Genomic DNA, 57,671 nt, shown 5'->3' with positions numbered 1-57,671 from the left:
CCCGGCGCCGCCGGGAGCCGTGTCCTTGACGTACAGGCCGGTGGGGAGCACGGGGTCCACGACGACCCCGCGCACGTCCACGCCCCACTGGGCCACGGCGTCGGTGACGATCCTGCCGAAGGGGTCGTCGCCGACCCTGCTCACCCAGGCGGACGCGTGCCCGAGCCTCGCCAGGGCGACGGCCACGTTGGACTCGGCGCCCCCGGTGCCGACACGGAGCAGGGTCCCGGCCGCGAGCGCCTCGGGCGAGGTGAGCACCGCCATGGTCTCGCCGACGCAGACCGCGTCGACCCCGCCCGCCACCGCTCCCGGCGCCCCTTCCGTCCCGTCCGCCTCCCGCGCGGTGTGCTCGCTCACCCCCGGTTCCTCCGGACGGACCTTCCGGGCAGGCGGTCGGTGCGGCGCCCGTCCCTGACGGTGAACTCCCCGGAGACCAGGACGTGGTGGATGCCCACCGGCGACCGCCGGGGCTCCTCGTAGGTGGCGAGGGCGTCCACGGTGTCGGGGTCGAACACGACCAGGTCGGCGACGGCCCCGGCCCGGATGACGCCCCGGTCGCTCAGCCCGAGTCTTCGGGCGGGCCTGGAGGTCAGGTGGTGGACGCACTCCTCCAGGGTGAGGACGCCGAGATCGCGCGCGTAGTGGCCGAGGTACCGGGGGAACGTGCCCCAGCCGCGCGGGTGCGGCTTGGCGCCGACGAGGATGCCGTCGCTCCCCCCGGTGTGGGAGCTGTGACGCATGATGGTGCGGATGTTCTCCTCGTTGCCGACCTGGAGGAGGCAGCCGCTGCGCAGCCCGTCGGCGACGAGCAGGTCCATGTAGAGGTCGCCGGGCTGCTCCCCGCGCTCCTTGGCGAGGTCGGCGACGGACGACCCGACCGCCCACGACAGGGCGGGGTCCGCGACGCCGGTGACGACGATGGCCTCCCAGTCCATGGGGACGCCGTGGTTGCCGTCGGTCCCGTCGACCTCGATCTCGCGCAGGACGCGCGCGCGGGTCGGCGCGTCGCGCAGCCGGTCGAGGGTGGCGGCGGTGCCGCCGGTCTGTGCCCAGCTGGGCAGCGGGGCGCCGAGGTAGGTGGCGCTCGCGCGGTAGGGGTAGCTGTCCAGGGTGACGTCGAGCCCGTGGCGGACCGTGGCCTCGTCGATGGCGTCGAGGACCTCGGGGGCCCGGCCCCGGTTCTGCGGGAAGTTGACGTGGCAGTGCGCGAGGTGGAGGGCCACCTGGGCGCGGCGGGCCACGTCGAGGCACTCCCGGTAGGACTCCACAACCCTGGAGCCGTAGTTGCGGTGGTGGGGGCAGTAGTAGCCGCCCGCCGCCCTGACCGGGGCGAGCAGGGCGACGATCTCGTCGTCCGTGGCGTACATGCCGGGGGTGTAGGTGAGTCCGCTGGAGAGGCCGTGCGCGCCGTCCTCCATGCCGCGGGCGACGATCGAGCGCATGCGGTCGAGTTCGTCCGGGGTGGGCGGGCGGTCCTCCCCTCCGAGCACGGCCATGCGGACGTTGCCCTGGGGGACGAGGTAGGCGGCGTTGACGGGGGCCCCGGCGTCGACGCGGTCGAGGAACTCGCCGACGGTGCGCCAGGAGTGGTCGAGGTCGGGGGCGCCGTTCCATCCGGCGAGCTGGGCGCGGAGCTCGTCGGCGGTGTCGTCGGTGACGGGTGCGTAGCCGAGGCCGTCCTGGCCCAGGACCTCCAGCGTGACGCCCTGGAGCGTCTTGGCCTCGTGCGCGGGGTCGGCGAGGACGGCCAGGTCGGAGTGGGAGTGCATGTCGATGAACCCGGGGGCGACGGCGAGCCCGGTCACGTCCACGGCGGTCCCCCGGCCGCGGGCCCCGCCGGGCGGGGCGACGCGGGTGATGCGCCCGCCGCGCAGGACGAGGTCGGCCTGCCTGGACGGCCCTCCGGTGCCGTCGATGACCCGTCCGCCGGTGAGTACGGTCTCAGGCTGCACTGTTCCTCCGTTCGGGGGCCCGGCCCTCCGGTCCGGCGTGCCGCCGGGCGGTGACCGGTGTGACCCAAGATACGCTGCCCCGAGGGCAATTGGTAACTTTGTTGCCAATAATTCTGCCGACGACCGCCTGCGATTCTGTACGAGCACCGGCGCGCGCACGCGCCACCCGACCAGAGGAGTTCCCCGATGTCCAAGAAGGCGATCCGTACCGACAAGGCCCCCGCTCCCGCCGGCGCGTACAGCCAGGGGGTCGTGGCGGGCGGGTTCCTGTACACGGCGGGCTTCGGCCCCCAGGACCCCGAGACCGGCCGGGTGGCGCCGACCGTGGGCGAGCAGACCGCCCAGGTCCTGGCCAACGTCTCCGCGGTCCTCGCCGAGCAGGGGCTGACCCTGGACGACGTCGTCAAGGCGACCGTCCACCTGGAGAACCTCAAGGCGGACTTCCCCGAGTTCAACGCCGTCTACGAGGAGCACTTCTCCGCCCCCTACCCCGTGCGCACGACCGTGGGCTCCGACCTGGCGAACATCCTCGTCGAGATCGACGTCGTCGCCAAGCTCCGCGACTGACCCGTCCCGCCGGGTCGCGCCGCCCCGCCCGGGGGCGCGACCCGGCGGCGGGCGGAGAACCCCGCGACCGGCCCCGCACCCCTGGGCCGGGGGCCGGCGCGGGCGGCGCGGGCGGCGGAGGCCGACCGTGTCGAAGCGCACGGCCGGCCGCCGCCCGCGGGGCCGCGCCGCGGTGCGGCCCCGGAGCCTGTCAGGGCTCCCGGCGGGCCCGGAACACCAGGTCGTGGGTCGTGTAGGTCACGCCTTCGAGGGTCTGCTCCCCGCGGCGGGCCTCGTCGACCAGCACGGTCCACCCGCTCTCCGGCAGGGCCGCGGCCAGCTCGTCGCCGGTGTAGAACATCTCCTCGATGGGCGGGCGCGGGACACCGTCCTCCAGGTCGCGCGGGTGGTGCGCGACGATCAGGAGCTCTCCCCCCGGCACGACGGACGCGGCCAGACCCTCGACGAGACGGGAGCGCGCCTCCGGGGGCAGGTGCATGTACTGCGCCGACACCAGGTCGAACGCGTCGGCGGGCGGTGTCCACGCGGTGATGTCGGCCTGGCGCCAGGTGATCCTCCCGGCGACGTCCGGACCGTGCTCCGCCGCGTGGGCGGCGGCCCGCTCCAGCGCCACCTCCGAGATGTCGACCGCGGTCACCTCCCACCCGCGTCCGGCCAGCCAGGCGGCGTCCGCGCCCTCGCCGCTGCCGACGTCCAGCGCCCTTCCGGCCGCCAGCCCCTCCGCCTCCGCCACCAGGTGGCGGTTGGGGTTGCCGCTCCAGAGCGCGGGGGCCGCGGCGTACCGCTCGTCCCAGTCCTGCGCCGTCACCGGCACACTGGGCGCCCCCGTTCCGGTACCGTGCCCGTGCCCGTGCCCGTGCCCGTGCCCGTGCCCCGTGTGTTCGTGGTTCATGTCGACCACCTCCGCCCCCACTCTTCACGTGCGGGACGCCGAATCCGAAATCCTTTGCCGGAACGGCAAAGCGCGTGTCGGCGTCCACGCGGAAAAGGCACGGTCCCGAAAAACGCCGTTCCCGGGAAAACGGGAACGGCGCGGAGAAGGGCGGGCGCTTCCGGGCACGGGAACCGGATCCGCGGACGTGCTTTCGGCCACAGGGGAGGGCCCGGGGACGGACGGCCGGGGTGGGCCCCGACGCCTGCCCGGCGACAATCCGGCCCTACGCCCCGGGGTCGCCGAAGTCCTCCAGGCACAGGTCCAGCAGGGCCTGGATCCGCGCCGTGAGCCGTTCGCGGTCGAGCGCCCGCAGCGCGGTCGCGCCCTCCACCAACCGCACCCGGCTCAGCCCCAGCATGACCGCCGCCACCAGTGAGGCGTGCGACCGCTCCCCCTCCCCGCCCAGGTAGGCGGAGAGCGGGTCGATCATCGCCGTGGTGATCCGCCCCTGGTAGACCGCCTGGAGGTCGGGGTCGCCCGCCGAGTCGTCGAGGGCGCGCTGGAGCGCGGTGCCCTCGCCGTGGAGGCGGCTCACCGCGTGCTCGGCCAGGCGACGGGTGAGGGTTCCGTGGTCCCCCTCGATGAGGCCGGGGAAGACGCCGTCCTCGCGCAGGATCTCGGTCAGGAGCCCGCGCTTGGCCCCGAAGTAGCGGTTGATCAGGGCGACGTTGACGCCGGCGTGGGAGGCGATCATCCGCGAGGAGACGGAACCGTATCCCTCATCGGTGAACAGTTCCCGGGCACTGGCGAGAATGCGCGCCCGCGTCGCCTCCCGGCCGCGCGTCGGCCCGGCACCGCTTCCGGTTTCGTCCGGACGGTCCATCTGCACACCCCTCGGCGGCCGCGATCTGGCTTTCAGGTTTCCAGGTTGGCACCTCGGAAGGACCCGCGCATACCGAAACGGGAGCAGAGATACCGATTTGACAGGTCAACACCGTTTACCTATACCAGAGGGAGGACGTCGCCCCCGGCAGTGAGCCGCGGGGCTTTCGTGCGTCCGTGATCGGGGGGCCTGTGGAAGAGTCGTTGCGTCGAGAAGGAGAAACCGGGAGCGCCCCCTCGAAGAAGGCGCCGACCGCCATGACGGGCCCTGATTCCTCCGACCATCCCACCACTGGAACCCCCGACGCCTCCGCCGTCCGCACGGCCCCGAGCCCCGCGGTCGCGCCGGAACCCCCCGCCGACGACGACCCCGCGCTCCCCCCGAAGCGCGTCGTGCACCGCATCATGGTCGGCCTCGTCCTGGCCATGCTCACCTCGATGCTCACCAACTCGATCGTCGGCACCGCCCTGCCGACGATCATGGGAGAGCTGGGCGGGCAGGACCGGCTGGCCTGGGTGGCCACCGCCGCGCTGCTGACCATGACCGCCTCCACCCCCGTGTGGGGCAAGCTCTCCGACCTCTGGGGCCGCAAGCTCCTCTTCCAGGTGGCGCTGGGCATCTTCATCGTCGCCTCGGTCGCGGCGGGCCTGGCCCAGGACATCAACTGGCTGATCGCCGCCCGCGCCCTCCAGGGGCTGGGCGTCGGCGGCCTGGCCACGCTGCCCAACATCATCCTCGGCGACGTCGTCTCGCCCCGCGAACGCGGGCGCTACAGCGGCCTCATCGGCATGGTCTTCGGTGTGTCCACGGTCCTCGGCCCCCTGGTCGGCGGGTTCCTGGTGGACAGCCCGCTCGGTTGGCGCTGGTGCTTCCTCATCACCGTGCCGCTCGCGGTGGTCGCGTTCGTCGTCATCCAGTTCCTCTTCACCATGCCGTTCGTGCCCCGGCGCGACGCACCCGTGGACTGGGCCGGCGCCGGCCTGATCTTCAGCGCCGCGAGCACCGTGATCGTCCTGCTCAGCCTCGGCGGCACCCAGATCGCGTGGAACTCGCCGCTGTCGTACGCCCTGGGCGCCGCCGCCGTCCTGCTCACCGCGGGGGCCGTGCTGGTGGAGCGCCGTGCCAGGGAGCCGATCATCCCCGCGCGCCTGTTCCGCGACCGGACCTTCGTGCTCGCCTCGCTCGGCTCGGTGTGCGTCGGCATGATGATGTTCGGACTCATCATCTACATGCCGCAGTACCTCCAGATGGTGCACGGGATGTCGCCCACCGTGTCCGGCCTGATGACGCTGCCGCTGGTGGCGTCGTTCCTGTTCACCTCGATCGGCTCCGGCTACGCGGTGAGCGGGAGCGGCCGGTGGAAGGCCTACCCGGTCGTCGGCATGCTGCTGTGCGTGATCGGGTTCCTCGCCCTGAGCCAGGCCCACCTCGACCCGGGGCTGACCACGGTCGTCGTCGGCCAGGCCCTGGTCGGACTCGGCTTCGGCCTGAACATGCAGCTCCTCCTCCTGGCCACGCAGAGCTCCCTGCCCGTCGCGGACATGGCGTCGGGCACCGCCTCGGTGGTGTTCTTCCGCAACCTGGGCGGCGCCACCGGCGTCGCCGCGTTCGGCGCGGTGATGGTGGGGCGGCTCGACACCGAGCTGGCGGAGGCCGCGGCGGCCGCGCGGGCCCAGGGCGCGGCGGACGCCGAGGCCGGGGTGGAGTCGGGCGCGTCGGAGCTCTCGGTCGGCCTGGCCGACGCCGCCGAGGCGGCCCAGGGGTCGCCCGAACTCGTGCACGCGCTCCCCGAACCGGTGCGGGACGTGGTCGTCACCGCCTTCGACCACGCGATGCAGGGCGTGTTCACGGCCGGTGTGCCGATCGCGGTCCTGGGGCTGGTGGCCGTGGCGTTCATGAGGGGCGTGCCGCTGCGCGGCGGCCGGGCGAAGGCGCCGAAGCCGGCGCGGAAGGCGCGTCGGGCACGGACGTGACGTCCGGCCCCCGGACCTGCCCGGGGGCCGGGCCCCGGGCCGCCTCAGAGGTAGCGGCGGAACCCCTCGGCGGAGTTGTCGAACCCGAGGGCCGCGTAGAACCGGTGCGCGCCGTGCCTGCTCTCGTGCGACAGCAGTTCGACCTTGTAGCAGCCTGCCTGCGTGGCACGGTCGAGCGCGTCCTCCATCAGTGCGCGGCCGATGCCGCGCCCCCGGGTCAGCGGGTCCACCACCAGGTTGTCCACGACGGCCCAGGGCTGGGCGTCGTGCGTGAGGTTGGCGACGACCAGCAGGTCGAGGGTGCCGATGATCTGGCCCCGCTGCTCCGCGACCAGGACCGTGCGGTCGGGGTCGGTCTCCATCCTGGTCCACGCCCTCACCGCCGCTGAGGACATGCGGACGTTCGCGCTCTGGGTGTCGGTGGTGTCGCCGAGTTCACGCAGAAGACGCAGGATCGCACCGAGGTCGGACCGGATGGCCGCGCGGATAATCATGGCTTCCGGAATCGTAGCCGACAGCCCGCGAAAGGCGGACGTCCCCCTACAACCAGGACAAAACACCGAAGGGCGGGGACTGTGTCCCCGCCCCTGGAACCCCTGCTCCCCGGGGCCGGCGCACCGGTCGCGGAGAGGTGTCGGGGCCTACGGCTTCCGGATGACCCTGACTCCCTCGTCGCCCGAGGGCGGCTGGTTCTGACCCGACTCCGGACGCCGGTAGACACCGGTGATGCCGGGGTCTCCGCCCGCCGCGTCACCGGCCGGAGCCTTGGCCTGCTGCCCCGGCTGGGCCTGCTGCGCCTGCGGCCGGCCCTGGGGCCCGTCCGGCGCGGGGCCGGTGAACCGGGCGCCCTGGGGCGGGCGGGGGGCCGAACCGGCGTCACCGCCGCCCCTGGCCCCCTCCTCCTCCTGGGGACCGCCGGCCGTCTTCGGCCCGGCCTGGTCGGCCTGGTCCGGCCTGATCACCGGCTTGATGCGCACCGTGGCCTGGTCGGTCTCCTGCTGGAGCGGAGGCAGCTTGGTGGTGGCCTCGTCCTTCTGCTCCGGCGCGGGCCGGGGGCCGGGCCCCGTCTCGGGCGTGACCGCCCGGGCGGCCTGGGCCGCCTCGGACCGGACCGGCTGCGAGCCCTCCGCACCGGGTCCCGCCGGCTTGGGAGCGGGCTTGGCCGCGGGCCTCGCCGCGGCGGGCTTCTGCTCGGCGGCCGGGCCGGAGGCGTCCTCCCGCGACAGGCCGGTCTCCAGCGCGCCCGCCTTGTCCTCGGCCTCGACCAGGTCGGCCAGGGTCGAGTGCATGTCCTTGAGGCGGCGCAGCGCCTCGGCGTGCGTGGCGGTGAGCGTCGCGAGCCGACGGTCCGCCGTGTCGTGGATCTTCTTCGCCCGCGCCTCGGCCTCGCCCAGGCGGCGGTCGCCCTCCTGCTTGGCCTGCTCTCGGAGCTGGTCGGCCTCCTGCTTGGCGCCGGAGACCATCTCGTGCGCCTCGGCACGCGCGGAGGACACGATGCGCTCGGCGTGCTCCTCGGCGTCCTTGCGGTGCTTGGCGATCTCCTCCTGGGCCGACTTCTCGATCTCCTTGACCTCGGACTCGACCTTGGAGCGACGCTCCTTGGCCTCTTCCTCGGCGATCCGGAGGATCTCGGCCATGCGCGCGCTGATCTGCTCGTGCTCAGGCTTGACCTGGGCCTTCTCGCGGGCGATGGCGAGATCGCGCTTGTACTGCTCCAGCTCGTCGTCCATCCGCTGCAAGCGCTCGCGGATGCTCTTGAACTGGTTGTCCATGCGTACGTAGTAGTCGTCGACGTGCGCCTTGTCGTAGCCGCCCTTGCGCACCGTCGGGAATCGGTCCTGTTGCAGTCCGCCGCCCGGCAACATATCGCTCATGTGCCCTTCATGTCCTTACACCGTTTGACTGCACGTCGTACAACGTGAGAGTTGCCCCGTACCCCATTGTCCTAGGAACACCCGTCGAGTCCTGGAAACGACATCCACTCGATTTTGTCCCTTTTGCCCTGGTACGGCCGCATGAGGGGCACCGGCCGCGAGCAGAGTATGACGCCGCGGACACCGTCCGGACGACCAAGGCGGGCACGCGCGGCTCCGCGGCGTCAGGAGTCCCGAGGGGTGGATCGCCGCGCGGACCCCGGTCACGTTCTTACTAAGGTATGCGCGATCATCCCCGTACGGGGGCAGAGCGGTCAACTTCCCGTCGACCTCACCGTGCGCGGGGACGAGAAGCACAGCCGGAGGACGTATGGAGGGCCACGACATGGGTAGTGCGACGGACGGCCAGACGGAGGACGGGGCCCTCGGCCCCCGGATCGGCGGCGCGGCCTTCGGGAGGCCCGAGATCCACCCGACCGCGTGGATCGCCCCCGGCGCCACCGTGGTCGGCCGCGTGCGCCTGGGCGCGGAGAGCAGCGTCTGGTACGGATCGGTGCTGCGCGCCGACGGCGAGGACATCGTGGTCGGGGACAGGGTCAACATCCAGGACCAGTGCGGCATGCACTCCGACCCGGGCCAGCCGGCGATCCTGCACGACGACGTGAGCCTCGGCCACAAGGCCATGGTGCACGGGGCCGTCGTGGAGGAGGGGGCGCTGATCGGCATCGGCGCGATCGTGCTCGGCGGCGCCCGCGTGGGGCGGGGCGCACTGGTCGCCGCGGGCGCCCTCGTCCCTCCCGGCAAGGTGGTCCCGCCCGGCACCCTCTGGGCCGGCGTCCCCGGCAAGGTGGTCCGCGAACTGAACGACGAGGACCGGCTCGTCCTCGCGCACACCCCCTCCCACTACGCCGCACTCGCCGTCCAGCACCAGGAGGTGCTCTGGGCCTGAGCACCGGACCGGCCCCGGGCGGACGCGGCGCCGCAACCGTCGCGTCCGCCCCTCCCCCACCTCCGGACCACTGGAGCGATGGGGTATTCGGGACTTCTGGCTAACCCGGGTGACCCCCGCACTGGTCCTCACGAGTCATGCGCGACCGATACGCCCCCGCGTAGCCTGAAATCCTCACGCCCGTGGGGCCGGGTTCGTCGCGCCCGCAACCACGAAGGCCCGGTCCGGGGGCCACCGGCACACGCTCGCGACACCCGGGAGGTGGGCGCGCGTGGAACACGACACACACCCGCGACCGATGGTCCGCTCCTCCCTCCACGACCGCGTGGCGCTCGACGAGATCGACCTGTACTCGGAGGTCCTCATCGCCGTGGCGTGCGCGGACCACCCGCTCAGCCCCGCCGAGATCGACCGCGTGCTGGGCCTCTCCCCCGGGTCCTCCGGGGACGGGCCGCAGGACGCCGCCGGAACGGCCGGCCCCGCGTCCGCCCCGACCGGCCCGGCGCCGCGCACACGGCCGGACACGGGCGGGGCCCCGGGGGAGGACCCCCTCCGCGAGGGCGGATGCGCGGCCCAGGGCGCCGGGGGCGCGCGGGACGTGCAGGGCACCGCTCCGGCGCAGCGCAAGGGCGGCGCCCCGTCCAGGTCGGCGAGGCCCTCGCCCCGGGGCCGGGTCCCCGAGCAGGGCCGGCCGCCCGAGGCGCCGCTCTCCGGCCCGCGGTTCCTCCCCCGCCAGCGGCCCGCCCCCAAGCCGTCCCCGCTCCCGCGCTCGGCGCCCTTCACGATGCGGGCACTGCCGCGGCTGCCCCTGCCCCCCTGGACGTACTGAACCGGCCAAGCGGTTTTCCCCTGTCCGCTCCTGTTCACCCGAAATCGGCCTGATCCGGCCACGTCCTTCCGCTCCACCGCGGCCCGCACGGGGTATTGGCCTCTCGGGACCCCCTTCCGTCCCCCCGAGGCGCACACCCTTCCAGGAGCCGCAGATGTACCCAGACGAACCGGACCGCCAGGAGCCCCAGGGCGGTGTGGAGTCGCGTTCCCGGCGCAGGCCAGGAGGGGAGGAGGAGCCCGCGCGCAAGGTGACGCTCGCCATCGCGCTCACCGTGACCTTCGTCTTCCTGCTGGCGACCGCGGCCGGACTCGGCTGGTTCCTGTCCGACGGCGGCCCCTTCTCGGGCGGCGGCTCCGCGTCGGAGGAGGACGGACGCGCCGCCGACGAGACGGGGGGCGACGAGGCGGGCGGGGACCAGGCAGGCGGGGACGCCTCCCCCGAGGGCACGGTCGAGGACCCGCGCTCGGGACTGACCTACCAGCTCCCGGGGGAGGGCTGGCAGCGGCTCGGCGACGACGAGGTCCCCCCGGAGTACTACTCGTACGCCGTGTACGGCTCGGCGGAGGACCCGGACGCGATCATCGTCACCGGCAGCGAGCAGCTCCACGCGGCGGAGCCGATGGCCGTGGCCGGGGTGCGCCTCGCGGTGGAATCGCTGGGCGGCCTGGTGACCGACGTCGCCTCGCTCGAGGTCGAGCCCTCCGGCGCGACCGACGTGGGCGGCTCCCCCGCGTTCGGGGTGGCCGTGGACGGCGGCGGGGACGAGGCGTCCTACGGCCGGTTCCTGCTGGTGGAGACGGGTGACCGGAACGGCGCGTTCATGCTCGGCATCAACACGGACGGAGGGGAGGAGGCGACCGCGGCGATCGACGAGGCGTTCGCCTCGGTGGGAGTCCTCTGACGGGCCCGCGCCCTCCTTGCGGGGAGAGGGCCCCTCGCCCACCTCCACGATGCGCCCGGCGCCCACCCGTCCCCACCGCGCGGGAAGAGGGCCGGCCCGCGCGGGGTCCACGGGCGCCGGACGAGCGGCTCCGCCGGACACGGCGGCGGCGCCCGCCGGGGCGGGCGGACCGGCGGGCCCCTCACAGGGGCAGGACGGCCCGGAGCAGGAAACCGCCGCCCTTCGTGCGCACGGCCGACAGGGAGCCGCCGCCCAGGGAGACGCGTTCGGACAGGCCCGCCAGCCCGCTGCCCGAGGAGGTCCCGCGTTCGCCGCCGTCGCGCGCCCCGTCGTTGGACACCTCCACCACCAGGGCCCGGCCCATGGCGGTGTCCTTCGCCCGGGTGAAGGCGATCTCGCACGCGGTGGCGTCGCTGTGCCGGAGCACGTTGGTGACCCCCTCCCGCACCACCCACGCGGCCAGGGACTCCCGGTCCGGCGGCAGGGACAGGCCCTCCAGGCCGGTGACGGACACGGCGGTGCCGTTGGCCGCCAGGACCGCGCCGACCGACGCCACCTCCTCCGCGAGGTCCACCTCCCGGTACCCGCTGACAGCGGTGCGGACCTGCTGCAGCGCCTTGCGGGCGAGTTCGTGCACCTCCTCCATCTCGGCGGCGGCCCGTGCGGGCGCGCGGTCGACCAGCCTGCTCGCCAGCTCCGCCTTGACCGCCAGGGCCGACAGGCTGTGGCCGAGCAGGTCGTGCATGTCCCGGGCGAACCGGAGCCGCTCCTCGGTCACCGCCAGCTGCGCCCTGGCCCTCTGGCCCTTCACGGCGTCGTTGGTGACGTCCCACAGCCAGAGGGACGCGAGCGAGCCCGCGGAGAGCAGGAGCGCCCACCCGATCGAGAAGACCCAGGCCAGGAGAAAGGGGATGAACTGGATATCCAAGGGGCTGAACGGGATCAGCGCCCAGGGGAGCGCGAGAAGGAGCGCGCTGACGGCCGCTCCACGCCTCCGGGAGGCCACGAAGACCCCGACGGCCCACCACGCGCCGAGGAAGAACATGCTGCTGACGGGGACCTGGAGGGCCGCGGCGGCGACCGCCGCCATCGCGATCGAGCCCCAGTAGAGCCAGGGCCGCGGGTCGCGCCGCCCGTCCATCCGGTCCCGGAACATGGCCATCAGGGCCACGCCGAGGGGGACGGCGACAGCCTCCGCCAGGACGGTCCTCCACAGCGTGACCTTGTCGGTGCCGAGCCTGAGCTCCGTCAAGGGCATGCCGACCAGGATGAGGAGGATGAACAGCATCGAGCCGAGGATGATGCGCCGGGCCACGCGGAGCTTGCGCTCGGTCCGCCGGCTCCCGGCGGGATCGACCCCGTGGTTCATCGACGGCCCTCCCCGTGCTCGGAGGAGGCCCCCGCACCGACGGGCCCCGTCCCGGCCCCGGCCTCCAGGGGGAGGACCGCCCGGAGCAGGAAGCCGCCGTCCCTCGTGCGCGCGGCCGAGAGGGACCCGCCGCCCAGGGAGACGCGTTCGGACAGGCCCGCCAGGCCGTTGCCCGAGGAGGACCCGGGTTCGCCGCCGTCGCGCGCCCTGTCGTTGAACACCTCCACCACCAGCGCCGTCGGCCGGTCGGGCCGCCCCTGCAGCCGGGAGAACGAGATCGCGCACCGGGAGGCGTCGCTGTGCCGGAGCACGTTGGTGCCGCCCTCCCGCACCACCCACGCGGCCAGGGCCTCGGTCCGCGAGGGCAGGTCGGGGCCGTCCAGGCCGCTGACGGCCACCCTGGTCCCGTTCGCCTCGAGGACACCGCCCACGGAGGCGACCTCACCGGCCAGGTCCACCTCGCGGTAGCCGCTCACCGCCCCGCGCACCTGCTGCAGTGCCGCGCGGGCCAGGTCCTGCACCTCGGACATCTCCGTCCTGGCCCGGTCCGGGGAGCGTTCGGCGAGCCTGCCGGCCAGTTCGGCCTTGACCGCCAGGGCGGACAGGCTGTGGCCGAGCAGGTCGTGCATGTCGCGGGCGAACCGGAGCCGCTCCTCGCCGACGGCCAGCCGGGCGCGCGCCGCCTGCCCGCGGATCGCGTCGTTGGTGATGTCCCACAGCCAGAAGGTCGAGGCGAACAGGAACCGGAACAGCAGCGCGAAGCCGACGCCGAACATCCAGGTGAAGGTGAAGGCGAGGGGCGGGATGCCCAGGACCAGGGGCAGGGTGAGCGCCTTGAGCCAGCTCAGGGCCGCGAGCGCCAGGCCCAGGTTCCGGCTCGTCCTGGACGGCACGGCGTTCGCGACCACCCCCCACCAGGTCGCCAGGACCAGGGCGGAGTTGAAGAGGCTCTGGACCAGGGCGAAGGAGGCGCAGCTCAGGACGAGCGACCAGACGACCAGGCGGCGGTCGGCGGCGCCCGTGCCGTCGACGCGTCCCCGGATGAGGAGGACGAGCAGGACGCCCGAGCCCAGCGCCGGGACAGCCGCCACGGCGGCGATCCACGGGGGGAGGCCGACGTCCGACAGGTAGCCGGCGTCGATCACGGCCCAGAAGGCCTGGGCCAGTGCCAGCGGGTACGTCGACCAGACGGTGATCGCCCGGGCGATCCTCAGCCGCCTCGTGTTCCTCGCGCTCACGCCGTCCAGGCCGACGTCCCCTTCCACCATGCCCACGGTCCCCTCCGCGTGTCCGACCCGGCGTCCCGGCCTGCGCCGGCCCCGTCGTCCACAGGCTCCGGAACGCACTGGTGCGGCCCCCACCATCCTGCCAGGGTGGTGGGAGGAGCTCCGTGACGGGAACCCACCGCCGGTCGGGGAGAGGGGGTCGCCGGACGGCCCGCCCGCCGCCGTGCCCGTCCGCGCGGGGGCGCAAGGGTCCTGCTCATGGGCGGGGTCCGCTCCATGGACCGCCGCGCTCGCCCGCTTGGGCCCCTGGGCGCCTACGGCCGCACCGCCGTCCGAACTGCTGTGCCCGCCCGAGCGGGGAGCGGGGGCGGCCGTCCGTCCCCGGCCGCCCCCGCTCCCCGGATCCCGCCCCGGTCACGGCTGGCGGGGGTCCCACTTGAAGAACCTGCGCACCAGCAGCGCCAGGACCGCGGTCCACGCGAGCACGACGCAGATCGAGGGGAGCGCGGCGGCCCACAGCCCGAGGTAGCCGGGCTGCGTCGCCGCCTCCAACCCGCCGAACACGTCATAGCCGGTGAAGGCGGCCTGGGCCATCAGGGTGACCGGCGCGACCGGCAGCAGCATCATCGCTTCCCGCAGGGGGTCCGGCAGCATGCCCAGCGGGATGAACAGCCCTCCCAGGAACAGCAGGATCATCATGGGCACCATCGCCGCCATCTGGGCGGCCTCGGCGTTGCGCACCATCGGGGTGACCAGCAGGCCGAGCAGGGTCATCGGCACGGTGCTCAGCAGCACCGCCACCAGCAGCATCACCGGGTCCTGCGGCATCGATCCGGTGAACGCGGAGGTCACGGCGGTCATCAGCACGGCGACCAGCAGCGAGAAGAGGGCCACCACGCCGATGACGGCGCCGAAGATCGCCGCCTGCGGCACCCCGCTCACCCGGAGCCGCTTGAGCACCAGGGCCTCCCGGCGCGCCGTGAACACGTTGGAGGCGTGCCCGAGGCCGACGATCAGGCCGATGCTGCCGAGCATCCCCGCCATCGACATCGCGGTGCTGTCCACCCCGGGGAAGACCTCGTAGGACTCCATCCCCAGGGAGACCACGAGCAGGAACATGGGCAGGGCCAGGAACATCCACGCGGTCTTGTACCGCACGAACAGTGTGAACTCGGTCCGGGTCAGGCGCGCGGCCTGCCGGAATCGGCCGGTGGTGGGCCGGGGCCGCCCCGGGGCCGCTGCGGCCGCGGTGGGTGTGGTCATGGTGTGCTCCGTACGTCGTGGGGTGGCCCGGGGGCCGGGGGTGTGCTCGGCGGCCGCTCACGCGGCGCGGGGTGCTCAGTCCCGGACGAGGTCCGCCGCGCCGTCCGCGACCCGGAGGAACACGTCCTCCAGGGAGGCGCCGCGCACCTGGAGGTTCTTGAGCGTGGTCCCGTTCCCGGCGGCCCACCCGATGAGCGCCGCGACGGCGTGGTGGGCCCGGTCGGAGACGTCGCCGTCCAGGACGGTGTACGTGGCCCACAGGGAGTGGTCGCGCGTCTCCACGGCCACCTCGGCCCCGGGCAGGCTCGGCAGGTCCCCCGTGCGCACGTCCTCGGGGAGCAGGAAGCTCACCCGGTCGCCCCACCCGGCGAGGACCCCGGCCAGGGTCCCCTCGACCCGCACCTCGCCCCGGTGCATGATCGCGAGCCGGTCGGCGAGCCGTTCCGCCTCCTCCAGGTAGTGCGTGGTGAGGAGGATCGCGACCCCGTCCCTCTTCAGGTCGCCGATGATGCGCCAGGTCTCCTGGCGAGCCTCCGGGTCCATGCCGGTGGTCGGCTCGTCCAGGTACAGGACCTCGGGGCTGGTGACGAGGGCGAGTCCGAGGTCGAGCCGGCGCTTCTGGCCGCCGGACAGCTGGCGGACGGCGACCCGGCGCTTGTCCAGGAGGTTCACCAGGCCCAGGACCTCCTCGGCGTCGCGCGGGGCGGCGGCGAGGTCGTGGGCGAGGGAGACGGTCTCCCCGACCGTCAGGTCCTCCAGCAGGCCGCTGCCCTGCAGGACCGCGTTGGTGCGCTCCCGGACGCCGACCGGCTGGCCGTAGGGGTCGGCGCCGAAGACCCGGACCGTGCCGGAGCTGGGCTTGCGGAAGCCCTCCAGCGTCTCGATGGTCGTGGTCTTCCCGGCGCCGTTCGTGCCCAGCAGGGCGAAGAGCTCTCCGGGGTGGATCTCGAAGGAGACGCCCCGGACCGCCTCGAAGGTCCCGTAGCGCTGGCGCAGGTCCCGGACGACCACCGCGGGCCCGGTGGCGTCCGGGGCGGTGTCGTGGGCCTGGGCTGGGTTCGCTGTCGTCGTCATGCGACCAGGTTCCCGCGGGGACGGGCGCCCGGGACAGACGCCGTTGTCACCGGCTGCCGGTGCGGAACCTCCCGGCCCCCGCACTGACAAATGTCATCCGGGCAGGCCGCGGGGCACGACGCGGCCGCCCGCACACGTCCGGTTCCCCGGCTCGCGTGCGGGCGGCCCGCGGTGTCAGCGAGCGCGCCCGGCCCCCTCATCACTCGCGTCGGGCGTGTCCGCTGACCCCGGGTTCCCGGCCTGTGCACCGACCGGTCCCCTCCCCCGCCGGGCGGGTCGGCCGGACCGGTGGGGTGCGGCCCCCGACCACGTCCCCGTCCTGTATCCGACCGTGTCCACCCGAGGGCGGTTTTGTCCGTTCCGGCATGCTCGAAACGGACCGACACCTGCGCGCGGTGTCGACAAGAGTTCTACACGAAGATCGGCTTCCGCGTAGGGAGAACGGCATTCATGAGAAAGTTTCATGCGCGGAATCCCCGTACCGGTGAGTTCGTTTCGCGGAAAACGTCCTCCCGGGGAAACCGGTCCGGTGCGGAGCGTCCGCGCGACCGTCCTGGAGACACCGCGAGTACCGACCGCCCACGCACCGGGGGCGGTCCCGGTGCAGCTCCCCGGGCCCCGGCGGCCCCGGACGACGGCTTCCGACCGGCCCGCCGCCGCTGTCGTCCGCCTTCTCGGCGGGCCCGCCCGAAACGGCGGTCCCGAACGCTGCTCCGGGGCCGGGCGCCACCCGCCCCCCGATTCTTCCGAGCCGCGCCGAAGGGCTGGCCCTCGGCGAAATGGATCCGTTCCGCGAAGGGCGCCGCACCGGAACGCACCGAATTTCACGGTGCCGCCCCGAGCCCCCTGCCTTTTCTCCGGAAGGGTGCGATCCGGGAGCCGGCCGCGCACGGGGGCTGGCACGCCGTGCCCGTGGCGCGGAAGCTCTCGCGCCACGGGCCGGAGGGCCGGTCACGGCGGCGCGGGGTTCACCAGGCGCGGAGGTGGTCGCGCAGGGAGCGGGCCACACGGGCCATGAGCGCCTCGGCCCCGGGCTGGTGGACGGCGGGCACCCGCGACTCGGTGAGCACCGACACCGCGAACGCCTGGCCGTCCGCGTGCTCGACCACGCCGAACTCGTGGCGCAGGTTCAGCAGGGTGCCGGTCTTGGACGACCAGGTGGACGCGTCGGAGGTGAAGTCCGGGGCGAGGCGGTGGCGCAGCACGTTGCTGCGCATGAGCTCCCGCACCCGCGCGGCGATCCCCGGGTCGATCACCGAGGGCCGCCACAGGGCCTCCAGCAGGTCGGTGAACGCCCGGGCCGAGCCGGAGTTGGCCCGGGTCACGTCGAGCTGCGGGATGCGGTGCCCGCGCCCCGCCGTGCCCTCCCCGATGGCCAGGGAGTGCGCCAGGTGCACCTGGTCGGGTCCGAGCCGGTCCGCGGGGGTCTCGTTGAGGTCGCGGAGCTTGTGCCGGACGGTGATGCCGCGCAGTCCCGCGGAGCGGAGCCAGGCGTCGACCCTCTCGGGCGGGGTGACCTCGAAGAGGGTGTCCGCGGCGGTGTTGTCGCTCAGGCACGTGCTGAGGTACAGGAGGTCCTCGACGCTGACCTTCGCGGGGTGGCGGAACCTGCTCATCCCCGTGTGCATCGGGAGATCGCTCAGGCCCGGCTGCACGAGCACCTGCTCGGCGCCGTCGATCTCGCCGACCCGGATGCGTTCGAGCGTGGCGATGGCGAGCGGCACCTTGACGAGTGAGGCGGTCGAGAACTCCAGCTCGGGCTCGATGCCCAGCTCCTCGCCCGTGTCGAGGTCCCGGACGAGGAACGATCCCCGCAACCCGCCCTCGTCGAGTTCGCGGCGCAGGTCCCGGACCAGTGCGGTGGCGCTCACCCGGACTCCCCCTGCCCGTCCGGCGCGCCCAGGCAGCGGGCTATGCCGTGGCCGAGGAGCGAACGCAGCCGCTCGGCCTCCTCACCGGTGTCGGCCGCCACGTCGTATCCGCGGGCGAGGCTGATCCCGCCGATCGGGCGCCAGTGCAGTCCCAGGTCGACGGCCTGTCGGCGGGAGCACAGGAGGAGGTCGTCCGAGCCCAGCACCTCGGCGGCGGCGGAGGCCAGGGAGGCGGCCACGGAGACCTGGGCGGGTCTCAGCCCGACGGCGTCCCGCAGGCGGTTGAGGGGGTCGCGGACGTGGGGGACGTCGTCCTCGGGCTGGATCCAGACGCGTCGGCCCCGCGTGGCCGACCTGCCGCGGTCCACGCGCAGGGTCTCCACGTGGAAGGAGCCGACCCGGGGCTCCACGGCGCTCGCCAGTCCGAGGGGCACCGACCAGGCCGCCTCGCCCGGCGGGGCGCCCGTCAGCGCGGCGCGGACCTCGCGAGAACCCAGGAGCTCGGTCCGGACGGCCGGCGGCGCGGGCCGGAAGTCCAGGTGCACGCCCTCCCTCCGGGCCTCGGCGCCGAGCGCCGCGAGGTCGCGGGTGGCGCAGATGTCCGGCACGGCGAGGCGCAGCGGGCGCAGCGCGGCGCGCTCGGCGTCGTGCTCCATCTCCTCCGCCAGCTGGACCAGGCGCCGGGCGGACGGGAGCATGTCGCGCCCGAAGCGGGTGAGGACGGCCCGACGTGTGGAGCGGTCGAACAGCCGCGCCCCCAGGTGGCTCTCCAGGGCCGCGATGCGCCGGCTGGCCACGGGCTGGGGAATGCGGGCGGCGGCGGCGCCGAGGGTGAAGCTGCCCCTGTCGCTCACGTTCACGAAAGCCTTGCAGGCGCCGACGAGGTCCATGCCGGCCACCCTATGCCCTTTCGACATGGAAAGGACCCCTGCCTCCGGGGAGCGCATCGACCGGCGGGCCCGGGCGGTCAGCCGGGGGTGGCGGGGCCGCCCGGCGGCCGGGGGGCGACGGCGCGGACGGCCGCGTCGATCGCCCTCCGCTGGGGATCCAGGGACGTACCCGGCGGACGGCGGGCGGCGCTGAGCCAGATTCCGTCGACGAGGACGAGCAGCAGCTCCACGAGGGAGTCGACGTCCTGGCCCGGCGCGAGCTCCCCCTGCTCCGCGGCGTACCCGAGGGCGGCCCGGAGGGCGGTGCGGGCCTGGGCGTCGAGCTCGGCGAGGACCTCGGCGAAGTCGGCGTCCACGGAGGCGCGCGCGTAGAACGCGGACCAGACGCGGGCCTCGGCCAGGCGGTCCCCGTCCGTGGGCAGCAGGTCGAGCAGGACCTGGCGCAACCCCTCGGCGAAGGTCAGCTTCCCGGGGCCGATGCGCACACGGGAGATCCGGGCGGACACCGCCGCCAGCGCCTCGCGGAGCGCGAAGCGGAGCAGGTCCTCCTTGGTGCCGAAGTCGCGCTGGACGGCCCCCGCGGAGAGTTCCGCCTCCGCCGCGACGGTCCGGATGCTGACGCCCTCAAGACCCTCGCGGGCGGCGATCCGGTGGAGCGCCGCGGCCACCCTCCGGCGGCGTTCTTCCCTGTCTACGTACCTGGGCACGGCCACATTGTGACACACCCCCACGATTCGATACACTCGTATCGATACGAACGTATCGAATGGAGGACGCATGGACCACCCACACGAACGCGGCGCCGGCCGGCGGCCGACCGCCGCCGTCGGACGCAGAGCCGCCCTCGCCGCCGCGTGCATCACCGCCCTTCCGGGAGCGGCGGCGGCCGCACTCGTGCTGCTGCCGCCGCCGTCGTGGGACGCGTGGCAGTACGCGCTGCTGGCGCTGGAGTTCAGCCTGGTGTTCGCCGTACCGGCCGCCGCGGGGCTGCTGATCGCCCTCACCGTCCTGTTCCGCGGCCGGCGCCGGAGCCCCCGGGAACGGGACGGGGCCCCGGCGCCGGGCCCCTCGGCCGGTCGGGGGCGGCGACTCGCGGCGGTCGCCGCCGCGGCCAACGCGGCCGTGCTCGCCGCGGCCCTGGTGCCCCCCGCCGCGATCTGGTCCACCGCGCGCGCCGAGGGCGCGCGGCTCAGCCTCGCCGAGTACACCGCGGGCCTGTCCACCAGCGCCGACCGTGAACCCGAGACGCGCGTCTACCTGCGGCTCGACGAGTCCGGGGAGGAGATCGCCGACCCCTCGGGCAGCGGCGCCCCCGAGGCCGCGGAGGAACTGGTCCTCGACGTGTGGGAACCGGAGCGGAGGGAGGACGACGCACCGCTGCCCATCGTGGTGAACGTCCACGGAGGCGCCGACGACCTGCCGCAGAGCCTCCTTCCCCGCTGGGACACGTGGCTGGCGGACGGCGGTCGCGTGGTGTTCGACGTCGACTACCGGTACTTCCCGGACGGTGACTGGTCCGCGCCCGTCTCCGACGTCAAGTGCGCCGTCGGCTGGGCCCGCGCGCACGCGGAGGAGTACGGGGCGGACCCGGACAGGATCGCCGTCACCGGTCAGTCCGCGGGGGGCCTGCTCGCGCTCCTCGCCGGGTACACGTCGGCGGAGGAGATCCCGCCGAGCTGCGACGTTTCCGAGACGGCCCCGGACGCGGTCGTGGCCTGGTACTCCGTGGCCGACGGAACCGACGGGGCCCCCGAGGTGCCGTGGCGGCAGCGCCACTCCCCCGTCGGCGACGACCTGGACGAGGGCTCCGTCCGGATGATGGGCGGGACCCCGGAGGAGGTCCCCGAGGAGTACGAACTCATCTCCCCCCTCCACCAGGTGTCGGCCGACAGCCCGCCCACCCTGCTGGTCATGTCGGGCCACGACCTGTTCCTGGGCACGGAGGACAACCGCCGCATGGCCGCCCGGCTGGACGAGGCCGGGGTCGCGCACCGATACCTGGAGATCCCCTGGGCGGAGCACATGTTCGACCTGAACTGGGGAGGCTTCGCGAGCCAGCTCACCCGGCACACCCTCGACGGATTCCTCACCGAGCACCTCGCCCCGTGACCCCCGGGGCCCGGCCCGTCCCGGAGAGCGGCGGGCCGGCGGTGGACCGAGGACCCCGCGGGCTCCGGACCGCGGAGCCGCGTGCGCCTCTGCGCCGGACACGGCCGACGCGGATCGGGGCGAGGCGGCACGGAGCGGGTCGGGTCGGGGTGAAGCGGGGCACTGTCCACAGGCTGTGGACGACGCCGCCGGGCGACCCCGACCCCGGGCACGGGGCGCCCTCCCCGCCGCCGGACGGGCCCCGCCCCTGCCGCGACCCGCACCCGGCATGCACACCCCGTCATGGCGTCCGCACTGCCCGGCGCCGCTCCGCGCGGGCTGCGCGGGCGTCGGGGAACGCCGGAGGGGCCGGGCTCCGGTCGCGAGACCCCCCGCGACCCGGGCCCGGCCCCTCCCCGCCCCCGCCGACGGCGGGAGCGCGTGCCGACGGTCAGGCGTCGGCGGCCTCGGCCTCCTTGGGCGCCTCGCCCCGGACCGAGCGCAGGAGCAGCTGGGAGACGTCCACGACCTCCAGCGTCTCCTTGGCCTCGCCCTGCGACTTCTTCTCGTTGATCGCGTCGCCGAGCATGACCTGGCAGAACGGGCAGGCGGTGGAGACGGTGTCGGGGTTGGTGGTCAGCGCCTCGTCCACCCGCTCGGTGTTGATGCGCTTGCCGATCCGCTCCTCCATCCACATGCGGGCGCCGCCCGCGCCGCAGCAGAAGCCCCGCTCCTTGTGGCGGTGCATCTCCTGGGTCTTGACCCCGGGCACCTGGGCCATGATGTCGCGCGGCGGCGTGTACACCTTGTTGTGGCGGCCCAGGAAGCAGGGGTCGTGGTAGGTGATGTTCTCGTCCACGGAGTTGACCGGGGTGAGCTGCCCCTCCTCCACCAGTTTGGCCAGCAGCTGGCTGTGGTGGACGACCTCATAGGTGCCGCCGAGCTGCGGGTACTCGTTGGCGAGGGTGTTGAAGCAGTGGGGGCAGCTGGCCACGATCTTCGTGACGCCGGCGTCGTTGAGCGTCTCCACGTTCTGCTGCGCGAGCATCTGGAAGACGTACTCCATGCCCAGGCGGCGGGCGGGGTCGCCGGTGCAGGCCTCCATGCCGCCCAGGACGGCGAACTTGACGCCCGCGATGTCCAGCAGTTCGGCGATGGCCTTGGTGGTCTTCTTCGCCCGGTCCTCCAGCGCCCCGGCGCAGCCGACCCAGAACAGGTACTCGGTGCCCTCGGGCAGCTTGTCCTCGACGACCTGGACCTCGACCGGGTTCTCCTGGGAGGCCAGCTCGGCGATCCAGTCCATGCGCCGGTCCTCGGCCATGCCCCAGGGGTTGCCCTTGTTCTCCAGGTTCTTGAGGAGCGTGTTGGCCTCGGACGGGAAGTTGGACTCGACCATGACCTGGTAGCGGCGCATGTCGAGGATGTGGTCGATGTGCTCGATGTCGACCGGGCACTGCTCGACGCAGGCGCCGCAGTTGGTGCAGGCCCACAGCTCGTCGGGGTGGATGACGCCGCCCTCCTCCTCGGTGCCGACCAGCGGCTTGTTGAGGAGTGCGAGGACGTCCACGCCCGCGTGGCTCTCGTCGGGCTTCTCGGCGAGGGTCTCCTCGGTGATGCCCTGGAGGAGGTACGGGGCCTTCTCGTACGCGTGCCGCTGGAGGTCGAGGATGACCTTCTTGGGCGAGAGGGGCTTGCCGGTGTTCCAGGCGGGGCACTGCGACTGGCAGCGGCCGCACTCGGTGCAGCTGCTGAAGTCGAGGAGACCCTTCCAGGTGAAGTCCTCGATCTTGCCCGCGCCGAACGGGTCCTCGTCCGGGTCGGCCTCCTCGAAGTCGAGGGGCTTGGTGCCGGACCTGTCCATCATCTGCTTGGCGGCGCCGAGGGTCGGCTTCCCGTCGGCGTTGCGCTTGAAGTAGATGTTGACCGGCGCGATGAAGCGGTGCCAGCCCACGCCCATGGTGAGCTTGAGCGCCAGCACGACGAAGAACGCGTAGCTGATGATCAGCTTGAACGCGGCGACCAGGGCGATGCCCGGGTCGGCGATGCCCGGGTCGCCGGGCAGGAGCGCGCCCACGGCGTGGGAGATCGGGGTCGCCCAGACCGGGAACGGGAAGGTGTCGGAGGCGACCTTGAAGCCGCGGATCACGAAGATCGCGAACAGCAGGCCGATGATGTAGGCCTCGACGTAGTAGCCGGTCCACTGCTTGGAGTTCATGAAGCGGGACGCGCGGCCGATCCGCGCGGGGCGGTTGACGAACCGGTAGGCGGTCAGGCCCAGGATGCCGACGAGGCTGGTCCCGGCGATGAACTCGATCGCCAGGCCGTAGATCGTCCAGTCGGCGATGACCGGCAGCGTGAAGTGGGGGTCGAAGACCTCGCCCTGCGCCTCCACGACCGTGAAGGCGAGAAGGGGGAAGGAGACCATCACGAACCAGTGCGCGACGCCGATCCACGGCCGCTTGAGCATGCGCCCGTGCCCGAGGATCTCGATGACCGTCATGGTGAACCGTTGTCCGAACGGCCCCTTGCGCTCGGGCTCCACCGCACGGCCCACACCCACGGTTCGCACGATCTGGCGGACGGCCAGAGCGAACATGGTGAACGCGACCACGGCGAAGACCGAGGTGATGATGCCCAGCGTCAAGTACAGAGGATGCATCGTCCGTGGCCTCCCATCCTGCTTCTCGTCGACCGGTGCGCCACACACCGGCGGTCGGAACTTATGTTACTAGCGGGTAATCGCGCGCCCGCCACCGGATCGCCCCGCCGCCGGGCGCGGACCCGGCGGGCGCCCCTTCCGGCGCGGACCGGGGCCGCGGCGCCCGCCCGCGCCGAGGCCCGCGGGCGCCGACGCAACAGAACCACGGGCGTGCGTCCGGGACGACCCCGGACACACCGCGCCTCCCCTATATGTAGCGGACCGCGGACACCGGCGGGCGCCCCGGGCATCGGTGGGACCACCGGGATTCTCCCCCGATCCCAGGTTGGGCCACAGCGGAGGCGGGGGCAACCGGGAACCCGCGGCTGTGGACGGCCGGGCCGGACGCCCCGCCCCCGGCGGGGAACCGCGCCCCCGTCCCCGCCGCCCGGAGCCGCCGGGATTACCCCCGGACGCCCCTGACCTCCCCTGGTTTCCAGGTCAAGGATGTCCCCGAGTTGTCCCGGGGTTCCCCCATCTTCCTCGTGGGGAGTGCCCAGGTCGGGAACATCCCGGCTTGTCCGGCCGTTGTCAGGGCGTAGGAACCAACTTGAGTCTGATCGACTCAACTGACTTGACAGCCCTCGCTCGACGAAGCAAACTTACGCCTGAACGACTCAACTTTGACGGAGGAAGCAACCATGGCTCGTGCGGTCGGAATCGACCTCGGTACGACGAACTCGTGTGTCGCGGTCCTGGAGGGCGGCGAGCCGACGGTCATCGCCAACGCCGAGGGCTCCCGTACCACCCCGTCCGTCGTCGCCTTCGCCAAGAACGGCGAGGTGCTCGTCGGCGAGGTCGCCAAGCGCCAGGCGGTCACCAACGTCGACCGCACCATCCGCTCGGTCAAGCGCCACATCGGCACCGACTGGACGGTGAAGATCGACGACAAGACCTTCAACCCCCAGCAGATCAGCGCCTTCGTGCTCCAGAAGCTCAAGCGCGACGCCGAGGCCTACCTCGGCGAGGACGTGACCGACGCGGTCATCACCGTCCCCGCCTACTTCAGCGACTCCCAGCGCCAGGCCACCAAGGAGGCCGGCACGATCGCGGGCCTCAACGTCCTGCGCATCATCAACGAGCCGACCTCGGCCGCCCTCGCCTACCACCTGGAGAAGGAGGAGGAGGCGACCATCCTGGTGTACGACCTGGGCGGCGGCACCTTCGACGTCTCCCTGCTGGAGGTGGGCGACGGCGTCGTGGAGGTCAAGGCGACCAACGGCGACAACCACCTCGGCGGCGACGACTGGGACCAGGCGATCGTCAACTGGCTGGTCGAGCGCTTCAAGAACTCCAACGGCGTGGACCTGTCCAAGGACAAGATGGCCCTGCAGCGCCTGCGCGAGGCCGCTGAGAAGGCCAAGATCGAGCTGTCCAGCTCCAGCGAGTCGGGCATCAACCTGCCCTACATCACGGCCTCGGCCGAGGGCCCGCTGCACCTGGACGAGAAGCTCTCCCGCGCCGAGTTCCAGCGCCTGACCTCCGACCTGGTCGAGCGGACCAAGACGCCGTTCCAGCAGGTCATCAAGGACGCGGGGATCAGTGTCGACCAGATCGACCACGTGGTCCTGGTGGGCGGCTCGACCCGTATGCCCGCCATCGCCGACCTGGTCAAGGAGATGACCGGCGGCAAGGAGCCCAACAAGGGCGTCAACCCGGACGAGGTCGTGGCGATCGGCGCCGCGCTCCAGGCCGGCGTGCTCAAGGGCGAGGTCAAGGACGTCCTGCTCCTGGACGTGACCCCGCTGTCGCTGGGCATCGAGACCAAGGGCGGGGTGTTCACCAAGCTCATCGAGCGCAACACCACCATCCCCACCAAGCGCTCCGAGATCTTCACGACGGCCGACGACAACCAGCCGTCCGTGCAGATCCAGGTCTACCAGGGTGAGCGCGACATCGCCCAGTACAACAAGAAGCTGGGCGTCTTCGACCTGACCGGCCTGCCCCCGGCGCCGCGCGGCGTCCCGCAGATCGAGGTCGCCTTCGACATCGACGCCAACGGCATCGTCAGCGTCACCGCGAAGGACCTGGGCACCGGCCGCGAGCAGTCCGTCACCATCTCCGGCGGCTCCGCGATGTCCAAGGACGACATCGACAAGATGGTCCGCGACGCCGAGCAGTACGCGGAGGAGGACCGCAAGCGCCGCGAGGAGGCCGAGGTCCGCAACAACGCCGAGTCCCTCGTCTACCAGACCGAGAAGGTCATCAAGGACAACGAGGACAAGATCCCGGCGGACGTGCGCTCCGAGACCGAGGCCGCGGTGGCCGAGCTGAAGACCGCACTCGAGGGCACCGACGTCGAGGCCATCCGCTCCGCGAGCGAGAAGGTCGCGCTGGCCAGCCAGAAGATCGGTTCCGCGATCTACAGCCAGGGCCAGCAGGGCGGTGCCGAGGGCGACGCCGGCGCTTCGGCCTCCGACTCCGCCGACGACACCGACGTCGTGGACGCCGAGATCGTCGACGAGGACAACGGCAAGGGCAACCAGCAGCAGTCCTGAGCCCCAGGTCGAGTCGAGGAAGGAGGGCACGCCGGACATGGCACCGTCGGACAACAACACGAACAACTCCGACACCGGTGACGGTGAGGAGAAGCAGGGCCCGGTGATCCGCGACAACCGCCGGATCGACCCCGAGACCGGTGAGGTCCGCGAGCCCAAGGGGGCCACCGCCCCCGAGGAGCCCGCCGCCGCGCCGGACGACTCCGACGAGGACGTCGTCGAGGCCGAGCTGGAGGACTTCCCCGAGATTCCGGACACTCCGGAATCCGTGGTCACGGACGCGATCAACGCGGACGAGCGGGTCATCGAGCTGACCAACGACATCAAGCGCGTGCAGGCGGAGTACTCCAACTACCGCAAGCGCGTCGAGCGCGACCGCGTCGCGGTCCGCGAGACGGCGACCGCCCAGGTCCTCGGCGAACTCCTGCCGATCCTGGACGACATCGGCCGGGCGCGGGACCACGACGAGCTCAACGGCGGGTTCAAGGCGGTGGGCGAGGCCCTGGAGGCCTCCGTCACCAAGCTGGGCCTGGAGCGCTACGCGGACCAGGGCGACGAGTTCGACCCGAACATCCACGAGGCGCTCACCCTGGTGCCGGTCCCCAACATCTCCGTACAGTCGGTGATCGAGGTGTTCCAGCCCGGGTACCGCATCGGTGAGAGGATCCTCCGTCCGGCCCGCGTGGTCGTCGGGGACCCGGTCGACGGCGGCGAGGCCCCGGCCGGCGCCGCCGAGGACGGCGGGACCCCCGGAGCGGACGAGGCCGACACCGCGGCCGAGTCCGGTGGCGAGGAGAACAGCAAGTAGCGGGCACGCCCGTGACCTCCGGCCGTGACCTCCGCGCGAGCGGCGGTCACGGCCGGAGTCGGACCCCGGCCCGCCACGGGCCGGGGTCACGTGGAACCATCGGACGCAACCGGCACCAGCGGGGAGAAGGCACCAGTCGATGAGCACCAAGGACTACCTGGAGAAGGACTACTACAAGGTCCTCGGAGTCTCAAAGACCGCCTCGAAGGACGAGATCAAGCAGTCCTACCGCAAGCTGGCCCGGGAGAGCCACCCCGACGCGAACACCGACGACCCCAAGGCGGAGGACCGCTTCAAGGAGGTCTCCGAGGCGTACAACGTCCTGTCGGACGACAAGCGCCGCAAGGAGTACGACGAGGCGAGATCGCTGTTCGGGGGGTCGTACCGCCCGGGCGGCGGCACCGGGCCGGGCGGGTTCGACATGGGCGACCTGTTCGGCCAGGGCACCTCCGGGGGCGGTGGCGGCGCGGGCGGTGAGCGCCTGAGCGACATCTTCGGCGGCCTGTTCGGCAACCGCGGCCGGGGCGGCGGGGCGACGCGCAGCCGGCGCGGCGCGGACGTCGAGACCGAGACCACGCTGACCTTCCGCGAGGCGGCCGACGGGGTCACGCGCTCCTTCCAGCTGACCAGCGAGGAGGCGTGTCCCACCTGCAAGGGCACGGGCGCCAAGCTCGGCACGGCCCCGCGGATGTGCCCGAAGTGCTCCGGCACCGGGCACGAGAACACCAATCTGGGCGGCTTCTCGCTGTCCGAGCCGTGCAGCGAGTGCAAGGGCCGCGGCCTGGTCGTGGACGACCCCTGCGCCACCTGCAACGGCAGCGGGCGCGGCAAGAGCACCCGCACCATCCAGACCCGTATCCCGGGCGGGGTGACCGAGGGCCAGCGGATCAGGATCAAGGGCAAGGGCGCGCCGGGTGAGAACGGCGGTCCGGCGGGTGACCTCTACGTCGTCGTCCACGTGAAGGAGCACCCGGTGTTCGGCAGGAGCGGCGACAACGTGACGATCACCGTGCCGGTGAGCTTCCCCGAGGCGGTGCTCGGCGCGGAGGTCCGCATCCCGACGCTCAACGGCTTCCCGGTGACCGTGAAGGTCCCGCCGGGCACGCAGAACGGTCACAAGCTGCGGGTGCGCGGCAAGGGCGCGACCCGCAAGGACGGCACCGCGGGCGACATGCTCGTCACGATCGAGGTGGCGGTGCCGAAGACGCTCAGCGGGGACGCGCGCGAGGCCCTGGAGAAGTTCCGCGCCGCGACGTCCGACTACGACCCGCGTGACGGACTCGAGGCGCGGGCGAAGGGTGCGTGAACGACGTGAACGACTCCTTCGGCGCTGACGCCCCGGTCTACGTGATCTCGGTGGCCGCCGAACTCGCGGGGATGCACCCGCAGACCCTGAGGCAGTACGACCGGCTGGGGATCGTCTCCCCCGGCCGGGCGTCCGGCCGGGGGCGCCGCTACTCCATGCGCGACGTGCAGACGCTGCGCGAGGTGCAGCGGCTGTCCCAGGAGGAGGGCATCAACCTCGCCGGGATCAAGCGGATCCTCGAACTGCAGCACGAGGTCGAGCAGCTGCGCGAGCAGATCTTCCATGTGGCGAACGAGCTGGAGGCGGCCCGGCGGGCGGTGTCCAGGCGCGGCAGGCCCGCCCGCCCCGAGCCGGGGCCCGCGGTCCGCGGCGAGCTGGTGCGCCGGACCCGTGTGACCATCTTCAACACCGCCGAGCCCTTCGGGGCCGCCGGGGGCGACGAGGAGCCCCGCGACGCGGGGCCGGGCTCCCCCGGCCAGCCGGGCGCTCCGGGCCGGGGCGCCGCCGGACCGGGGGTCCCCGGGCAGGGCGGTCCCGGGCAGGAGGGCCCGCAGCGCGGGACCGGCGGCACCGAGAGGGGCCGCACGGAGAACGGGCGGGACTGAGGGACGTCCGCCCCACCGCCGGGGGCCGAGGCCGGCCACTGATCATCACTGTGAGTGACATTAGTTTTTCTAGGAGTCACCGGACATGAACTACAAGCTCACCCAGAAGAGCCAGGAGGCTCTGTCGGTGGCCATCCGCCGCGCCACCACGGACGGCAGCCCCCAGACCGAGCCCGCTCACCTGCTGGCGGCCCTCCTCGACCAGCCCGAGGGGATCACCCGTCCTCTGCTCAAGGAGGTCGGCGCCAACCCCGACACCCTCAAGGACAAGGTCGAGGCCGCCATCGGCGCCCTGCCCAGGGCCGCGGGGTCCACGGTCAGCTCGCCCAGTTCGTCGCGCCAGCTGATCGTCTCCATCAACACGGCGGCGCAGCGCGCCCAGCAGATGGAGGACGAGTACGTCTCCACCGAGCACCTGCTGGTGGGGCTCGCCACCGACGGCGGTGAGGCCGCACGGCTGCTCACCGAGGCGGGGGCGACCCCCGACGCGCTCCTGGAGGCGTTCGAGCGGGTGCGCGGGACGGGGAAGATCACCACCGAGAACCCCGAGGACACCTACAAGGCGCTGGAGAAGTTCGGCGTCGACCTCACCGAGCGCGCCCGCGAGGGCAAGGTCGACCCGGTCATCGGACGCGACGGGGAGATCCGCCGGGTCGTCCAGGTGCTCAGCCGCCGCACCAAGAACAACCCCGTGCTCATCGGCGAGCCCGGCGTCGGCAAGACCGCCGTCGTCGAGGGGCTCGCCCAGCGCATCGTGGCCGGGGACGTGCCGCAGTCGCTGGTCGGCAAGCGCCTGGTCAGCCTGGACCTGTCCGCGATGGTGGCGGGCGCCAAGTACCGGGGCGAGTTCGAGGAGCGGCTCAAGTCGGTGCTCTCCGAGATCAAGGCGTCCGAGGGCCGGGTCATCACCTTCATCGACGAGCTGCACACCATGGTCGGCGCGGGCGCCGCCGAGGGCGCCATGGACGCGGGCAACATGCTCAAGCCCATGCTGGCGCGCGGGGAGCTGCGCATGGTCGGCGCGACCACCCTGGACGAGTACAGGGAGAAGATCGAGAAGGACCCCGCACTCGAACGCCGGTTCCAGCAGGTCATGGTGGGCGAGCCGTCGGCGGCGGACACGATCGCGATCCTGCGCGGGCTCAAGGGCCGCTACGAGGCCCACCACAAGGTCCAGATCGCCGACGCGGCGCTGGTGGCCGCCGCGACCCTGTCCGACCGCTACATCACCGCCCGCTTCCTGCCGGACAAGGCCATCGACCTCATCGACGAGGCCGCGTCCCGGCTGCGCATGGAGATCGACTCCAGTCCGGTGGAGATCGACGAGCTCAAGCGCACCGTCGACCGCCTGAAGATGGAGGAGATGGCGCTGGAGAAGGAGTCGGACCCGGCCAGCGTGCAGCGGCTGGAGCGGCTCCGCTCCGACCTCGCCGACACCCAGGAGCAGCTCACCGGCCTCGTGGCGCGGTGGGAGCAGGAGAAGGCCGGGCTCAACCGGCTCGGCGAGCTCAAGGGCCAGCTGGACGACCTGCGCACGCGCGCCGAGCTGGCGCAGCGCGAGGGCGACTTCGGCGAGGCCTCCCGGCTCATGTACGGGGACATCCCGCAGCTGGAGAAGCAGGTCGAGGAGGCGTCCAAGGCCGAGGAGAGCGCGGCGCCCCAGGGCGGCGACACCATGGTCAAGGACGAGGTCGGCGCCGACGAGGTCGCCGACGTGGTGTCCGCGTGGACCGGCATCCCCGTCGGGCGGCTGTTGGAGGGCGAGACCTCCAAGCTGCTGCGCATGGAGGACGAGCTGGGTTCGCGGATCATCGGCCAGCGGGACGCCGTCACGGCGGTGTCGGACGCGGTGCGCCGGGCTCGGGCGGGGATCTCCGACCCGGACCGGCCGACGGGTTCGTTCCTGTTCCTCGGGCCGACGGGCGTGGGCAAGACCGAGCTGGCCAAGGCGCTGGCGGAGTTCCTGTTCGACGACGAGCGCGCGATCGTGCGCATCGACATGAGCGAGTACTCCGAGAAGCACTCCGTGTCGCGCCTGGTGGGCGCGCCCCCCGGATACGTGGGGTACGAGGAGGGCGGCCAGCTGACCGAGGCGGTGCGCCGCCGCCCGTACACGGTCGTGCTGCTGGACGAGGTGGAGAAGGGGCACCCGGAGGTGTTCGACACCCTGCTCCAGGTGCTGGACGACGGCCGCCTGACCGACGGGCAGGGCCGCCAGGTCGACTTCCGCAACACGATCCTCATCCTCACCTCCAACCTGGGGTCGCCGTTCCTGGTGGACCAGTCGCTGGAGGAGTCGGTGCGCCGGGACCGCGTCATGGACGTGGTGCGGGCGACCTTCAAGCCGGAGTTCCTGAACCGGCTGGACGACGTGATCATGTTCGACGCCCTGTCCACGGCCGACCTGACGCGGATCGTGGACCTGCAGGTGGACAAGCTGGCCGGGCGCCTGGCCGACCGGCGGTTCGGCCTGGACGTCACACCGGGCGCGCGGGAGTGGCTGGCGCTGACGGGCTACGACCCGAACTACGGCGCGCGTCCGCTGCGCCGCCTGGTGCAGTCCACCATCGGCGACCCCCTGGCGCGTGAACTGCTGTCGGGCTCCCTGTCCGAGGGCGACACGGCGGTCGTGGACGTGGACGACGTCTCGGACAAGCTGCGGGTGACCGTGCGCGGGGGCGACGCTCCCGCGGCCTGACCGGCCCCCGCGCGCGGGGGCCGCGGGGCCCGGCCGGGACGGGCACGGAGCGCAGGCGGTGGGGGGCCGTCCCCGGCCGGGGGCGGCCCCCTCCGCGTGCCGGACGCCCCGGGAGGGGCGGGCGTCCGCCCCCGGGCCGGGACACACCGCAGCCCCTCTGCCCACCGGGCGGCGAACCACCGGACGATGCGTGATCGTGGAAGGCGCAGGTGTCCATGTCGTACGGCACCGACGACATCCGTTCGAGCGAGGGCTCGGCCGGTCCGAAGCCGGGCTGCCCGCCTCCCCGGTCTCCGGGCGGGACGCAAGCAGGGGTGAAGCCGACACGAAGCGGCCTCTGTCAGCCTCTCCCCGCACCCGCACCACGAAGGGCGCCCCGGTGACGGGACCGACCGGGGCGGTCCGGCACTCCGCGTATCCGCTCGGGCCCACGATGGGACACGAATCATGAGGAAGCTCCTCCGCAAGACCGCCTCCGTCGCCGCCGCCCTGGGCCTCGCGGCGACCGGCCTGCTCGCCACGGCCGCGCCCGCCGCGGCGGCCACCTACGGGGGCGAGTGCGGCAGCGGCTACTCCGTGGTCAACTCGGCCGCCGTCGGGACCAAGGGCACGGTCTTCCTGACCTACAACAACTCCAACGGCCGCAACTGCGTGGTCACCAAGCGCAACGCCGCGGGGGCGGCCGTCATCATCGAGGCGGGCCTGTCGATCAGCCCGGCGGGCGGCCACTGGGACGTGTACGAGGGCGACTACTTCACCAGCTACGCGGGCCCGATCTACCTGAACGCGGCCGGGCGGTGCGTGGACTGGATGGGCCGCATCAGCGGCACCGAGGGCGGCAAGCGCGGCACGAACTGCGGCTGACCCCGCTCGGGCGGCCCGGGCGCCGGGCCGCCCGGCTCCGCCGGATCACTCCCGTACCGGTTTCACTCCGGCGGTGAGCACAGCCGTCCTACGGCCGAAACCCGATGACGCAGGTCAACATTTGGCGCATTCCGGACCTGTTGCGTGTATGCGCGACGATCTGTGGACTGGGCCGCACAGCGTGTCGTATGCTCCGCCACGGCCGTGCGGCGCAGGGGTCGCCGCGGGGCGAGGGGGCGCGGGGTGCAGACCAACCTGTCAGTGATCCGGTACCGGCTGCTCGGCTCGGTCGAGGCCCACTCCGGGGGGCGGCGCGTCGCACTCGGCGGCCCCAAGCGCAGAACCGTCCTCGCGGCCCTGCTCCTGCGGCCGAACACGGTGGTCGCCGACGACAGGCTCGTCGACCTCGTCTGGGGGGACGACCCGCCGCGCAGCGCCCGGCCCCAGCTCCAGGTGCACATCCACGAACTGCGCAAGCGCCTGGGCCCCGCGACGATCGTCCGGCACAGCTACGGCTACCAGCTGCTGGCGGCCCCCGGGGCCACCGACGCGGAGGAGTTCCGGCGGCTCGTCGCCCTGGCCCGGGTCCACCGGTCCGAGGGGCGCCGCGACGAGGCCGCCCGGACCCTGCGCTCGGCGATGGCGCTGTGGACCGGCCCGGCCCTCGGCGGGGTCACCGCGCCGCTGGAGGAGAAGGCGCGCCCCGCCCTGGAGGAGTCGCGGCTGTACGCCCTGGAGGAGCTGTACGGGGTGGAGGTCGAACGCGGACGGGGCTCCTCCGCCGTGCCCGAACTGCGCACCCTCTGCTCCGAGCACCCCACCCGGGAGAGCCTGGTCGCCCTGCTCATGTCCGCCCTGCACTCGTGCGGGCGCACCGGCGAGGCGCTGGAGGCGTACGCCTCGCTGCGCGACCTGTTCGCCCGGGAGATGGGGATCGCCCCGGGCGCACAGCTCCAGCGGCTCCACCTGGGGCTCCTGAGCCCGGAGCGGGAGGAGGGGCGGGCCCGCCGCAGGCCGTCGGTCCGCCCGGCGGAGCTCCCCCACGCCGTCCGCGGGTTCGTGGCGCGGGACCGGGAGCTCGCCGTCCTCGACGCCGGACGGGAGGGGCGGGCCTCCCTGTTCCTCGTCACGGGGGTCGCGGGCGTCGGCAAGACCGCGCTGGCCCTGCACTGGGGCCACACCGCGCGGGAGGACTTCCCCGACGGACAGCTGTACCTGGACCTGCGCGGATCCGCGTGCGGCGAGGCTCCGACGCAACCCGACGACGCCCTGCGCCAGCTGCTGCGCAGCCTCGGCGCCGACACGCGCGACCTGCCGGCCGACGCCCCGGGGCTCGCCAAGCTGTTCCGCTCGATGACGGCCGACCGGCGGCTGCTGATCCTGCTGGACGACGCCGCGTCGGCGGAGCAGGTCGTCCCGCTCCTCCCGGGCGGCCCGGACAGCACGGTCCTGGTGACCGGCCGCCGCGACCTCCCCGACCTGGTGGCGCTGTTCGGCGCGGTCCGGATCCGGCTCGACGTGCTGTCGGAGGAGTCCTCCGTCGAGCTGTTCCGGTTCGTCGCCGGGGACGCCGGGCCGGCCTCCGGCCCCTCGGCCGCCCCGGCGATCGCGGGCGACTGCGGCGGACTCCCCCTGGCGCTGCGGATGGCCGCCGCCACCATGGGCGCCGTCGGCCCTCCCCGGCCGGTCTGACCGGCGGGCACGCCGCCCCGTCGCTCCCGGCGGAGGAGCGCCGCCTCGCCCGCGGGGCGCGCCGCGCGGGTCACCCGGCGGCGAGCACGCGTGCCTCGACCTCCGGGTCCAGCCCCGGGCTCGGGCGGTCCGTGCGCTGCGGGGCCTCTCCTCCGACGGACAGCAGCCACTCCCAGGTGTCGGTGACGGTCTCGGCCACCGGGCGGCAGCGCAGACCGGCCGCGACCGCCCTGGCGACGCCGGCGCCGTGCAGCGCCTCGTGCATCTCGCCCGGCGGCAGCCAGACCGGCAGGTCCGTCCACGGCCGGATGCCCGCTTCCGCGACGACATCCGGGTCGGTCCAGCGGAACTCCGCGTCGGAGCCCGTGGCTGCGGCGCAGGCGGTCAGCAGCCCCTCCATGGTGGTGTGCCCCGGCGGGCTCACCAGGTTGTACGGGCCGCCCAGGCCCTTCTCCGCCGCGTCGAGGGTCCACGCGGCGAGGTCGCGCGCGTCCACGTACTGCAGGGGCAGGTCGCGCGGGCCGGGAGCCAGGACCGGACCGCCGCGGGCGACGCGGTTCAGCCACCAGGGCAGGCGGCCGACGTTCTCGTGCGGGCCGAGGACGAGTCCGGCCCGCACGGACAGGGCCCGGTCCCCGAAGGCCCGCTCCGCGGCCAGCTCCCCGCCCCGCTTGTCGTTCGCGTAGTCGGTGGCGCCCGCGTCCGGAGCCCCCTCCACCACCGGCCAGTCCTCGTCGGAGCCCGCCGGTGAGGGGTAGGTGTAGACGGAGCGGCTGGAGACGTAGGCGTAGTGCCCGGCACGGTCCGCGAGGAGGTTCGCCGCGGCGGCCACGGCGCTCGGCGCCGCCGACCAGGTGTCGACGACGGCGTCCCACTCCCCCGTCCCCAGTTCCGCGAGCCCGCCCTCCGCCAGCCGGTCGCCGTGCAGCACGGTGGCGCCCTCCGGCGCCGGCCGGGTCCCCCGGTGGAACACGGTGGTGTCCCACCCGCGTCCCAGCGCGTCCTCCACGACGGCTCGTCCCACGAACTCGGTACCGCCCAGTACGAGAAGTCTCATGGGGAGGAGTCTGGCGTCCCGCGCCCCGGCACGCCAGAGGTGACTGCTCTCGGCAGAACCGGAAATGACCGGATGCGCCGGCGTGGCCCGGGGCACGCCGCACGGTTCGGCCCGGCCCCCGGCTCCGTCCGGGGCTCCGGCTCCGCCCGGGTCACCGGCCGCGGGGAGGGCCCGGCCCGGGCGCCGCGGTCAGCCCGCGCAGGAGACGGCGCGACCGCGGAGGTGGTCGCGCTCGCGCTCGTTGAGGGTGAGGTCCGCCGCGCGCTCGAACTCCTCCCGCGCCTCGTCCGGGCGCCTGAGGCGCAGCAGCAGGTCGCCCCGCACGGCGGCCAGGAGGTGGTAGCCGTCCAGGACCCCGGCCTCGCTCAGGGAGTCCACGATGTCCAGCGCCGGTCCCGGCCCGTCCGCCATGGACACCGCGACGGCGCGGTTCAGTTCGACGACCGGGGACCGGGTGACCGCGGCCAGCTCCGCGTACAGCCCCGCGATCCCGGCCCAGTCGGTGTCCTCCACTGCCGCGGCCTGGGCGTGCTTGGCCGCGATGGCCGCCTGGAGCGCGTAGGGGCCGCGCGGTTCGGCCGGGTCGGCGGAGAGCGCGTGCCTCAGCGCCCGGAACCCCCGCAGGACGAGCCTGCGGTCCCAGCGGGTGCGGTCCTGCTCGGCGAGCGGGACGGGCTCGCCGCCCGGCCCGACACGGGCCCGGAACCGCGAGGCGTGCAGTTCCATCAGCGCGACCAGGCCGTGCACCTCGCGCTCCCCCGGCAGCAGCGCGGTGAGCACCCTTCCCAGGCGCATGGCCTCGTCGCACAGCTCGGGGCGTATCCAGTCACCGCCGGAGGTCGCGGCGTAGCCCTCGTTGAACACCAGGTAGACGACCTCCAGGACGGAGGCGAGCCGGGCGTCGCGGTCCGCCCCGACCGGTACCTCGAAGGGCACCTGCCTGGCGGCGAGCGTGCGCTTGGCGCGCACGACGCGTTGGGCGACGGTGGACTCCGGCACCAGGAAGGCGCGGGCGACCTCCTCCGTGGTGAGCCCGCCGAGCAGGCGGAGGGTGAGCGCGACCCTCGCCTCGGTGGACAGCACGGGGTGGCAGCACACGAACATCAACTTGAGGAGGTCGTCGCCGTAGTCCTCCTCCAGGACGGCGTCGAACTCGGCCTGTCCGTCGTGCCCGGCGATGTCGCGGCCCAGGTCGGCCATCCGCTTCTGGAAGCGCTCGTCCCGCCGCCAGCGGTCGAGCATCCGCCGCTTGGCCACGGTGGTCAACCACGCGCCGGGGTTGTCGGGAACCCCCTCGTCTGGCCACTTCTCCAAGGCGCTGACCAGGGCGTCCTGGGCGAACTCCTCGGCGAGGCCGACGTCGCCGACCATGCGGGTGAGCGCGGCGACGAGGCGGGCCGACTCGATGCGCCAGACCGCCTCGACCGCGCGGGTTGCGTCGGTGTGGCTCACGGACCAATGACAGCACCATGAGCCACACCACCGCAAGCCCGGACGAACCGGCCCCTCAGGCCTCGTGCTCGTTGTGGGCGCGCATCTGGCGCTCGCGCTCCTTGAGCTCCTCGGGCATCTCGTCGCCGAAGTCGTCGGTCCCCATGATGCGCCGCAGCACCAGGCTCATCTCGCCGGTGTCGCCGTGCGGGCAGCGCCTGGCCCACTCCACGGCCTCCTCGTGCGAGGACACCTGGAGGATCCAGTAGCCGGCGATGAACTCCTTGGCCTCCGCGAAGGGGCCGTCCGTGACGTTCGTCCGGCCGTCGGAGAAGGTGACCCGGGTCGCCTCCTCGGAGGGGGCCAGGCCGTCGCCGGCGAGGAGGACGCCGGCCTTGACCAGCTCCTCGTTGTAGTCGGCCATCGCCTGGAACATCTCCGGCGTCATCTCCGTGTCGGCCTCGGCCTGCGGGTCGGACATGATCGACATCATGTAGCGCATGGTGTTCGCCTCCCGTGCGGCGGAGGAGCCTCTCTCCCCCGCTCTCGTCTACACGTCGAACGGAACGGCGGGGAATCGACACGGCGGCCGAACTTTTCTCCGACTTTTTTCGGGGAGTCCCGCCCGGGCCGCCGCCCCGGTCTCGTCGATCCGCCTCACCAGGCCTTACTACCCGGAACGGCGGGGATGACCGCGGAATCCGCGACCGCTCGCCGCGCACGGGACGGTCCGCCTCCGGACGGGCCGCCGCCCGCCCCGCGGCCGGGGGCGCCCTCCCCCCGCCCCCTGGCCACAACCGGTCATACCGGTGACCGCCCCGGAGCCCGACCCGGGCCGTTCGGTAGAGTTCCGGCACGGTCGCGCCGGGCGGCGGTCGCGGAGCGAGGGGGCGGTTCGGGTGGGCTTGTTCTTGGACACCGCCCTCGGGTTCCCGACGGTGCTGCTCACCCCCGCACTGGTCGTCGTCGCGGGCTACTGGCTGTTCGTCGCGGTCGGCGCCGCCGACCTGGACCTCCTCGACGGCGTGGACGCCGACGGCGACGCCGTGGGCCTGAGCGCCTTCATGGGCAGGGTCGGGCTGGGAGGAACGGCGCCGAAGGCGTCCGTCGAGGGCGGCGGACGACGGCCGGGCGTCCCGGTCACGGTCGCGCTCACCGCGCTCGTCTGCGTCGCCTGGTTCGTGAGCATGATCGGAGGCATCATGACCAACCTCCTGGACACCGCGTCCACCCCCCTCCTGCTGGTGCTCGGCGCCGTGGTCCTGCTGATCGCGCTCGTCGCCGCGTGGGCGGTCACCAGCGGACTGGTCATGTCACTCCAGCGGTTCCTCCCCCGGCGCACCGAGGATTCCAAGCACGAACTGGTCGGGCGCACCTGTGTGATCCGCATCGGCGACGCGGACGAGTCCTTCGGCCGGGCCGAGATCACCACCGCGGGCGGGGCGTCCATCTCCATCCCGGTGCGCACCACCGGCGGCGAGGTCCTGCCGCTGGGCAGCACGGCCCTGATCTTCGACCACAGCCCCGAGGGCGACGTCTTCCTCGTCACGCGCTTCGACGCCGCGCTGGACCCCGACCGGCCCTGAGCCCCCGGCCCCGGGGCTCCGCCTTTCCCGGGCGGGCCCCTCCCGAACGGGGCGGGCCGGTCGGAACGGAACCGTTTCGGATGGGCCCGCGTCCCATGTGTACGAGCGTCCCTCCCCGGGGCGGCCACCCGCAGCCGTCCCGTCCCCCCGAAACGCTCGCTTCCCCCGTACGCCACTCGCGGAAAGAGTCCCCCACGTGTTGCTGAGTGCTACCACGAACGGCCAGGAGGCGGCGGACGCGGCCTTCCTCACCGTCGGTGTCGCCGTGGCCGTCGGCCTGGTCGTCCTCCTCGCCCTGCTGCTGATGGTCACGCGCCTCTTCCGCAAGGTCGAGCAGGGCAAGGCCCTGATCATCTCGAAGGTGAGGGACGTCCACGTCACCTTCACCGGAGCGATCGTCCTCCCGGTCCTGCACAAGGCCGAGATCATGGACATCTCCCTCAAGACGCTGACCCTCGACCGGCGCGGGCGGGAGGGTCTCACCTGCAAGGACAACATCCGCGCGGACATCAAGGTGTACTTCTACGTCCGGGTCAACGAGACCGCCGAGGACGTCAAGAAGGTCGCCAAGTCGATCGGCACCGCGCGCGCCAGCGACCAGGACACGCTCCAGGAGCTGTTCAACTCCAAGTTCTCCGAGGCCCTCAAGACCGTCGGCAAGCAGTTCGACTTCGAGGAGCTGTTCACCCACCGCGAGCAGTTCCGCCACGCGATCGTCTCCCTGATCGGCACCGACCTCAACGGCTACAGCCTGGAGGACGTCGCCATCGACGAGCTGGAGCAGACGCCGCTGCACCAGCACGACAGCAACAACATCCTCGACGCGCAGGGCATCTCGAAGATCACGGAGCGCACCGCCAAGGAGCACAAGCGCACCAACGAGTTCGAGAACGACCGCAAGAAGGAACTCGACCGGCAGAACACCGAGACCGCCGAGACCCTCGCCGAGCTGGAGAAGCGCCGCGAGGAGGCGGCCGCGAAGGCCAAGCGCGAGATCGAGATCATCCGCGCCCGCGAGGAGGCGGAGACCGCCCGCGTTCAGGCCGAGGAGCGCCTGAAGGCCGAGACGGCGAACATCCGCACCTACGAGGCGCTGGGCGTCCAGACCCAGAACCAGCAGCGCGAGATCGCGGTCGCCGAGAAGAACCGCGAGCGCGTCATCGCCATCGAGAGCGAGCGCATCGAGAAGGACCGCATGCTGGAGGTCATCGGGCGCGAGCGCGAGACCGAGCTGAGCCGCATCTCCAAGGACAAGGAGGTCGAGGCCGAGCGCCGCGAGGTCGCCGAGGTCGTCCGCGAGCGGATCGCCGTGGACCGCACCGTGGCCGAGCAGGAGGAGGCCATCAAGCGCCTGCGGGCCGTCGAGGAGGCGGAGCGCCAGCGCCAGGCCGTCATCATCCACGCCGAGGCCGAGGCCCAGGAGAACCTGGTCAAGGACATCAAGGCCGCCGAGGCCGCGGAGGCCGCCTCCAAGCACCGCGCCGCCGAGGAGCTCACCCTCGCCGAGGCCCGCCAGCAGGCCGCCGAGCTGGACACCCGCGCCAAGATCCGCCTGGCCGAGGGCACGCAGGCCGAGGCCGCCGCCGCGGGCCTGGCCGAGGTGCAGGTCCGCCACCAGGACGCCGAGGCCATCGAGAAGGTCGGCCGCGCCGAGGCCGTCGTGGCCCGCGAGAAGGCCCGTGTCGAGGCCGAGGCCGTCGAGCAGAAGCTGCGCGCCGAGGCCGCCGGCCTCACCGACAAGGCCGAGGCCATGGCGGCCCTGGACCAGGTCAGCCGCGAGCACGAGGAGTACCGCCTGCGCCTGGAGGCCGAGAAGGAGGTGCGCCTGGCGGGGATCAACGTCCAGCGCGAGGTCGCCGAGGCACAGGCCACCGTCTTGGCCACCGGTCTGGAGAACGCCGACATCAACATCGTCGGCGGCGACGGGGCGTTCTTCGACCGCATGGTCGGGGCCATCGGCCTGGGCAGGTCGGTCGACGGGTTCGTCAACAACTCCGAGACGGTGCAGGCCCTGGGCTCGGGCTGGCTCAACGGCGAGGGCGACTTCGGCGGGTCGATCCGCAAGGTGCTGTCCTCGGTCGACACCGAGGACGTCAAGAACCTCACCGTGTCCGCTCTGCTGCTCAAGCTGATCAGCGCCGGCGGTCCGCAGACCGACAAGCTCAACGGCCTGCTCGGCACCGCCCGCTCCCTCGGGGTGGACCACCTGCCCGCGGCCGCCCTCGCCGGCGCCGAGCGGTGAGGCAGCCCTCCGTGGCCGAGACCGGAACCCAGGAGAGCGAAGGCGCCGGGCCGGACGCCGCCGACGCGCAGTCGCTGGACGCGGGCGCCTACGAGGTGCTCCGCGCCCGGCTGCGCGAGCAGTCCGGCGAGCTGGCCCGGCGGACCGAGGAGCTGAACGCCCGCCGGCTGGAGGTGTTCGGCGGCACCGAGATGACGCTCCTCGGCACCGAGCGCATCCGCACCGAGCACAACTGCGTGCCCCGGGACATCGTCAGCGTGGGCGGCTCGGGCGCCGACGACGTGATCCTGTTCGGCTACAACGTCTTCATCGGCATGCAGCGGGAGACGCACGTCTCCGACGTGTTCTCGCTGCACCGGTACGAGCACGGCGGCGACGGGTTCACGTTCGCCGACGCCGCCGGGGACGCCGTTCCCGGGCTGCTCCCCGACGAGGCGTTCCGGCAGGACTTCGCGAAGCTCTACCGCTACTACCGCGACGCCCGCCTGCTCCAGCTGCGCCGGATCGAGGACCGGCTGCTGGCCGTGTTCCAGACCGGTCCGCGCACCGAGGACGTGCGCGTGCTGCGGTGGTCGGTGGAGCCCACGGGTGGGATCGCCTACCTCGACGACCGCGGCGAACGCGACCACGTGTTCCCGCCGTCGCACGACTTCACGTGGGTGGAGACCACACGCGAGGACCACGTGCAGGGCCGCCACCCGCACATCTCCGTCCTCGACGAGCTGTTCGTCGAGACCGTGGGCGGCGACCTCACCATCAAGGTCGAGAACAACACCGAGGTCGGCGAGGGCGTCTACAGCGAGCCGGTGGACGAACCGCTCCAGAGCCTGGCCGACGCCTCCGTGTCGTACGCGAGGGTGGGCGCGCTGATCCTGCTGCGCGTCCTCCCGTACAACGAGACCGCGTGGCGCCACCTGGTCTTCAACACCCGCACCAAGGAGGTGGAGCGCCTCGACGGCATCGGCCAGGCGTGCCAGCGGCTGCCCGACGACCAGGGGCTGATCTTCCCCGGCGGCTACTACCTCGCCACCGGTGCGGCGCGGACGTTCGACACCGACGTCACCGACCTGGAGTTCGAGCGCGTGGTGCGCTCGCCCAACGGCGAGGACGTGCTGTACGTCTTCCACTCCCGCGCGGACGGCCGCAGCCTCCTGCTGCCGTACAACACCATCCGCAAGGAGGTCGCCAACCCCGTCGTCTGCCACGGGTACTCGCTGTTCGACGACGGCACCATGACGGTGTTCAGGAGCGACTCGGGCGAGCCGACCCGGGTGCATCCGATGCAGGTGTGGCAGACCCCGTACGTGTCCGACGTGTACGCGGCGGCGCAGCCGGCGGGGACCGGCCCCCTGGAGCGGATCGGCAACGCCGAGCTGGTGAGGGGTGTGTCCGAGGCCCTGTCGGTGGCGCGGATGACCACCGACATGCGCCCCTCCACAGAGGTCTTCGAGGCGCTCATCGCCGCGTGCCGCCGGGCGCTCGACCGGTTCCACTGGCTGGGCGAGGAGGAGCTGGGCGACCTGGCGACGCCGCTGGCGGAGGTGCAGGACACCGCCCGGCGGGTGCTGGAGGAGTTCGAGACCGTCCAGGCGCTCACCCGCCAGGCGGCCGAGGCGCTGGCGGGGGCCGAGGACCGGGCGGCCGCGCTCGTCCGCACGGCCCGGGGCGAGGCCCCGCGGTCGGCCGAGGGGTGGGTGGCGCTGCTGACCGGGCTGCGCCGCGCCCAGGGGCAGGCGGCCACGCTGCGCGAGACGCGGTACGCGGACACCGCCCGCCTCGACGCCCTGGACGGCAGGATCGGCGAGGAGATCACGGCGGTCGGCCGCCGGACGGTCGCGTTCCTGGAGCAGGACGACGCGTTCGCCGGGTACCACTCCGAGGTGGACCGGCTGGTCGCGGACGCCGAGACCATCGACGCGGTCAGCGCGGCCACGGCCGTCGGCGAGCGCATCGCCGAGCAGACCGAGGGCCTCCAGGTCGTCACCGAGGTCGTCGGCTCCCTGGACATCGGCGACGCCAAGGTGCGCACCCGCATCCTGGAGCGGGTGAGCGAGGTGCTGGCCGGGATCAACCGGGCGCGCGCCACGCTGGAGGCCCGGCGCACCGAACTGCTGGCCCTGGAGGGGCGGGCGGAGTTCGCGGCCGAGTTCGCCCTGCTGGGACAGGCCGTCACGGGCGCGCTGGCGGCGGCGGGCTCCCCCGAGCGGTGCGACGAGCAACTGGGGCGCATCATGCTCCAGCTGGAGAACCTGGAGTCGCGGTTCGCGGAGTTCGACGACTTCCTCGGGGAGCTGTCGGACAAGCGCGAGGACGTGTACGAGGCGTTCTCCACCCGCAAGCAGTCGCTGGTGGACGAGCGGGCGCGGCGGGCCGACCGCCTGGCGTCGTCGGCCGCACGCGTACTGGAGGGGGTGAACCGCAGGGTCGCGACGCTGGCGACCCTGGAGGACGTCAACACCTACTTCGCGTCGGACGCGATGGTGGCGCGGCTGCGCCGCACCTCCGAGGAGATGCGCGCGCTCGGGGACACCGTGCGCGCGGAGGAGCTGGACGGCCGGATCGCGGCCGCCCGGCAGGAGGCCGGCAGGACCCTCCGGGACCGCACCGACCTGTACGAGCGCGGCGCGGGCGGGGAGACGATCCGGCTGGGCAGGCACCGCTTCGCGGTGAACACCCAGCCGATCGACCTGACGCTCACCCCGCACGGCGGTGGGATGTCGGTGGCGATCACGGGCACGGACTTCCGGGAGCCCGTCACCGACGAGGCCTTCGGGCGGACCCGACGCCTGTGGGACCGGCTGCTGGTCTCCGAGAGCCCGGAGGTGTACCGGGCCGAGTTCCTGGCGACGTCGATCCTGGCCGCCGCCGAGGAGGGCGCGGACGGGCTGTCGCTGGAGCGGCTGCGCGAGGCCGAGCTGGACGCGGACGGGGCCGGCCTGGCGGGGCTGGTGCGCGAGGCCGCCGAGGCCCGGTACGACGAGGGCTACGAGCGGGGCGTGCACGACCACGACGCCGCGAAGGTGCTGTCCGCCCTGCTGCGGCTCCGCGCGGGCGCCGGACTGCTCCGGTACCCGGGCGCGGCACGGGCCGCGGCGCAGTTGTTCTGGGCGTTCGGGGCCGGGAAGGACCGGCGGTCGGCGTGGGCGGTGCGGGCCGCGTCGCTGGCCCGCGCCCGCTCGGTGTTCGGGGCACGGCGGTCGGCGGCGATCGACGGGCTGCGCACGGAGCTGGCGGGGGCCGTGGACGCCTTCCTGACCGACAGCGGGCTGCACCAGGACGCCGACCTGGAACTGGTGGGCGAGTACCTGTTCGAGGAGCTCGCGGCGGACTCCCCCGCCGAGCGCGGGTTCGTGTCGGGCGCGGGCGCGCGGAGGCTGCTCGACCGGTTCCACCGGACCCTGGGCAGCACCCGGGAGACCACGCGGGCGGCGTTCGCGGAGGACCTGCGCAAGCTCGACGGCGACCTGGCCGCCCGGCACCAGCTGGTGTCGGCGTGGCTGGAGGCGTTCGCGGGCACCCTGGACGGGGTGGACCCGGGCGACCTCCCCGAGGCGGCGGCGATCGAGCTGACCGGGTCCGGCGCGGACCGGTACGAGTCGTCGGCCGCCGTGGCCGAGACGGTCGGCGGGATCCTGGGGGCCCACCCGCGCGTGCGCGAGCGGTCCCTGGAGGTGCGGTTGGACGAGATCCTGCCGCGCACCCGCCGGTTCCGGCTGGAGGAGGTGCCCGCGTACCGGGACTTCCAGCGGCGCCGCAACGAGCTGGTGGCCGCGGAGCGCGAGCGCCTGCGCCTGGAGGAGTACCGGCCGAAGGTGATGAGCGGGTTCGTCCGCAACCGCCTGCTGGACGAGTCGTACCTGCCGCTCATCGGCGACAACCTGGCCAAGCAGCTGGGCGCGGCCGGTGACGACAAGCGCACGGACCAGAGCGGCCTGCTGCTCCTCATCTCGCCCCCCGGGTACGGCAAGACCACGCTCATGGAGTACGTGGCGAGCCGTCTGGGGCTGGTGTTCGTGAAGGTGAACGGGCCCGCCCTGGGGCACGCGGTGACGTCGCTCGACCCGGCGGAGGCGCCCGACGCCACGTCGCGGCAGGAGGTCGAGAAGATCTCGTTCGCCCTGGAGATGGGCGGCAACACCATGCTGTACCTGGACGACATCCAGCACACGAACCCGGAGCTGCTCCAGAAGTTCATCTCGCTGTGCGACGGCCAGAGGCGCATGGAGGGCGTGTGGAACGGGCGTACCCGGACCTACGACCTGCGCGGCAGGCGGTTCGCGGTCTGCATGTCCGGCAACCCCTACACCGAGCAGGGCAAGCGGTTCCGGATCCCGGACATGCTGGCCAACCGCGCCGACGTGTACAACCTGGGCGACGTGCTGTCGGGCAAGGAGGAGCTGTTCTCGCTGAGCTACATCGAGAACGCGCTCACCTCCAACCCCACCCTGGCGCCGCTGTCCACCCGCGAGCGGGAGGACGTGTACCGGTTCGTGCGGATGGCGCAGGGCGACGACTCGGTGGGCACGGACCAGCTCGCGCACCCGTACTCGGCGGTCGAGGTGGACCGGATCGTGTCGGTCCTGCGCAAACTGCTGCGGGTGCAGGAGGTGGTGATGGCCAACAACCGGGCCTACATCGCGTCGGCGGCGCAGTCCGAGGAGGCGCGCACCGAGCCGCCGTTCCGGTTGCAGGGGTCGTACCGGAACATGAACCGGCTCGCGGAGAAGATCGTGCCGGTCATGAACGACGCCGAGGTGGAGGCCGTCATCGACGACCACTACCTGGGCGAGGCGCAGACGCTCACGTCGGACGCCGAGGCCAACCTGCTGAAACTGGCGGAGCTGCGCGGGGTGATGACCCCCGGGCAGAGGGCCCGCTGGGCCGAGGTCAAGGAGGGGTACCGCCGGGGACGCGCGCTGGGCGGAGCGGACGACGATCCGCTGACCAGGGCGATCGGCGCGATGGGGCTGCTCGCCGACCGGGTCGGCGAGATCGGCGCCGCCATCGACCGCGGCCGCGAGGGGTAGCGCGGCGGTCGGTCGGGCGACCGGCCCCTCTGCGCGGAAGGGCCGCCGCCTCCCGGGGACACCCCCCGGGGGGCGGCGGCCCTTCCGCGCGGCGCCGGAGGATCCCGGCGGGGTCCCCCGCCGTTGCGGGGGTTGTGGGGCGGCTGCGGGGAATGTAGTTTTCCTTCCACTTTCGCCCTGAGCCGCGAAGGATACCGCCGCAGCCCCGGGTGCACGGTCGCACAAGCGCGGCCCCCGGGGACGCGGCCCACCCCCGCCCCCTCCCCCCGCTCGCGAGAGGTGCACAGACATGAGAACGACCCCCGCCGGCCGCGCCCGGCCCCGGTTCCGCGCGCGACCCGCCGGACGGCTGATCGCCGTGCTGGCCTCGGCCGCACTGGTGGCCGCCCTTCCCCAGTCCGCCCTCGCCTCCGGCGCGGACCCCGGCGCCGACCGCCCCGTCACCGCCGAGGAGCAGGAGGTCATCGACCTCAAGCTGGCCAACTCGCCGGTGAACCCCGGACCGCTGGTCTTCGGCGCCCAGCCCCTCCAGGACGTCAGGACCGCCGCGGGCACGGCCTCGGCGGACGCCTCGTGCGCGATCACCCCGCAGGAGGCCACCGCCATGACCCTGGCCCCGGTCTGGCCGGAGGTCGGGGCGGGCTCACCCGGCGCCCCCTCCCCCATGACGCTGTCCCGGTACGACAACCAGGACACCCTGTACGACCCGGCCCGCCGCGACGGGCTGTTCTTCAACCCCGGCGTCGGCCTGTGGCAGATGGACTCGGCCGGGCTCGGCGCGCACAACACCGCGGGCGAGGCGATCGACACCGCGTGGGTCGCCGGGTTCGTCGCCCCGTACATCGTCGACCGGTACTGCGCCGCGATCAACAGGGGCTCGACCGCGCCCGCCGCCCGCGCCACCGCGTGGCGCGACTGGAACGCCTGCGCGGACGGCTCGTGCGACAACGTCTACTGGCGCGCGTACAACAGCGGCGTGACGCCGGACACGGGCGTGGGACGGCTCGGCGGCGCCGAGCCCCGCACCTGCGTCTTCGAGGGCGTCGGCCACGACTGCCTGTTCGTGGACACCGCCGCCGCGGAGGGCGGGAACTGGTGGACCCGGCCCGGCAGCGGGCGGTCCCCCGTGCCCCACCCCTTCTACGTGTTCCGGAGCGAGGCCGGGGGCGTCACCCGGGAGGTCCGCAGCTGGCTGGCGGAGGACTCCGGGGCGGGCACGCACGTGACCGTCACCCGGCCGTTCGGCGCGAACGCCCGGGGCGGCCTCACCTGGGCGGACGGCGCGGGCGTCTGCGACACCACCGCCGACCGCGGCGACTGCTGACCGGTTCCCGGTCCCGGTGCGTCCCCGCCTCCGCGGGCGCCGGACGCGCCGGGCCGGCCGCGGCCGCGGGTCAGAGCCGGACGGCGTCCCGGGACGGGTCGGTGAGCATCTTCGGGTCCCGGTCGCGCAGGAGCGCGACGAGCGGGGCGGCCGTCCCGGCCTCCTGGACGGCGGCCCCCTCCTCGGCCTTCAACCCGACGAGCTGGAAGAAGAGGACGATCCCGTTCGGGGTGTCGATGGCGCGGATCTCGACGTCCGGGACGATGACGAGGGACGTCATGTCGCCGTTGGCCGGCTCCCCGCCGAGCGGGGACGGGGTGACGATCCAGTGGCCCACGTCCAGGTCGATGCCCGCGAGGAAGCGGTCGGCCAGGGCGTGGAGGACGCGCAGGACCCAGGAGGGCACGGCCTCGTCGCCGTCCTCGCGCGGGACCCTGCAGGTGAACTCGAAGCCCGAGCCGGAGACCCGGGCCTCCTCGCTGGTCTTCTCCCCGAGTTCGGTCAGGCCGAAGGTGACCAGGAGCCAGTGGCCGTCCAGGGGGTAGGCGAGCACGCCGTCGAGCCCTCCCCCCGACTTCCCGTCCGCCGCGAACTGGACGGTCAGCGGCTGTACCTCGGGGTACCGCTCCGCCCACTCCTCGTAGATCCGGACGAGTCCGGGCAGCATCTCCAGCATCGCGTCGTCGCTCTCCAGGTCGGTGGTGGCGGCGGCCGGCTCCGGCGGCCCCCGCGGACGGTCCGGGCCGCCGGAGCCGGCCGCCGCCGGTGATCGTCCAGGTCCGAGGATACGAGCGCGCGGCGGGCGCCCGGTCCGGCGACGATCCGAGCACGGCGCCCACCGGCGGCCGACCCGCACGGGGCCGCCCGACAGGCCCCGAAAAACCGCGGAACGCGAGAACCCCACGGCCCGCACAGCCGTCTAAAGCACCCCTTCCCACAAAAGGGTAAGACGGAAAGCACCAATACAAAACAAGAGTGATCTGACTCACAGTAACAAATAAGGAAAACCTGCACCGCCCAATCAAAACCCTTCCCCATATCTCGAAACATTGGTCGGTTCTTGTCAGAACTTTTCTCGGTGAAACACACCGTGACCGATCGGACACGCGAAAAGTGATCCATCCACGAAACCCACACAGGGCTTGACCTGGCCTTACAGGGGAAGCCGCGTCCGACCTCCCGGGTTCTTCGCCGCCAGGCCCCACACCGCGACCCGCCCCTCACCGCAACCCGACCCGCATCGCGGACCACTCGCACCCGAGGCGAAACAAGGGCTCTCCGAAACACGGGAATGCGGAATTCGGTGATACATTCAAGGAGTTATCAGGGCGGGCGCGGTTCCCATGCCCCTGTAACTCCCTCCCTCACCTTCGCCAAGCGTTTCGGGAAGCCCCGGCAAAACCGCTGAAGCGGCAGACCAAAGCTCTCGAACCCCGGCGTGAACGTTCCTCGCACCTGCTCCCCGAAAGAAACGAACATGATGAGCCGCAGCACCCGCTCCTCCCTCCTGGCCCTTCTCACCGCCGGCCTGATCACCCTCGGCGCGACCGGCTGCTTCAGCCCGGACGCGGTCGACGCGGAGGCGTTCGACGCGGAGGCCCAGAGCGCCGAGAACAACGGCGCGGAAGGGGTGACCGCGACCTTGGCTGGCGAGGTCACGTACCTGTCCCCGAACGAGTACCTCGTCGAGAACCAGGCGTTCCACGTCGACGAGACCACGCAGGTCCTCGGCGGGATCAGCGTCTGCCCCGCCGAGGACGGCGTCGACGAGGGCGGTTACGGGATCGTGGAGTGCTCCTACGAGGAGCTCGACGCCGCCCTTCAGGGGGGAACCGTCGTTCTCGCCGAGGTCGCGATCGTGGACGGGTTCGCCGAGTCGATCTCCGAGTACCAGACGGACGGCCACGGGGATCCCGACACCCCGGAGAGCCCCGACAACGGTTCCGCGGGCGGGGACTCCTCGAACGAAGGGGTGAACACGACCCTGACGGGCGAGGTCACCTACCTGGCCCCGTACGAGTACCTCGTCGGCAACCAGGCGTTCTACGTCGACGAGACCACGTCGCACGTCGGCGGGATCTACGTCTGCCCCGGCGAGGAGGGCCTCCACGAGGACGGTCACGGAAACGTGTCGTGCCCCTTCGACGAGCTCGAAACCGCCCTTGCGGAGGGAACCTTCGTCTACGCCGAGGTCGTGATCGTGAACGGCCTCGCCGAGGTGATCACCGAGTACCAGGTCTGATCTCCGGAACCCGGGAGAGCGGGCGACCGGGCCCGCCGGGGCGGCACTCCTCCAGGGGTGCCGCCCTTTCCGTGTCCTCAGCCGGTTTCCGGCGTTCCGTGCGGAGCTCAGGGGCTCCGGTGGACGGGATTCCCCCCGGGGGCGCTTCCGCGGCTCACCGGTCGACGTCCGGGACGGCGCCGGGGCTCGGGCCTACGCTGGCCGGGTGACCGGTCTGCCGAGGACCTGCGACGTCGTCGTGGGAGCGGGAGCGGCCGGGCTCGTCGCCGCCGCGGTCCTGGCCGACCTGGGCCCGGGCCGACCGGTCCGACGAGAGGAAGGGAGACCACCATGCCCGGGTCACAGCGGGGACGGCCCCTGGTCGTCCACATCGGCCGCGAGGAACTGGTCGTCCGCCGCCGGTACGAGGCGCTGAGCATCGCGAACGACACGCTCATCGCGCTGTGGTTCATCACGGGCAGCATCATGTTCTTCCTCCCGGCCTGGATGACGGTCGGGACGTGGTGCTTCCTGCTCGGCAGCGTCGAACTGCTGATCCGCCCCGTCATCCGGCTCAGCCGACTGGTCCACGTGCGGAGCATCCGTGCGGCCGGCGGCCCCTCGACGGCGCCGGCGGAGTCCTCCACGGACTTCTGACCGCCGCTCCCGGCCGCGTCCCCGGAGCGCGGCACGGGACGGGCCCGCGCCTCAGCCGGACAGGACCTGCGGGGAGAGGGCCTTGAGCATGCCGTCCGCCCAGTTCATCTGCCGCACCGTCTGCGGGTGGCACCGCCGGGTGAGCGCGAGCAGCTCGGTGTCGGCGAGCGCCTGGGCGCCCTGGCCGAGGAGCTCCCAGTCCACCGACACCCCCGCGGCCATGCGGTACAGCCTCCTCGGGTCGGCCAGCAGCAGGAGATCCGGATCCGAACGGGCGTCCAGCGGCTCCCCCGGGTCCTCGCGCGTCCCGCCGAGCGGCTCCGGGCCGCCCTCCGACAGGTTCTCCGGCTCCAGGCCGTGGCGGGGGCCGGTCGCGGCGAGCTCCCGCACGTGCTCCCGCGACCACGTGGCGAGGTCCCCGGCCACGTGGTGGATCTCGGGTTCGTCCCGGTGGCGTTCGACCAGGGCGAGGAGCTGGTGGAGCAGGTGGCCCTCCGAACGGTGCAGTTCCCGCAGCGCGATCGCCATTCCCATCACGAACCGCCCTCCACCCGTTCCTCCGCCATCGCCCCCGGTCCACCCCGGGTCTCGGGCACCCCCTCGCCGACGGGCCGGGACGCGGTCGTCGTCGGCGCGGGCGCAGGCGTCCCGCCGCCGAGGTCTTGAAGAGGGGCTGCCTGGGCACCGGATCCCAGTCGGTGACGGTCATCTCGTTGGCCGCCCGGTCCTTCGGGACGCCCTCTCCCCCGCCGCGGTCCTCCGAGTCCCAGTAGCCGTAGTGGAAGGGGACGAACAGCACGCCCGGGCGGATCCCGGCGATGCGCGCCCGCGCCCGGACCGCTCCGCGCGGCGAGACCACCTCCACCAGGTCCCCCTCGCGGACCCCGCGTCCTCCGCGTCGGAGGGGGCCGCCTCCACCCAGACCTCGGGGGCCGCGCACCGCAGCTGCGGGACGAGCCCGGTCTTGGTGCGGGTGTGGAACTGGTAGAGCGTGCGGCCGGTGACGAGGGCGAAGGGGTACTCCCCGTCCGGCGCCTCGTGGGGCTCCAGGTGCTCGGCCGCCCTGATGACCGCACGCCCGGAGGGGTTCATCGCGGCGTACCCGGTCGCGTCCGCCGGAGCTCCGGTGACCAGGTCCCGCCCGTAGCCCTCGCACCGGTCGGGCACGGCCCAGAACCGTCCGTCGGCGTAGAGCCGCGCGGTCCCGTCCGGGTTGTCGGCGTTGCGGGGCCACTGGACGCCGCTCCCGCCGCGCAGCTTCGCGTAGGTGATGCCCGTGTAGTCGCACGGCCGCCCGGCGCTGGCCCGCTTCCACGCCTCGAAGGCCGACTCGGGGTCGTGCCACTGCGGGAACGGCTCCCAGTCCCTGTCGCGGAAGTCCATCCTGCGCGCCTAGTCGAGGAAGACGTCCAGGTCGGGCCGGGCCTCGCCGGGCGGGTCGACGGCCTTCTCGGACAGGTGGACGGTGCGGTCGCTGCTTGGTGAGCGTGCCCGTCTTCTCGCCCCAGGCCGCCGCGGGGAGCACCACGTCGGCGAGCTCGGCCGTCTCGGTCATGAAGATGTCCTGCACCACCAGGAACAGGTCCTGCCCCGCGAGCAGGGACCGGATCCGCCGCAGCTCGGGGAGCGACACCGCCGGGTTGGTGGCACTGACCCGCAGGAAGCGCACGGAGCCCTTCTCGGCGTAGCGCATGATCTGCATCGCGTGGGTGGGCGGCGCGCAGTGCGGGATCCTCTCGGGGTCGAGGTTCCACACCGCGGCGAGGTCGGCGACGTGGGCGCCGTTGCTCCAGTTGCGAAAGCCCGTGAGGTCGCCGTCGGCGCCGCACTCCCGCGTGTTCTCCGCCGTGGGCAGCCCGTTCATCCGGAGCACGCCGGCGCCGGGCCTGCCGAGCATCCCGCGGATCGGGTGCACGTTGTTGACCTGGACGGACGCGGCGGTCCGCGGTTGACGCGGTCGGCCGCCCTGCCGCGCACCCCGACGACGCGGTCACCCCGGACCGCGATGTCCAGCGCGTCGCCGTTCGAGTGCAGGACGGTGGCGGACTGCACCCAGCGCTCCACCTGGTCGGGCGTGACGCCCTCGGCCAGGTGGCCGTCCACCCTGACCGGCCGCTCCTGCCCCGGCCCGCAGGGGTCCGCGGGCCGCCGACGGGCCGGGGCAGGCGGCCCCGGCGCGCCCGGCGCGGAGCCGCGACGAACGGCCGGACACGCGGGTTCGGCGCCCCGGACGGGGGCGGCCCCACGGCGCCGCGCCGGGGCCCTCCGCTCCCCGGGACCCCGCGTTCCGCCACTTCTGGGTGTCTCGCGGGCCACAAGTCCCTCGCGCTACTGGCGTAGGGATCTACTCGGTAGTAACATTGATTTGTTACTAGTCGGTAGATCCGCGTGTACAGACACCGCGGCCAGGACACAGCGGAGCTGTCCATGACGCATTACAAGAGCAACCTGCGCGACATCGAGTTCAACCTCTTCGAGGTCTTCAGGCGCCAGGACGTACTGGGCGAGGGCCCCTTCGAGGAGCTCGACGAGGAGACCGCGCGCACCATCCTGGCCGAGGTCGACCGCCTCGCCACCGGCGTCATCGCCGAGTCGTTCGAGGACGCGGACCGCAACCCGCCGGTGTTCGACCCCAAGACGAACACCGTCGCCGTCCCCGAGAGTCTGAAGAAGTCCTACCACGCCTACATGGACGCCGGCTGGTACAACCTCGACCTCCCCCAGGAGCTGGGCGGCCTCGGCGCCCCCCGCTCCCTGGTCTGGTCCGCCGCGGAGCTCGTGCTCGGCGCCAACCCCTCCGTGCACATGTACTCCGCCGGCCCCGGCTTCGCGAGCATCCTCTTCTCCGAGGGCAACGAGAAGCAGAAGGAGTTCGCGAGGCTCGCGATCGAGCGCGGCTGGGGCGCCACCATGGTGCTGACCGAGCCCGACGCGGGGTCGGACGTCGGCGCCGGCCGCACCAAGGCCGTGGACCAGGGCGACGGCACCTGGCACATCGAGGGCGTCAAGCGCTTCATCACCTCGGCCGAGCACGACATGTCCGAGAACATCTTCCACCTGGTGCTCGCCCGCCCCGAGGGCGCGGGCCCCGGCACCAAGGGCCTGTCCCTGTACCTGGTCCCCAAGTTCCTGGTCAACGAGGACGGCTCCCTCGGCGAGCGCAACGGCGCCTACGTGACCAACGTCGAGCACAAGATGGGCCTCAAGGCCTCCACCACGTGCGAGCTGACCTTCGGTGACAAGCACCCCGCCATCGGCTACCTCGTCGGCGACAAGCACGACGGCATCCGCCAGATGTTCCTCGTCATCGAGTACGCGCGGATGATGGTCGGCACGAAGGCCATCGCCACCCTCTCCACCGGCTACCTGAACGCCCTGGAGTACGCCAAGGAGCGCGTGCAGGGCAACGACCTCGCCGGGTCGAAGAACTCCCCCAAGGTCACCATCACCCACCACCCGGACGTGCGCCGCAGCCTCATGACGCAGAAGTCCTACGTGGAGGCGATGCGCGCCCTGGTCCTGCTCACCGCCACGCAGCAGGACGAGATCCAGATCGCGCACTCCAGGGGCGAGGACGTCACGGAGCTGGAGGCCATGAACGACCTCCTCCTGCCGATCGTCAAGGGCGTGGGCTCCGAGCGCTCCTACGCGCTGCTCGCCGAGTCCCTCCAGACCCTGGGCGGCTCCGGGTTCCTGCAGGAGTACCCGATCGAGCAGTACATCCGGGACGCCAAGATCGACACCCTCTACGAGGGCACGACGGCGATCCAGGCCCAGGACTTCTTCTTCCGCAAGATCGTGAAGAACGGCGGCCAGGCGCTGGGCGCCCTCTCGGGCGAGATCAGGGCCTTCGCCGAGAGCGAGGCCGGCAACGGCCGCCTCAAGGAGGAGCGCAAGCTGCTCCTGGAGAGCCTCGGCAACGTCGAGAAGCTCGTCGAGCTCATGGTCGGCCACGCGATGGGCTCCGCCGAGAACCCGCGCGAGCTGTACAAGGTGGGCCTGAACTCCACCCGCCTGCTGATGTCGTTCGGCGACGTCGTCCTCGCCTGGCTGCTGCTGCGCCAGGCCGAGGTGGCCCTGAACAGCATCGACGGCGCCGGCGAGGCGGACAAGGACTTCTACACCGGCAAGATCGCCGCCGCGCGCTTCTTCGCCGAGCAGTTCCTGCCGCGCATCGCCGCCGAGCTGCGCGTGGCCGAGGGCGTCGACCTCGACCTGATGGACGTTCCCGAGTCCGCCTTCTAGGGCGAACCGGACCCGCGACGGGCGGGGCGGCCTTCCGGGGCCGCCCCGCCCGTTCCGTGTGCGCGGGTCCCTCCCCCGCCCCGACTCCGGAGAGCGGGCGGACCGAAAGAGGAGTCCAAAGCAGAAACTACTTTCCAAAGCAGAAAGTACATGCCATCCTGGACACTTCAAGGAACCACCGACGGCGGGAGGCGCCCATGGAGCAGGACCTGGACCGGAGAGAAGCGGCCGAGATCCTCGACCACGCCGACGCGGTGGGCCGGAGGATCCGCGGCCGGGCGCGCTGGCCGGCGCTGACCGTCACGGGCCTGGGCGCCCTCATGGTCTGCGCGGTCCTCGTGGTCGGCCTGGCCCCGGTCGGGCCCGCCCCCCGCGCCGTCGCGTACGCGACGGCCGTGCTCACCCTGATCGCGATGAACTGGTACGCCTACAGCCGCCCCGTCGCCCTGCGCCGCCATCTGACCGTGCACTACGTTCTGACCGGGGCGGGCGTCCTCCTCCTCACCGTCACGGTGTCCATGGGCCTGACCGTGTTCACCGGCTCCGTCGTCTGGTGGTCCGTCGGGGCGGCGTTGAACGGCCTGCCCTTCCTCGCGGCGGTCCTGGTGAACCTGGTCGGCGTCCGCAGGGCCACCAGGTGAACGACCGGCGATCCGGAGAACGACCATGAACCACCCGCGCAAGTCGCTCGACCCCGTCATCCACGCACCCGTGCGCCTCTCCATCCTCGCCGCGCTGGCACCGGTGGAGCAGTCGGACTTCGCCTCGCTGCGCGACGCCGTGGAGGTCTCCGACTCCGCACTCTCCAAGCAGATCACCACGCTGGAGAACGCGGGCTACGTCGTCGTCCGCAAGGCGTTCGCGGGCAGGCGGCCGCGCACCTACCTGTCGCTCAGCCGGGAGGGGCGCGACGCGCTCACGCTCCACCTCAGGGCGCTGCGGCAGATCGCCGAGGGCGTGGAGGGGCAGGTCTGACGGGCGGGGCGGCCTTCCGGGGCCGCCCCGCCCGTTCCGTGTGCGCGGGTCCCGCCCCCGGGCGGGGGCGGGCGGACCCCGCGGCTCAGGCCGGGGACCAGACGTACGGGGTCGTGGTGGTCACCCCCTCGAAACCCAGGCGGCGCAGGACGGGCGCGCTGGCGTCGGTGGCGTCGACCCGGAGGTAGCGGACACCGCGTGCCGCGGCGATGTGCGCGCGGGCGGCCACCAGGGACCGGTAGATCCCCTTCCCCCGCCACGAGGGCAGGGTCGAGCCGCCCCAGAGCCCGGCGAACTCGGTACCCCTCAGGAACACCAGCCACGCGGCCGACACCACCTCCCCGCCGGCCTCGGCCACGAGGACGGCGATACCGTCCGGGTCCGCGGCGGTCCGGGCGATCAGGTCCTCGCCCAGCCAGCTCCAGTCGCCGCCCCACACGCGCGACTCCATGTCGGCGACACGGCGCATGTCGTCCGGTTCACCGACCCGGCGGAGGGCGACCCCCTCGGGCGGGGCCGGGGCGGAGACCACGTCGGTGCGGCCGATCAGCACGGTCTCCCGTTCCTCGGGCGCGAACCCGGCGGCGCGGAGGCGGTCGGGGAGGTCCTCCGGCCGGTCGTGCCCGTGGGTCTTCCACTCCACCGCCTCGCCGCGCGCCGCGAAGCGCTCCCGCTGCCGGGCGATCAGCCGGTCCAGTTCGTCCCCGCGCACGCCCGGGTCGGGCGGCGCGGTGACGAGCCCCCGGCGCTGTCCCACCAACCGCGTCACCGGTCCGTCCCGCTCCACCGTCACCCCGTCGGGGAGGTCCGCTGGGGCGCCGCGCAACTGCTCGTCATAGGCCGCGAGCAGGCCTTCGATGTTCGTCACAGGCCATGACACCACGGGACCGGCGGGCGCGGTCAATCCGTTTTCCGACGGGAACCCGGACCACGGCGCCGCCCGGACGCACGTGTACGGAAGCACCCACCGGGTAGCCGGGACCCCGAGTGCGTGCGCCCGGCCGGGCGCAGGGAACAAGGGGGTGCGCAGCCATGGAGCAACGACGTGACGACGCCCGCGTGGACGGGGTGCGCGAGTTCGACGGCTACGACCGGGTGGCGGTGGTGACCGGCGCGGACAGCGGGATCGGGCGGTCGACGGCGGTCCGCCTGGCGCGCGAGGGCTTCGACCTCGGCATCACGTACCACTCGGACGAGGAGGGCATCCGCCGGACGGAGTCAGAGATCGGGGAGGCCGGACGCCGGGCGGTGGTGCGCAGGCACGACCTCTCCGACCCGGTGGGCGGGTCCGAGGCCGTCGCCGAGCTGATCGGGGAACTCGGGGGCGTCGGGGTCCTGGTCAACAACGCCGGGACCGGGTCGGACGAACCGCTGCTGGAGACGGACTACGAGCGCTGGCGCGAGGTCCTGGCCGTCGACCTGGACGGCCCGTTCCTCTGCTCCAGGATCGCGGCGACCCACATGCGCGACGCGGGACGCGGCGGACGCATCGTCAACATCACCAGCGTGCACGAGGAGTTCCCCCGGGTGAACGCCGGGACCTACTGCGCCGCCAAGGGCGGCCTCAAACTCCTGACCCGGGTGCTCGCCCTCGAACTGGGGCTGTACGGCATCACCGTGAACGCGGTGGCGCCGGGTGAGATCGCCACGCCCATGACCGGGCAGCACGAGGAGCCGCCGGGACTGGACACGCGCGGCGGCTACCCGATCCCCCGCCCCGGCCACGCCGACGAGGTGGCGGACGCCGTGGCCTTCCTCGCCGGGCGGGGGTCGTCCTACGTCACCGGGGCCTCGCTCTTCGTGGACGGGGGGCTCTCTCTCATGGGCCCCCAGGCGGGAGGAGCGCTCCAGGACGGCACCTGGCGCGCGGGCTAGACGGCCGGGCCCGGGTTCTCGGCGCCCTCCCCGGCACGTGCCGGGGAGGGCGCCGCGCGCGGCGCCCGGACACGGCACCCCGAAGGGCCCCGGGGGGCCGGAACACCGGCGTCGCCCGACCGGGCCGGGGGCGGTGTCCGGCCCCCGCCCGCACCCCTTCGTCCCGGCCCTTTTCCGGGAAGGGCAGCCGCCGGGACGCCTCGGGGCACCCCCTCGGACCGGAACGGGAAAAGGCCTTCCGTGGCACGGGTACTCCGTTCCGACAGCGCCGATAAAAGCGATGTAAACCTGGAAGCAGACGCGGACGACAACCCCCACACCCCTACCCGGGCCATTGTCAAAACGGCATAAAAAATCACTTCCCTCGAAAATCAAAATACTTTCACCTGGCGGGAAGCGCCTAGCGCCACCGCCCCGAAGCAGGGCAGCAGTGTGTTTCACGCCACGAAAGGTGCCTCTCCGAACGCCAGGGCGAAACACGGAGCGTGACTTCACCGACTCCTACCAGGGGAAGGACAAAAAAGTTTCGGTCCGCACTTTTAAGCGCTGCACTGAGGGAAGGAAGAAGGTCCACGAAGTTTTTCCTCCAACCCTCCCACCCACCCACCCGAACGGAATTCCCCGTCGACGCCACCGGCGCTCTGTCCGGACCCACCAGACCACCGGGAGCTCCCTTGCCGAACACCGCCACCACCCCGAAGACGCCCCGGACCGCCCGCAAGCGGACCCGCCCGCTCTCCCGCCCCCGCACACGCACCCCCGGCGAGAACGCCTCCGCCGAGGAGCTGCTGGCCGCGGCGAGGCGCCTGGGCGAGGGCGACCCCCGTGCGGACCGGCTCCGAGAGCGCGTCGTACTGCTCCACCAGCCCCTGGCCAAGAAGATCGCACGCCGCTACCAGGGCCGCGGCGAACCGCTGGAGGACCTGTACCAGGCCGCCATGGTCGGCTTCACCAAGGCGATGCGCGGCTACGACCCCTCCTACGGCAAGCCGTTCGTCGCCTACCTGGTCCCCACGGTCACCGGAGAGGTCAAGCGCCACTTCCGCGACCACACCTGGGCGATGCGCGTCACCCGGACCCAGCAGGAGGAGCGCAGCAAGCTGCGCAGAGTGTCCTCCGACTTCCAGCAGGAGCACGCGCGCACGCCCACGACCGCGGAGCTGGCCGAGAGGATGGACATGTCGGAGGAGGAGGTGCAGCAGCTCGTCCAGGCGTCCAACGCCTACCAGTGCCTGTCCCTGGAGGCCCCGGACACCTCCGGCGGCGAGGAGGAGCC

45 protein-coding genes and 1 pseudogene (2 of these 46 only partly in view) are annotated in these 57,671 nt (G+C 73.0%); 24 read left to right on the top strand and 22 right to left on the bottom strand.

What is annotated here, in order from left to right; translation table 11 throughout:
* A protein-coding gene (locus OUQ99_RS01800; RefSeq protein ID WP_267950218.1) for a sugar kinase crosses the window boundary here: on the bottom strand, window positions 1-303 show its start. The gene continues 639 nt to the left of window position 1, outside the view; the window shows 303 of its 942 coding nt (coding positions 1-303); it begins with the start codon at window positions 301-303; its stop codon lies off the left edge, out of view.
* A gap of 50 nt (window positions 304-353) precedes the next feature.
* Window positions 354-1,952: an N-acyl-D-amino-acid deacylase family protein gene (locus tag OUQ99_RS01795; protein WP_267947665.1), complete on the bottom strand. Its 1,599-nt coding sequence runs from the start codon at window positions 1,950-1,952 to the stop codon at window positions 354-356.
* 186 nt (window positions 1,953-2,138) lie between these two features.
* On the opposite strand from OUQ99_RS01795, the gene OUQ99_RS01790 reads away from it, so the two are divergent.
* Window positions 2,139-2,519, top strand: a complete 381-nt coding sequence (locus tag OUQ99_RS01790) for a RidA family protein (protein WP_267947664.1) — start codon at window positions 2,139-2,141, stop codon at window positions 2,517-2,519.
* A gap of 190 nt (window positions 2,520-2,709) precedes the next feature.
* Here OUQ99_RS01790 and OUQ99_RS01785 read toward each other — a convergent pair whose 3' ends face one another.
* Together OUQ99_RS01785 and OUQ99_RS01780 are read right to left on the bottom strand one after the other, a co-directional pair.
* Window positions 2,710-3,411, bottom strand: coding sequence for a class I SAM-dependent methyltransferase (locus OUQ99_RS01785; RefSeq protein ID WP_267947663.1), 702 nt, complete (start codon window positions 3,409-3,411; stop codon window positions 2,710-2,712).
* Window positions 3,412-3,676: 265 nt separating this feature from the next.
* Window positions 3,677-4,276, bottom strand: a complete 600-nt coding sequence (locus tag OUQ99_RS01780; protein WP_267947662.1) for a TetR/AcrR family transcriptional regulator — start codon at window positions 4,274-4,276, stop codon at window positions 3,677-3,679.
* A 257-nt stretch (window positions 4,277-4,533) separates the two neighbouring features.
* Between OUQ99_RS01780 and OUQ99_RS01775 the strand changes: the two genes are divergently transcribed.
* The gene (locus OUQ99_RS01775) at window positions 4,534-6,249 is read left to right on the top strand and encodes an MDR family MFS transporter (protein WP_431061474.1); all 1,716 of its coding nucleotides are present in this window, start codon (window positions 4,534-4,536) and stop codon (window positions 6,247-6,249) included.
* A 44-nt stretch (window positions 6,250-6,293) separates the two neighbouring features.
* Here the strand turns inward: OUQ99_RS01775 and OUQ99_RS01770 are convergent, their stop codons facing one another.
* On the bottom strand, window positions 6,294-6,743 hold the full coding sequence (locus tag OUQ99_RS01770; RefSeq protein ID WP_267947661.1) for a GNAT family N-acetyltransferase: 450 nt from the start codon (window positions 6,741-6,743) through the stop codon (window positions 6,294-6,296).
* A 147-nt stretch (window positions 6,744-6,890) separates the two neighbouring features.
* Window positions 6,891-8,114 (bottom strand): ATP synthase F0 subunit B, encoded by a 1,224-nt coding sequence (locus OUQ99_RS01765; protein ID WP_267950216.1) that lies wholly within the window; start codon window positions 8,112-8,114, stop codon window positions 6,891-6,893.
* A gap of 394 nt (window positions 8,115-8,508) precedes the next feature.
* On the opposite strand from OUQ99_RS01765, the gene OUQ99_RS01760 reads away from it, so the two are divergent.
* The 3 genes from OUQ99_RS01760 (at window position 8,509) to OUQ99_RS01750 (ending at window position 10,805) form a co-directional block, all read left to right on the top strand.
* The gene (locus OUQ99_RS01760) at window positions 8,509-9,072 is read left to right on the top strand and encodes a gamma carbonic anhydrase family protein (RefSeq protein ID WP_267947660.1); all 564 of its coding nucleotides are present in this window, start codon (window positions 8,509-8,511) and stop codon (window positions 9,070-9,072) included.
* 271 nt (window positions 9,073-9,343) lie between these two features.
* Window positions 9,344-9,901 (top strand): hypothetical protein, encoded by a 558-nt coding sequence (locus OUQ99_RS01755; protein ID WP_267947659.1) that lies wholly within the window; start codon window positions 9,344-9,346, stop codon window positions 9,899-9,901.
* A 154-nt stretch (window positions 9,902-10,055) separates the two neighbouring features.
* On the top strand, window positions 10,056-10,805 hold the full coding sequence (locus OUQ99_RS01750; RefSeq protein ID WP_267947658.1) for a hypothetical protein: 750 nt from the start codon (window positions 10,056-10,058) through the stop codon (window positions 10,803-10,805).
* 181 nt (window positions 10,806-10,986) lie between these two features.
* Here OUQ99_RS01750 and OUQ99_RS01745 read toward each other — a convergent pair whose 3' ends face one another.
* The 7 genes from OUQ99_RS01745 to OUQ99_RS01715 form a co-directional block, all read right to left on the bottom strand.
* Window positions 10,987-12,174, bottom strand: a complete 1,188-nt coding sequence (locus tag OUQ99_RS01745; RefSeq protein WP_267947657.1) for a sensor histidine kinase — start codon at window positions 12,172-12,174, stop codon at window positions 10,987-10,989.
* Window positions 12,171-13,442 (bottom strand): sensor histidine kinase, encoded by a 1,272-nt coding sequence (locus OUQ99_RS01740; protein ID WP_267950215.1) that lies wholly within the window; start codon window positions 13,440-13,442, stop codon window positions 12,171-12,173. Before OUQ99_RS01740 ends, OUQ99_RS01745 begins: the two co-directional genes overlap by 4 nt.
* A gap of 372 nt (window positions 13,443-13,814) precedes the next feature.
* The gene (locus OUQ99_RS01735; RefSeq protein WP_267947656.1) at window positions 13,815-14,663 is read right to left on the bottom strand and encodes an ABC transporter permease; all 849 of its coding nucleotides are present in this window, start codon (window positions 14,661-14,663) and stop codon (window positions 13,815-13,817) included.
* A 75-nt stretch (window positions 14,664-14,738) separates the two neighbouring features.
* A complete protein-coding gene (locus OUQ99_RS01730; protein WP_267947655.1) occupies window positions 14,739-15,737 on the bottom strand; it encodes an ABC transporter ATP-binding protein in 999 nt (332 codons plus the stop codon).
* A gap of 968 nt (window positions 15,738-16,705) precedes the next feature.
* Entirely contained in the window at window positions 16,706-17,608 is a 903-nt protein-coding gene (locus OUQ99_RS01725) for a serine hydrolase (protein WP_267947654.1), read from the bottom strand.
* Window positions 17,605-18,498, bottom strand: coding sequence for a LysR family transcriptional regulator (locus OUQ99_RS01720; protein WP_267947653.1), 894 nt, complete (start codon window positions 18,496-18,498; stop codon window positions 17,605-17,607). Before OUQ99_RS01720 ends, OUQ99_RS01725 begins: the two co-directional genes overlap by 4 nt.
* A gap of 77 nt (window positions 18,499-18,575) precedes the next feature.
* Window positions 18,576-19,211: a TetR/AcrR family transcriptional regulator gene (locus tag OUQ99_RS01715; protein WP_267947652.1), complete on the bottom strand. Its 636-nt coding sequence runs from the start codon at window positions 19,209-19,211 to the stop codon at window positions 18,576-18,578.
* A gap of 64 nt (window positions 19,212-19,275) precedes the next feature.
* On the opposite strand from OUQ99_RS01715, the gene OUQ99_RS01710 reads away from it, so the two are divergent.
* Window positions 19,276-20,607, top strand: a complete 1,332-nt coding sequence (locus OUQ99_RS01710) for an alpha/beta hydrolase (RefSeq protein ID WP_267947651.1) — start codon at window positions 19,276-19,278, stop codon at window positions 20,605-20,607.
* A 430-nt stretch (window positions 20,608-21,037) separates the two neighbouring features.
* On the opposite strand, the gene OUQ99_RS01705 is transcribed toward OUQ99_RS01710, so the two are convergent.
* Window positions 21,038-23,245 (bottom strand): (Fe-S)-binding protein, encoded by a 2,208-nt coding sequence (locus OUQ99_RS01705; protein ID WP_267947650.1) that lies wholly within the window; start codon window positions 23,243-23,245, stop codon window positions 21,038-21,040.
* A gap of 680 nt (window positions 23,246-23,925) precedes the next feature.
* Between OUQ99_RS01705 and dnaK the strand changes: the two genes are divergently transcribed.
* From dnaK to OUQ99_RS01670, 7 genes are all read left to right on the top strand, one after another.
* Window positions 23,926-25,782, top strand: coding sequence for a molecular chaperone DnaK (gene dnaK / locus OUQ99_RS01700; protein ID WP_267947649.1), 1,857 nt, complete (start codon window positions 23,926-23,928; stop codon window positions 25,780-25,782).
* 37 nt (window positions 25,783-25,819) lie between these two features.
* The gene (grpE, locus tag OUQ99_RS01695; protein WP_267947648.1) at window positions 25,820-26,590 is read left to right on the top strand and encodes a nucleotide exchange factor GrpE; all 771 of its coding nucleotides are present in this window, start codon (window positions 25,820-25,822) and stop codon (window positions 26,588-26,590) included.
* Between the two features lie 139 nt (window positions 26,591-26,729).
* Complete coding sequence (gene dnaJ, locus OUQ99_RS01690; protein ID WP_267947647.1) at window positions 26,730-27,896, top strand: molecular chaperone DnaJ; 1,167 nt, start codon at window positions 26,730-26,732, stop codon at window positions 27,894-27,896.
* Window positions 27,893-28,501 carry a heat shock protein transcriptional repressor HspR gene (locus OUQ99_RS31535; RefSeq protein ID WP_276567182.1) on the top strand — a complete coding sequence of 203 codons (609 nt, stop codon included), beginning with the start codon at window positions 27,893-27,895 and terminating at the stop codon, window positions 28,499-28,501. Before dnaJ ends, OUQ99_RS31535 begins: the two co-directional genes overlap by 4 nt.
* A gap of 85 nt (window positions 28,502-28,586) precedes the next feature.
* On the top strand, window positions 28,587-31,199 hold the full coding sequence (gene clpB / locus OUQ99_RS01680) for an ATP-dependent chaperone ClpB (RefSeq protein ID WP_267947646.1): 2,613 nt from the start codon (window positions 28,587-28,589) through the stop codon (window positions 31,197-31,199).
* A gap of 447 nt (window positions 31,200-31,646) precedes the next feature.
* Complete coding sequence (locus tag OUQ99_RS01675) at window positions 31,647-32,063, top strand: spore-associated protein A (RefSeq protein WP_267947645.1); 417 nt, start codon at window positions 31,647-31,649, stop codon at window positions 32,061-32,063.
* Window positions 32,064-32,306: 243 nt separating this feature from the next.
* Window positions 32,307-33,755, top strand: a complete 1,449-nt coding sequence (locus OUQ99_RS01670) for an AfsR/SARP family transcriptional regulator (protein WP_267947644.1) — start codon at window positions 32,307-32,309, stop codon at window positions 33,753-33,755.
* Window positions 33,756-33,825: 70 nt separating this feature from the next.
* Here the strand turns inward: OUQ99_RS01670 and OUQ99_RS01665 are convergent, their stop codons facing one another.
* The 3 genes from OUQ99_RS01665 to OUQ99_RS01655 form a co-directional block, all read right to left on the bottom strand.
* Window positions 33,826-34,812 (bottom strand): NAD-dependent epimerase/dehydratase family protein, encoded by a 987-nt coding sequence (locus OUQ99_RS01665; protein ID WP_267947643.1) that lies wholly within the window; start codon window positions 34,810-34,812, stop codon window positions 33,826-33,828.
* Between the two features lie 189 nt (window positions 34,813-35,001).
* Window positions 35,002-36,264: an RNA polymerase sigma factor gene (locus OUQ99_RS01660; protein WP_267947642.1), complete on the bottom strand. Its 1,263-nt coding sequence runs from the start codon at window positions 36,262-36,264 to the stop codon at window positions 35,002-35,004.
* A gap of 55 nt (window positions 36,265-36,319) precedes the next feature.
* Window positions 36,320-36,745, bottom strand: a complete 426-nt coding sequence (locus OUQ99_RS01655) for a YciI family protein (RefSeq protein ID WP_267947641.1) — start codon at window positions 36,743-36,745, stop codon at window positions 36,320-36,322.
* Window positions 36,746-37,142: 397 nt separating this feature from the next.
* On the opposite strand from OUQ99_RS01655, the gene OUQ99_RS01650 reads away from it, so the two are divergent.
* The 4 genes from OUQ99_RS01650 to OUQ99_RS01635 all read left to right on the top strand — a co-directional run bounded on the left by OUQ99_RS01650 (window position 37,143) and on the right by OUQ99_RS01635 (window position 46,422).
* The gene (locus OUQ99_RS01650) at window positions 37,143-37,829 is read left to right on the top strand and encodes a DUF1449 domain-containing protein (RefSeq protein ID WP_267947640.1); all 687 of its coding nucleotides are present in this window, start codon (window positions 37,143-37,145) and stop codon (window positions 37,827-37,829) included.
* Between the two features lie 196 nt (window positions 37,830-38,025).
* The gene (locus OUQ99_RS01645; RefSeq protein ID WP_267947639.1) at window positions 38,026-40,071 is read left to right on the top strand and encodes a flotillin family protein; all 2,046 of its coding nucleotides are present in this window, start codon (window positions 38,026-38,028) and stop codon (window positions 40,069-40,071) included.
* Window positions 40,072-40,082: 11 nt separating this feature from the next.
* On the top strand, window positions 40,083-45,098 hold the full coding sequence (locus OUQ99_RS01640; RefSeq protein ID WP_267947638.1) for a DNA repair ATPase: 5,016 nt from the start codon (window positions 40,083-40,085) through the stop codon (window positions 45,096-45,098).
* Between the two features lie 289 nt (window positions 45,099-45,387).
* Window positions 45,388-46,422, top strand: coding sequence for a hypothetical protein (locus OUQ99_RS01635; RefSeq protein WP_267947637.1), 1,035 nt, complete (start codon window positions 45,388-45,390; stop codon window positions 46,420-46,422).
* A gap of 70 nt (window positions 46,423-46,492) precedes the next feature.
* Here OUQ99_RS01635 and OUQ99_RS01630 read toward each other — a convergent pair whose 3' ends face one another.
* Window positions 46,493-47,098 (bottom strand): suppressor of fused domain protein, encoded by a 606-nt coding sequence (locus tag OUQ99_RS01630; protein ID WP_267947636.1) that lies wholly within the window; start codon window positions 47,096-47,098, stop codon window positions 46,493-46,495.
* 804 nt (window positions 47,099-47,902) lie between these two features.
* Here OUQ99_RS01630 and OUQ99_RS01625 point away from each other — a divergent pair.
* Window positions 47,903-48,664 carry a hypothetical protein gene (locus OUQ99_RS01625; RefSeq protein ID WP_267947635.1) on the top strand — a complete coding sequence of 254 codons (762 nt, stop codon included), beginning with the start codon at window positions 47,903-47,905 and terminating at the stop codon, window positions 48,662-48,664.
* Window positions 48,665-48,994: 330 nt separating this feature from the next.
* The gene (locus OUQ99_RS01620) at window positions 48,995-49,300 is read left to right on the top strand and encodes a YrhK family protein (RefSeq protein ID WP_267947634.1); all 306 of its coding nucleotides are present in this window, start codon (window positions 48,995-48,997) and stop codon (window positions 49,298-49,300) included.
* Window positions 49,301-49,351: 51 nt separating this feature from the next.
* Here OUQ99_RS01620 and OUQ99_RS01615 read toward each other — a convergent pair whose 3' ends face one another.
* The 3 genes and pseudogenes from OUQ99_RS01615 to OUQ99_RS01605 all read right to left on the bottom strand — a co-directional run bounded on the left by OUQ99_RS01615 (window position 49,352) and on the right by OUQ99_RS01605 (window position 51,403).
* Complete coding sequence (locus tag OUQ99_RS01615; RefSeq protein ID WP_267947633.1) at window positions 49,352-49,834, bottom strand: hypothetical protein; 483 nt, start codon at window positions 49,832-49,834, stop codon at window positions 49,352-49,354.
* A gap of 181 nt (window positions 49,835-50,015) precedes the next feature.
* Window positions 50,016-51,197, bottom strand: a pseudogene (locus OUQ99_RS01610) (molybdopterin dinucleotide binding domain-containing protein); the annotation flags it as partial.
* Complete coding sequence (locus OUQ99_RS01605; RefSeq protein ID WP_267947632.1) at window positions 51,161-51,403, bottom strand: hypothetical protein; 243 nt, start codon at window positions 51,401-51,403, stop codon at window positions 51,161-51,163. The gene OUQ99_RS01605 and the pseudogene OUQ99_RS01610, both read right to left, overlap by 37 nt.
* A 324-nt stretch (window positions 51,404-51,727) precedes the next feature.
* Here OUQ99_RS01605 and OUQ99_RS01600 point away from each other — a divergent pair, with 324 nt between their 5' ends.
* From OUQ99_RS01600 to OUQ99_RS01590, 3 genes are all read left to right on the top strand, one after another.
* Window positions 51,728-53,545, top strand: a complete 1,818-nt coding sequence (locus tag OUQ99_RS01600) for an acyl-CoA dehydrogenase (RefSeq protein ID WP_267947631.1) — start codon at window positions 51,728-51,730, stop codon at window positions 53,543-53,545.
* 197 nt (window positions 53,546-53,742) lie between these two features.
* Window positions 53,743-54,186 carry a hypothetical protein gene (locus OUQ99_RS01595; protein WP_267947630.1) on the top strand — a complete coding sequence of 148 codons (444 nt, stop codon included), beginning with the start codon at window positions 53,743-53,745 and terminating at the stop codon, window positions 54,184-54,186.
* 25 nt (window positions 54,187-54,211) lie between these two features.
* Window positions 54,212-54,520, top strand: a complete 309-nt coding sequence (locus OUQ99_RS01590; protein ID WP_267947629.1) for a winged helix-turn-helix domain-containing protein — start codon at window positions 54,212-54,214, stop codon at window positions 54,518-54,520.
* 85 nt (window positions 54,521-54,605) lie between these two features.
* On the opposite strand, the gene OUQ99_RS01585 is transcribed toward OUQ99_RS01590, so the two are convergent.
* Window positions 54,606-55,388 carry a GNAT family N-acetyltransferase gene (locus OUQ99_RS01585; RefSeq protein WP_267947628.1) on the bottom strand — a complete coding sequence of 261 codons (783 nt, stop codon included), beginning with the start codon at window positions 55,386-55,388 and terminating at the stop codon, window positions 54,606-54,608.
* Window positions 55,389-55,552: 164 nt separating this feature from the next.
* Here OUQ99_RS01585 and OUQ99_RS01580 point away from each other — a divergent pair, with 164 nt between their 5' ends.
* A complete protein-coding gene (locus OUQ99_RS01580; RefSeq protein WP_267947627.1) occupies window positions 55,553-56,395 on the top strand; it encodes an SDR family oxidoreductase in 843 nt (280 codons plus the stop codon).
* A 674-nt stretch (window positions 56,396-57,069) separates the two neighbouring features.
* A protein-coding gene (locus OUQ99_RS01575) for a SigB/SigF/SigG family RNA polymerase sigma factor (protein ID WP_267947626.1) crosses the window boundary here: on the top strand, window positions 57,070-57,671 show its 5' portion. Its footprint extends 262 nt past the window's final position; only the first 602 of its 864 coding nucleotides appear in the window; the start codon lies at window positions 57,070-57,072; the stop codon falls past the right edge of the window.

The sequence above is a fragment of the Streptomonospora nanhaiensis genome (assembly GCF_026642255.1).
In the GTDB taxonomy this organism is placed as follows: Bacteria; Actinomycetota; Actinomycetes; order Streptosporangiales; family Streptosporangiaceae; genus Nocardiopsis; species Nocardiopsis tropica.
Note: the sequence above shows the minus strand (reverse complement) of the source record. Positions and strands in the feature narration are given on the sequence as shown.

Excerpts from the sequence above, each read along its gene's own strand:
- dnaK (WP_267947649.1), top strand. The coding sequence starts at position 23,926 with ATGGCTCGTGCGGTCGGAATCGACCTCGGTACGACGAACTCGTGTGTC.
- OUQ99_RS01785 (WP_267947663.1), bottom strand. The coding sequence starts at position 3,411 with ATGAACCACGAACACACGGGGCACGGGCACGGGCACGGGCACGGGCAC.
- OUQ99_RS01625 (WP_267947635.1), top strand. The coding sequence starts at position 47,903 with ATGAGCCGCAGCACCCGCTCCTCCCTCCTGGCCCTTCTCACCGCCGGC.
- OUQ99_RS01655 (WP_267947641.1), bottom strand. The coding sequence starts at position 36,745 with ATGCGCTACATGATGTCGATCATGTCCGACCCGCAGGCCGAGGCCGAC.
- OUQ99_RS01590 (WP_267947629.1), top strand. The coding sequence starts at position 54,212 with ATGAACCACCCGCGCAAGTCGCTCGACCCCGTCATCCACGCACCCGTG.
- clpB (WP_267947646.1), top strand. The coding sequence starts at position 28,587 with ATGAACTACAAGCTCACCCAGAAGAGCCAGGAGGCTCTGTCGGTGGCC.
- OUQ99_RS01780 (WP_267947662.1), bottom strand. The coding sequence starts at position 4,276 with ATGGACCGTCCGGACGAAACCGGAAGCGGTGCCGGGCCGACGCGCGGC.
- OUQ99_RS01595 (WP_267947630.1), top strand. The coding sequence starts at position 53,743 with ATGGAGCAGGACCTGGACCGGAGAGAAGCGGCCGAGATCCTCGACCAC.
- dnaJ (WP_267947647.1), top strand. The coding sequence starts at position 26,730 with ATGAGCACCAAGGACTACCTGGAGAAGGACTACTACAAGGTCCTCGGA.
- OUQ99_RS01770 (WP_267947661.1), bottom strand. The coding sequence starts at position 6,743 with ATGATTATCCGCGCGGCCATCCGGTCCGACCTCGGTGCGATCCTGCGT.
- grpE (WP_267947648.1), top strand. The coding sequence starts at position 25,820 with ATGGCACCGTCGGACAACAACACGAACAACTCCGACACCGGTGACGGT.
- OUQ99_RS01720 (WP_267947653.1), bottom strand. The coding sequence starts at position 18,498 with ATGGACCTCGTCGGCGCCTGCAAGGCTTTCGTGAACGTGAGCGACAGG.
- OUQ99_RS01635 (WP_267947637.1), top strand. The coding sequence starts at position 45,388 with ATGAGAACGACCCCCGCCGGCCGCGCCCGGCCCCGGTTCCGCGCGCGA.
- OUQ99_RS01705 (WP_267947650.1), bottom strand. The coding sequence starts at position 23,245 with ATGCATCCTCTGTACTTGACGCTGGGCATCATCACCTCGGTCTTCGCC.
- OUQ99_RS01710 (WP_267947651.1), top strand. The coding sequence starts at position 19,276 with ATGGACCACCCACACGAACGCGGCGCCGGCCGGCGGCCGACCGCCGCC.
- OUQ99_RS01630 (WP_267947636.1), bottom strand. The coding sequence starts at position 47,098 with ATGCTGGAGATGCTGCCCGGACTCGTCCGGATCTACGAGGAGTGGGCG.
- OUQ99_RS01665 (WP_267947643.1), bottom strand. The coding sequence starts at position 34,812 with ATGAGACTTCTCGTACTGGGCGGTACCGAGTTCGTGGGACGAGCCGTC.
- OUQ99_RS01735 (WP_267947656.1), bottom strand. The coding sequence starts at position 14,663 with ATGACCACACCCACCGCGGCCGCAGCGGCCCCGGGGCGGCCCCGGCCC.
- OUQ99_RS01745 (WP_267947657.1), bottom strand. The coding sequence starts at position 12,174 with ATGAACCACGGGGTCGATCCCGCCGGGAGCCGGCGGACCGAGCGCAAG.
- OUQ99_RS01765 (WP_267950216.1), bottom strand. The coding sequence starts at position 8,114 with ATGTTGCCGGGCGGCGGACTGCAACAGGACCGATTCCCGACGGTGCGC.
- OUQ99_RS01620 (WP_267947634.1), top strand. The coding sequence starts at position 48,995 with ATGCCCGGGTCACAGCGGGGACGGCCCCTGGTCGTCCACATCGGCCGC.
- OUQ99_RS01730 (WP_267947655.1), bottom strand. The coding sequence starts at position 15,737 with ATGACGACGACAGCGAACCCAGCCCAGGCCCACGACACCGCCCCGGAC.
- OUQ99_RS01600 (WP_267947631.1), top strand. The coding sequence starts at position 51,728 with ATGACGCATTACAAGAGCAACCTGCGCGACATCGAGTTCAACCTCTTC.
- OUQ99_RS01615 (WP_267947633.1), bottom strand. The coding sequence starts at position 49,834 with ATGGGAATGGCGATCGCGCTGCGGGAACTGCACCGTTCGGAGGGCCAC.
- OUQ99_RS01760 (WP_267947660.1), top strand. The coding sequence starts at position 8,509 with ATGGGTAGTGCGACGGACGGCCAGACGGAGGACGGGGCCCTCGGCCCC.
- OUQ99_RS01775 (WP_431061474.1), top strand. The coding sequence starts at position 4,534 with ATGACGGGCCCTGATTCCTCCGACCATCCCACCACTGGAACCCCCGAC.
- OUQ99_RS01750 (WP_267947658.1), top strand. The coding sequence starts at position 10,056 with ATGTACCCAGACGAACCGGACCGCCAGGAGCCCCAGGGCGGTGTGGAG.
- OUQ99_RS01740 (WP_267950215.1), bottom strand. The coding sequence starts at position 13,442 with ATGGTGGAAGGGGACGTCGGCCTGGACGGCGTGAGCGCGAGGAACACG.
- OUQ99_RS01790 (WP_267947664.1), top strand. The coding sequence starts at position 2,139 with ATGTCCAAGAAGGCGATCCGTACCGACAAGGCCCCCGCTCCCGCCGGC.
- OUQ99_RS01675 (WP_267947645.1), top strand. The coding sequence starts at position 31,647 with ATGAGGAAGCTCCTCCGCAAGACCGCCTCCGTCGCCGCCGCCCTGGGC.
- OUQ99_RS01580 (WP_267947627.1), top strand. The coding sequence starts at position 55,553 with ATGGAGCAACGACGTGACGACGCCCGCGTGGACGGGGTGCGCGAGTTC.